Here is a 57,671-nt window from a genome sequence, read left to right as displayed (position 1 = left end):
AGGCCTGAGGCCTTGGTCATGACCTCCGAGGGGCTCACCGCGCAGGTGCCGACGGCCGTCCGGCCGGGTCGGCGCCTGGGTGTCGACGTCGGCACGGTGCGCGTCGGTGTGGCCCTGTCCGATCCGGACGGCATCCTGGCCACGCCGCTGACCACCCTGGAGCGCGACCGCCGCAAGGGCTTCGACATCAAGCTTGCGGCCAACCTGGTCCACGAGCACGAGGTCGTCGAGGTAGTCGTGGGGCTGCCGCTGGCCATGTCCGGGAAGCACACGGACTCCACCCGAGCGGCGATCGCCTGGGCCCAGGGCCTGCAGCGGCGACTGGCCGCCAAGGGGTGGTCCGTGCCCGTGCGCATGCTCGACGAGCGCTGGAGCTCGACCGAATCCCACCGCGCCCTGCTGGAAGCGGGCGTGTCGCGGCGCGAGCACCGGGACAAGGTGGACCGCCAGGCTGCGGTGACCATCCTCGAGGCCGCCCTGTCCATGATCAGACGCTCCGGCGGTCCCGCCGGAGTGGATGTTCCCCCCGCTGACGGAGCCGACACCGGTCCCCGAGCAGCCCAGACCACCGTCGCCTCCGCGCAGGCGGCCGCCCACCCGGAGGGAGACCTGTCGTGAGCGACCAGGACCCGCGCACCGACGCGCACACCGAGGACCCGTCCGGCGGGGGCTCACCGCGCGAGACGCGCGAGATCGCGGGGGCCTTCGAGGCCGAGAACCGATCGCCGGAAGAGCTGCGTCGGCTGACCCGGAAGCACAACATGTCGCTGCTGGGGGCCATCGCGCTGTTCACCGTGGCCGTGGTGCTCACCGTGACCGTGCTGGGCTCAACCTTCGGCTGGTTCGAGCGCCACGACTACCGCGGCGAGGGCCAGGACCCTGTGACCTTCACCGTCCAGGAGGGCGCGACCGTCGCTCAGATCGCTTTCGCTCTGGAGGAGGAGGACATCGTCGCCGACGGCGAGCGCTTCGTGGAGGTCTTCAACGAAAACCACGCAGGCGACTTCGTGCAGCCGGGGGAGTACGAGCTGAATCACCAGATGAGCTCGGACGCGGCCGTCGGGAGGCTGATGCAGGAGGACGAGGCGACCGACTACGCCGCCGTCCCGCGCACGATCCGCATGGACGAGACCTTCGAGATCCTCTCCGAGGCCACCGGGAACTCGGTGCAGGACTTCGAGGACGCCGCCGAGGACCCCACGCAGTACGGCATCTCGGATCAGTTCCCGACGATCGAGGGGTACCTGCATCCCGGCGAGTACCGCTTCGCTCTGGATGCCACCCCGGAGGAGATCCTCCAGGAGATGGTGGATGCCACGAACGCCGCGCTCGAGGAGGCCGGTGTGGCCGAGGAGGACGAGTTCGAGATCCTCACCGTGGCCTCGATCGTCGAGTTCGAGGGCGTGCCGGATATCTACGACGACGTCGCCGGTGCGATCTACAACCGCCTGGACAATCCCGACGCCGGAACCGGCGGGCTCATCCAGTCGGATGCCTCGGTGGCCTACGGCCTGGGCGAGACCACGGTGCACATCTCCGAGGAGGAGAAGCAGGACGAGTCGAATGAGTACAACACGTACGCCAATCCGGGCCTGCCCGTGGGACCGATCGGCTCGCCCAGCACCGAGGCCATCGATGCCGCGGCCAATCCGGCCGAGAACGACTACTACTACTGGGTCACGGTGAACCTCGACACCGGCGAGACGAAGTTCGCCTCCACGCTCGAGGAGCACGCGGAGAACGTCGACGAGTACCAGCAGTGGTGCTCCGAGAACGAGGACAAGTGCCAGTGAGTCGGGCGCACGCGGGAGTGGCCGGCCATCCGATCGGCCACTCCCTCTCACCTTGGCTGCACGAGGCCGCCTACCGGGTGCTGGGGGAGGCGATCGACTACCGGGCCTACGACCTCGAGGAGGGCGAGCTCACCGGGCAGATCGACCTGCTGCGCCAAGATCCATCCTGGCGGGGCATGTCGGTGACCATGCCGTTGAAGTCCGAGGCGGCCGAGGTCGCCGACGAGCTGACGGATCGGGCAGCGGCCGTCGGCACGGTCAACACGCTGCGCCCGCGCTCCGACGGCTCCCTGCTGGGGCACAACTCGGACGTCGCCGGGATCGCCGCCTCGCTGCGGGCGGCTGGCCCGGTGCCGGAGGCTCCACGGGCCTCGGTGCTCGGCGGGGGAGGGACGGCCACGGCCGCCCTGGCTGCGCTGCAGCAGCTGGGCGCGGAGCAGATCGATCTCTGGGTGCGCTCTCGCGAGCGCGCCCAGCGCGCGGTCGAGGCCGCCGATCGGCTCGGGCTGCCGGTGCGGATCCGGGACTGGGATGAGGCGGCCGAGCAGCTGGCCGGCTGCGATCTCGTGGTCTCGACCCTGCCGCCGCACGGTGCCGATGCCCTGGCCGCCCAGCTGGCCGCGGTGCGCGGTCGCAGCACCCGCGGCACGCTGCTGGATGCCGCCTACGACCCCTGGCCCTCGGCGCTGGCCCGAGCCTGGCAGCGCGCCGGAGGCGCGGTGGTCCCCGGGCTGGATATGCTCGTGCTGCAGGCCCTGGACCAGATCCGGCTGTTCACCGGCCGAGCGATCGACCAGACCCTGCCCCATGAGCACGAGGTGATCCGCGCCCTGTGCGCCGCCGCGGGCCGGCCCGAGCTCGCCCAGGCGGTCCTGTCCCGCCCGTAAGACCCGCCCGGCGCACGTGCCGGATCCGGGACGGAATCGGCGCGGATCACCGGACAGGCTCCCGCGAGCACGCGCGGAGCACACGACGACGAGAGGCTGAACATGCTGCGCTGGCTGAGTGCTGGTGAGTCCCACGGAGAGGCCCTCGTGGGCATCATCGAGGGCGTTCCCGCCGGGGTCAGCCTGACCTCGGCCGACATCCAGGCCGCGCTGGCCCGTCGCCGTCTTGGCTACGGTCGCGGGGCGCGCATGAAGTTCGAGCAGGACCGCGTGCGGCTGCTCGGCGGCGTGCGCCACGGCCTGACTCAGGGCGGGCCGGTCGCGATCGAGATCGCCAACACCGAGTGGCCCAAGTGGGAGACGGTCATGTCCGCCGACCCCGTGGACCCGGCGCTGCTCGAGGGCCGCGCCCGCAACGCGGCGCTGACCCGCCCGCGCCCCGGCCACGCCGACTTCACGGGCATGCAGAAGTACGGCCATGACGAGGCCCGCCCCGTGCTCGAGCGCGCCTCTGCTCGCGAGACCGCCACCCGCGTGGCCCTCGGAACGGTGGCGGCTGCGATCCTCGAGGCGCTGGGCGTGGGCCTGGTCTCGCACACGACGGCCGTCGGCGGCGTCGAGGCCCCGATCGATGCTGCGCGCCCGGTGCCCGGCGACGTCGAGGCCCTGGACGCCGATCCGCTGCGCTGCCACGACGCCGAGACCTCGGCGAAGATGGTCGAGGCCGTCGACGCCGCGCACAAGGACGGCGAGACCCTCGGCGGCGTCGTCGAGGTCCTGGCCTACGGACTGGCCCCGGGACTGGGCTCCTACGTGCACTGGGACCGCCGCCTGGACTCGCGCCTGGCCGGGGCGCTGATGGGCATCCAGGCGATCAAGGGCGTGGAGGTCGGCGACGGCTTCCTCACCGCCGCGCGTCCCGGCACGCAGGCCCACGACGAGATCAGGATCGGCGACGACGGCCGCGTGCACCGCGTCTCCAATCGCGCCGGCGGAATCGAGGGCGGCATGTCCATCGGAGACGTCCTGCGCGTGCGGGCTGCCATGAAGCCCATCGCGACCGTCCCCAAGGCGCTGCGCACCGTGGACATCGCCACGCGCGAGGCCTCCCGGGCCCACCACCAGCGCTCGGATGTCTGCGCCGTGCCGGCCGCCGGCGTGGTGGCCGAGGCCATGGTCGCGCTCGTGCTCGCGGAGGCCGCGCTCGAGAAGTTCGGCGGCGACTCGATCGCCGAGACCGTGCGCAACAAGGACGCCTACCTGGCCGCGATCCCGGAGGCGCTGCGCTCGAGCGGCGAGATCGACGCGTTCGAGGGCACGGAGGGGCCTGCGCCGGAGCGCAACGCGTGAGCCGACGTCGTCGTCCCGCGGCACCGGATCCGCAGGCGGATCTGGGGCCCTCCCAGGGCCCGATCGTGCTGATCGGGCCCATGGCCGCGGGCAAATCGCACCTGGCCAAGTACATGGCCCGGCGCTACGGCTACGGCTTCGCCGACTCCGATTCGGTGATCGTCCAGCGCCACGGGCAGATCCCGCAGCTGTTCGAGGCCCGGGGCGAGGACGAGTTCCGCAGGATCGAGGCGGAGACCATCGCCGAGCTGCTGGAGGACGAGTCGCTGGACGACTCGATCATCTCGCTGGGCGGTGGCGCTCCCATGACGCCCGCGGTCGAGGAGCTGCTGCTGCACGAGATGGTCGCCTACCTGGAGATCGACGAGCGCTCGGTGCGCCGACGCCTGCGTCGCACGGGCAACCGCCCCATGCTCAAGGGCGATCCCGTCCAGCGCTGGCGTGATCTCATGTCCCAGCGCCGGGACACCTACGAGGCCCTGGCGGACATCCGCCTCGACGCCAGCGGCAACCGCCCGATCTCCAGGATCGCCGAGGACCTGCACGAGGAGATCCAGGCGCTGCGCCGCCTGGCCGCAGGCTGAGCCCGCCGAACCAGACCACCGCAAGATCCGACCTTCGCGCTTCGTCGCGCCGGGTCGGGGCGAAGGAGAGCCATGACCACCACCCGCATCCCCGTGACCGGCACGCGGCCCGAGGACGAGTACGAGGTGCTCGTGGGCCGCGGCCTGATGGGCCACCTGGCCGAGATCCTGGGCAGCCGCGTCCAGAAGGTCCTCGTCATCCACCCGCAGGCCCTCGAGGCCAACGGCCAGGTGGTCGTCGAGCAGCTGCAGGGGGAGGGCTATCAGGCCTTCCAGGCCGTGATCCCTGATGCCGAGGAGGGCAAGCGCCTGGAAGTCGCCGGCTTCTGCTGGCAGGCCCTGGGCCAGGCCGATTTCACCCGCACCGACGCGATCGTCTCGGTCGGCGGCGGCGCCGTGAGCGATCTGGCCGGCTTCGTGGCCGCGACCTGGCTGCGCGGCATCCGCGTGGTGCACGTGCCCACGACCTTCCTGGGCATGGTCGATGCCGCAGTGGGCGGAAAGACCGGGATCAACACCTCCGAGGGCAAGAACCTCGTGGGCTCGTTCCACCCTCCGGCCGGCGTGCTGTGCGATCTCGATGTGCTCTCGACTCTGCCGCGCAATGAGCTGCTGACCGGCATGGCCGAGACGGTCAAGTGCGGGTTCATCGCCGATGAGCGGATCCTCGAGCTGATCGAGCAACATCTCGAGGAAGCGACGGATCCCGCCTCGCCGGTGCTGCGCGAGCTCGTGGAGCGCTCTGTGCGGGTCAAGGCCGGCGTCGTCTCCGGGGACCTGCGGGAGTCGGGGGAGCGCGAGATGCTCAACTACGGCCACACCCTGGGGCATGCGATCGAGCAGAACGAGCGCTATCAGTGGCGACACGGCGCGGCCGTGTCGGTCGGCATGATGTTCGCCGCGGAGCTGGCCCGGACCAACGGGACGCTGACGGACGAGGTCGTGGATCGCCACCGCAGCATCCTGGAGTCCCTGGGGCTGCCGATCACCTACCGCTACGACCAGTGGCCCAAGCTGCTCGAGGTCATGAAACGGGACAAGAAGACCCGCGGCGGGCTGCTGCGCTTCGTGGTGCTGGACGGGATCGCCCGGCCCCGCATCATGGAGGTCCCGGATCAGTCGATCCTCTACGCGGTGTACCAGGAGGTCGCGGTCTGAGCCGCCCCTGGCGGGGCCTGCGCCACCGGGGCAGGTCCCGCCCTTGCTAGGATGATCCGCGATCCGCACGCGTCCGCAGTGCCGGACGCCCAGGCGACGAGAGAGAGAGCATGGCCACCTCGAACGACATCAAGAACGGCACCGTCCTGAAGATCGACGGCAATCTTTGGAGCGTCATCGAGTTCCAGCACGTCAAGCCGGGCAAGGGCGGGGCGTTCGTGCGCACCAAGATGCGCAACATCACCTCCGGCAAGGTCGTCGACAAGACCTTCAACGCCGGCGCCAAGGTGGACACCGCCACGGTCGATCGCTCCGAGTACCAGTACCTGTACAAGGACGGCGACGACTTCGTCTTCATGGACAACGACACCTACGACCAGGTCCTGGTCCCGGCCTCGGTGGTCGGCGACGCCGAGAACTTCATGCTCGAGGCCTCGAACGCCACCATCGCCTTCCACGAGGGCACGCCCCTGTACATCGAGCTGCCGCCGTCGGTCGTGCTCGAGATCACGGAGTCGGCTCCGGGCCTGCAGGGCGACCGTTCCACCGGCGGCACCAAGCCCGCCACGGTCGAGACCGGCTACCAGATCCAGGTTCCCCTGTTCGTCGAGGCGGGCACGCGCGTCAAGGTCGACACCCGCACGGGCGACTACCTGGGCCGCGTCTCCGAATGAGCGCACGCGGAAGGGCCCGCACCCGGGCCGTCGAGGTCCTCTTCGAGGCCGAGCAGCGCGGTGAGCCCGCCCTGGAGGTCATGACGCGGCGCCGAGCCCACGACGACAAGCAGCTCGGCGCCTACACGGAGGAGATCATCCGCGGGGTGCTGCTGCGCCGCCCGGAGATCGACGAGGCCGTGCAGACCTGGTCGCGCGGCTGGACGCTGGAGCGCATGCCGGCAGTGGACCGCACGCTGCTGCGCGTGGGGGCATGGGAGCTGCTCTACAACGACGACGTCCCGGATGCCGTGGCCGTGGCCGAGGCCGTGGGGCTGGCCCGCGAGCTGTCGACCGATGACTCCCCGGGCTTCGTCAACGGCCTGCTCGGGCGCCTGCAGAAGATCAAGCCCACGCTGCTGGCGGCCCAGCAGGCGGATCCGCAGGCCGGAGACCAGCCCACGGTGGCGCAGGTCCTGGCCGAGTCCGCTGAGCAGGAGCAGGGCGTGGCCCTGCCCGATTTCGACGAGCCGGAGCTGGACGGCGCGCAGGTTCTGGCGCCCAGCTCGGATGACACTGTCTCCTCCGGCGAGTCCGCCGAGGAATCGGCCGAGCCTGCGGGAGGCCCCGGGGCGGCGTGAAGGTCATCTCGGCAGCTGCGCACAGCGCGCACCGGTGATCGCACCGGTGCGCGCTGTCGCATGCGGGCCCCAGGCTCAGGGATGCTGCTGCGCAGACGGCGCTCGTCGGGAGGACAGGGGCCCGGTGCTAGGGTTGCCCTCGGCACAGCACCCTTTAAGTCCGTCCGGAGAGGCGGGGAAGGAGGCGGCACCGTGGCAGAGGAGACTCTCCCAGAGACGGCGACGCACAGATCTGGCCGCGAGCAGGACGGCGGCGCCCCGGGCGCACGGCGGATCCTGGCTCCGGCCGACATCGACAGGGCGCTGACGCGCATCGCCCACGAGATCCTGGAGTCCAACCGGGGCGCTGAGAGCCTGGTGCTCATGGGCATCCCGCGCCGCGGCTATCCGCTGGCGCAGCGACTGGCGGCCAAGATCGCCCAGTTCGACGACTTCGATCCGCAGACCTCCCTCGGCCAGCTCGACGTCACCATGTACCGCGACGACCTGCGCACCTCCGGCTCGCGCGTCCCCTGGCCCACCCGCCTGCCCGAGGCCGGCATCGACGGCCGCACCGTGGTCCTGGTGGACGACGTCCTCTACTCCGGTCGCACCATCCGTGCGGCCCTGGACGCCCTCACGGAGCTGGGCCGACCGGAGATCGTGCGGCTGGCGGTGCTGGTCGACCGCGGCCACCGCCAGCTGCCGATCCGCGCCGACTTCGTCGGCAAGAACCTCCCCACCTCCTCCCAGGAGCGGGTCCGCGTGCGGCTGTCCGAGATCGACGGAAGCGCCGAGGCGAGCGCGCAGGAGACCGACCAGGTGGTGATCGAGGGATGAAGCACCTGCTGAGCACTCGGGAGATGACCCGCGCCGAGGCGCTGCAGATCCTCGACACCGCCGAGCGCATGGGAGAGCTGGGGCAGCAGTCCGTGCGCAAGCTGCCCGCTCTGCGCGGACGCACCGTCGTGAACCTGTTCTTCGAGGACTCCACGCGCACGCGGATCTCCTTCGAGACGGCCGCCAAGCGCCTCTCCGCGGACGTGCTGAACTTCTCGCCCAAGGGATCCTCGGTCTCCAAGGGAGAGTCCCTGAAGGACACCGCCCAGACCCTGATGGCCATGAACGCCGATGCCGTCGTGATCCGCCACGGTGCCTCGGGCGCACCGCAGCAGCTGGCGACCGCCGGGTGGATCGATGCTGCCGTGCTCAACGCCGGCGACGGCAAGCACGAGCACCCCACACAGGCCCTGCTCGATGCCATGACACTGCGCCAGCACCGCGCGCGCCTGGCTGGGGTGGACCCCACGGGCACCGACCTCGAGGGCACGCACGTGGTGATCGTGGGCGATGTCCTGCATTCGCGCGTGGTGCGCTCCAACATGTGGCTGCTGTCCACGCTGGGGGCTCGCGTGACCCTGGTGGCCCCTCCCACGCTGGTCCCGGTGGGCGTGCAGCACTGGCCGGTCGAGGTGCGCTTCGACCTGGACGAGGCCCTGGCCGAGGGCCCGGACGCCGTGATGATGCTGCGCGTGCAGCGAGAGCGCATGCACGCCGCGTTCTTCCCGTCCGAGGCCGAGTACGCCCGCACCTGGGGCCTCACGCACGAGCGCCTGCAGCTGCTGGACGACTCCGGGCTGGAGACCGCGATCATGCACCCCGGTCCCATGAACCGCGGCCTGGAGATCTCCTCCGAGGCCGCCGACTCGCCGCGCTCGACCGTGCTGCGGCAGGTCGCCAACGGCGTCTCGGTGCGGATGGCCTGCCTGTACCTGCTGCTGACCGGCGAGGACGAGACCGCCGGCAGCGATCCCTTCAGCCCCGAGGAGAACCGATGAGCCCCGCCCACGACCCGTCCGCGACCGGCGCGCAGCGCTGGCTGATCCGCGGCGCCTGCCTGCTGGGCGAGTACACGGCCGATCTGCTCGTGGCCGAGGGCCGCATCGAGCGCATCGGCGAGGGCCTCGAGGACCCCGACGCCCGGGTGATCGAGGCGGAGGGCCTGATCGCCCTGCCCGGCCTGGTGGACATCCACACCCACTTGCGCGAGCCGGGCCGCGAGGACGCCGAGACCGTGGAGACCGGCACGCGCGCGGCGGCCCTCGGCGGCTTCACCGCGGTCTTCGCCATGGCCAACTCGGATCCGGTGGCCGACACCGCCGGAGTGGTCGAGCAGGTCTGGGGCCTGGGCCGCGACGCCGGCTGGGCGCAGGTCCAGCCCATCGGCGCGGTGACCGTCGGGCTGGGCGGCGGGCAGCTCTCCGAGATCGGCGCCATGGCTGAGTCCCGTGCGGCCGTGCGCGTCTTCTCGGATGACGGCAAGTGCGTCCACGACCCGCTGCTGATGCGCCGGGCCCTGGAGTACGTCAAGACCTTCGGCGGCGTCGTCGCCCAGCACGCCCAGGACCCGCGCCTGACCGAGGACGCCCAGATGAACGAGGGCTCCGTCTCGGCGGATCTGGGCCTGGCCGGCTGGCCGGCGGTCGCCGAGGAGGCGATCATCGCCCGCGACGTCCTGCTCGCCCAGCACGTGGGCTCGCGCCTGCACATCTGCCACCTGTCCACCAAGGGCTCGGTCGAGCTCGTGCGCTGGGCCAAGGAGCGCGGGATCGAGGTCACCGCGGAAGTGACCCCGCACCACCTGCTGCTCACCGACGAGCTCGTGCGCACCTTCGATCCCGTCTACAAGGTCAACCCGCCGCTGCGCACCGAGGAGGACGTTCAGGCCGTGCGCCAGGCCGTCGCCGACGGCACGATCGATGTCATCGGCACCGACCACGCCCCGCACCCGCGCCAGGACAAGGAATGCGAGTGGTCCGGTGCCGCCCACGGCATGACCGGGCTGGAGACCGCCCTGTCGATCGCCCAGCACACTCTCGTGGACACCGGGCTGCTCACCTGGGCGGACGTGGCCCGGGTGCTCTCCGAGACGCCGGCGCGCATCGGCGGGCTGGGGGAGCAGGGTCGGCCCCTGGCCGAGGGCGAGCCCGCCAACATCGTGCTCTTCGACCCGGCCGCCGAGACCGTCGTCGACCCCGAGGCCCACGCCAGCAAGGGCCGCAACAGCCCCTACCGCGGACTGAGGCTGCCGGGCGCTGTGCGCGCGACCCTGCTGCGCGGGCACCCCGTCGTGCTCGAGGGCCGGCTCTCCAGCCCGCACCCCGATGCCGCCCGCACCGTCGGCGGCCCGTACCAGGGGCGGTGAGCGGCATGGACTACAGGCTCCAGACCGCCCTGTGGGGCCTGGCCGTGATCATCGTGGTCCTGGTGCCGGCCGCGCTGGCCTGGCGGCGTCGTCGTCGCCGCGACGAGTCCCGGGCCCCGCTGCCCGTGCTGCCCGCTGACATCGAGCAGCGGGAATCGATCGGTCACGTGGACGGCATGTACGTGGCCACCACGCGCCACGGCAACACGATGGACCGGCTGGTCGGCCACGGCCTGGGTGTGCGCACCCGAGCGCGGGTCCTGCTCTACGAGGACGGGCTGCTCATGGATCGCACGGGTGCTCAGCCCGTGTGGATCGCAGCACGGGCCGTCGCCGACTGCGGCACGGGCTCGGGCATGATCGGCAAGTTCGTCGAGCCCGGCGGACTCGTCATGGTGACCTGGGACTACGAGGGCGAGCCGGTGGACACCGGCTTCCGGCCGCAGCGCTCCGAGGACCGCCCCCGGCTGCTCGAGGCGCTGGCCGCCTACAGCACCGCACAGACTTCCGCGACGCCCCGCGAAGGCGCCGCATCCGCATCGCAGAACCAGGAGACCGCTTCGTGAGCGCACTATCACCGACCCCCGCGATCCTCGTGCTGGAGGACGGGCGCACCTTCCGCGGCAGCGCCTGGGGCGCCGAGGGGCGCACCCTCGGCGAGGCCGTGTTCTCGACCGGCATGACCGGCTACCAGGAGACCCTGACGGACCCGTCGTACGCGGGCCAGATCGTGGTCATGACCGCACCGCACGTGGGCAACACGGGCACGAACGCGCAGGACGACGAGTCCCGCCGCGTGTGGGTCGCAGGCTACGCAGCCCGCGACGCCGCCCGCGTGGCCTCGAACTGGCGCAACGAGAAGACCCTCGACGAGCTGCTCGCCGAGCAGGGCATCGTGAGCATCCGCGACATCGACACCCGCGCGGTGACGCGCCACCTGCGCAGCGCCGGGGCCATGCGCGCCGGGATCTTCTCGGGCGAGGCCCTGGGCTCGCGCCCCGTCGACGAGCTGATCGCCCAGGTCCGCGAGCAGCCGTCGATGGCCGGTCAGCGCCTGGCCGAGACCGTGACGACCGAGCAGGCCTACACGGTCGAACCGGCCGATCACGGCTGGGACGACGAGGTCATCGGCCAGGTGGCCGCGATCGATCTGGGGATCAAGTCCATGACGCCTCGGCGGATGGCCGAGCGGGGCCTGCGCGTGCACGTGCTGCCGGCGGCCACGACCGCTGAGCAGATCCGCGAGCTGGGCGCCGATGGCGTGTTCATCTCGAACGGTCCCGGCGATCCGGAGACCGCCGAGGCCCAGATCGAGGTCCTGCGCGAGGTCCTGCGCTCGGGCATCCCTTTCTTCGGGATCTGCTTCGGCAACCAGCTGCTGGGCCGGGCCCTGGGCTTCGGGACCTACAAGCTGCCCTTCGGCCACCGCGGCATCAACCAGCCCGTGCTGGACCGCCGCACCGGCAAGGTGGAGATCACCGCGCAGAACCACGGCTTCGCCGTCGACGCCCCGCTCGACGGGCCCGTCGAGGCGCCCGCCGGCGGCTTCGGGCGAGTGGAGGTCAGCCACATCGGGCTCAACGACCAGGTGGTCGAGGGCCTGAACTGCCTGGACATCCCCGCCTTCTCCGTCCAGTACCACCCCGAGGCGGCGGCCGGTCCGCATGACGCCGCCTACCTCTTCGACCGCTTCGTCAAGATGCTGCGCACCCGTGAGCCCTTCAGGGGCGGCGCGCAGGCCGAGGCCGTCGTCGCCGGCGCGGACATCGCCGAGCAGACCACCACGCACAACCCCAGCCAGGAGGCCCAGAACTGATGCCGCGCAGGAACGATCTCAACAGCGTCCTGGTCATCGGCTCCGGCCCGATCGTGATCGGGCAGGCCGCCGAGTTCGACTACTCGGGCACCCAGGCCCTGCGCGTTCTCAAGGAGGAGGGCCTGCGGGTCATCCTCGTGAACTCGAACCCGGCCACGATCATGACGGACCCGGAGTTCGCCGACGCCACCTACGTCGAGCCGATCACCCCCGAGGTGGTCGAGAAGATCATCGCCCAGGAGCGCCCCGACGCGGTCTTGCCCACCCTCGGCGGGCAGACCGCGCTGAACACCGCGATCGCCCTCGATGCCAACGGCGTGCTCGAGAAGTACGACGTCGAGCTGATCGGCGCGAACATCGCAGCGATCAACCTGGGCGAGGACCGCGAGGCCTTCAAGGGCGTCGTCGAGCGCTGCGGCGCCGAATCCGCCCGCTCGATCATCGTCCACTCCATGGACGAGGCCCTGGCCGCCGCCGAGCAGCTCGGCTACCCCATGGTCGTGCGCCCGTCGTTCACCATGGGCGGTCTCGGCTCCGGGCTGGCCTACGACGAGGCCGACCTGCGCCGCATCGCCGGTGCGGGCATCCAGTACAGCCCCACCTCCGAGGTCCTGCTCGAGGAGTCGATCCTGGGCTGGAAGGAGTACGAGCTCGAGATGATGCGCGACCGCAACGACAACGTCGTGGTGGTCTGCTCGATCGAGAACTTCGACCCCGTGGGCGTGCACACCGGCGACTCGATCACCGTGGCCCCAGCGCAGACGCTGACCGACCGCGAGTACCAGAAGCTGCGCGACATCTCCATCGCCGTGATCCGCGAGGTCGGCGTGGACACCGGCGGCTGCAACATCCAGTTCGCGGTCGAGCCCGAGACCGGGCGCGTGGTCGTCATCGAGATGAACCCGCGCGTCTCGCGCTCCTCCGCACTGGCCTCCAAGGCCACCGGATTCCCGATCGCCAAGATCGCGACCAAGCTCTCGCTGGGCTACACCCTGGATGAGATTCCCAACGACATCACCAAGAAGACCCCGGCGTCCTTCGAGCCCACGCTGGACTACGTCGTGGTCAAGTGCCCGCGCTTCGCCTTCGAGAAGTTCCCGGCGGCCGACCCCACGCTGACGACCACCATGAAGTCGGTCGGCGAGGCCATGGCCATCGGGCGCAGCTTCACCGAGGCGCTGCAGAAGGCCATGCGCTCGCTCGAGCAGAAGGGCTCGAGCTTCGACTTCACTCGGCCCGAGATCGAGATGGGCCCGCACGGGATCCAGCGACTGGTCGATGCCACCCGCGCCTCGACCACCGAGCGCATCCACGCGGTGCAGCAGGCCCTGCTCAACGGCGCCAGCATCGAGCAGGTCCACGCGGCCACCGGGATCGATCCCTGGTACCTGGACCAGATCTGCCTGCTCAACGAGGTCGCCGAGACCGTGCGCGCCGATGCTGATCTCAGTGAGAACACGCTCCGCCTGGCCAAGCGCCATGGTTTCTCCGACGCCCAGATCGGTGCGCTGGCCGCCGTCTCGGAGGACGTCGTGCGCGGGGTGCGCCACGCACTCGGCGTGCGTCCCGTCTTCAAGACCGTGGACACCTGCGCAGCCGAGTTCGAGGCCTACACGCCGTACCACTACTCCTCCTACGATGAGGAGACCGAGGTGGGCCAGCACGGGGCGAACTCGGTGCTGATCCTGGGCTCGGGGCCCAACCGCATCGGGCAGGGCATCGAGTTCGACTACTCGTGCGTGCACGCCTCGATGGCTCTGGGCGGGGCCGGCTACGAGACCGTGATGCTCAACTGCAACCCGGAGACGGTCTCGACCGACTACGACATCTCCACGCGCCTGTACTTCGAGCCGCTGACCTTCGAGGACGTCATGGAGGTCATCGCCGCCGAGCGGGCCACCGGCGGGCTGCTGGGTGTGTTCGTGCAGCTGGGCGGGCAGACCCCGCTCAAGCTGGCCGAGCAGCTCAAGGCCGCCGGTGTCCCCATCCTGGGCACCACGCCGGAGGCCATCGATCTGGCCGAGGACCGCGGCGCCTTCGCCCGCGTGCTCCACGACGCCGGACTGCTGCAGCCGCGCAACGGCACGGCCTCGACCTTCGAGGACGCACGGGTCATCGCCGCCGAGATCGGCTACCCGGTACTGGTGCGCCCCTCCTATGTGCTGGGCGGGCGCGGCATGGAGATCGTCTACACCGACGAGCAGCTGCGCACCTATCTGGACAACGCCACCGAGGTCTCCCCGAAGCGCCCGGCGCTGATCGACAAGTTCCTCGAGGACGCGATCGAGATCGACGTCGACGCCCTCTACGACGGTCAGAGCCTCTACGTCGGCGGGATCATGGAGCACCTCGAGGAGGCCGGCATCCACTCCGGCGACTCGGCATGCACCCTGCCGCCGGTGACCCTGGGCCCGGACGTGCTCGAGCGCGTGCGCCAGGCCACCGAAGCGATCGCAGCCGGGGTGGGCGTACGCGGGCTGATCAACATCCAGTTCGCCCTGGCCGCCGACATCCTCTACGTGATCGAGGCCAATCCGCGCGCCTCGCGCACCGTGCCGTTCGTCTCCAAGGCCACGGGGGTGCAGCTGGCCAAGGCCGCGGCGCTGATCGGCACCGGCGTGAGCATCCGCCAGCTGCGCGCCGACGGCGTGCTGCTGCCCGAGGGCGATGGCTCCCACCTGCCGGATGACGCCGCGGTGGCCGTGAAGGAGGCTGTGCTCCCGTTCGCGCGTTTCCGCACCGCCGAGGGCCGTGCCGTGGACTCGCTGCTGGGCCCCGAGATGCGCTCGACCGGCGAGGTCATGGGCTTCGACGAGCACTACGACACCGCCTTCGCCAAGGCCCAGGCCGGTGCCGGGGTGGCACTGCCCACGCAGGGCCGGGTCTTCGTCTCGGTCGCGAACAAGGACAAGCGCGCGGCGGTGGCCTATGTGCGCATGTTCCGGGATCTCGGCTTCGAGATCGTGACCACGGGCGGGACCGCCAAGGTGCTGCGTCGCAACGGGATCGACTCGACCGTCGTGGCCAAGATCTCGGATCGCGGCTCGCAGGAGCGCACCGTCGTGGACCTGATCGAGAACGGCGAGATCGACCTGGTGTTCAACACGCCCTCCAGCGGCGGGGACTCCCGGGGCGACGGCTACGAGATCCGTGCGGCGGCCACCTCCGTCGGCATGCCGATCGTGACCACCGTGGCCCAGCTGGGCGCAGTGGTGCAGGCGGTGACGGCGCTGCGCGAGCACACCTGGGACGTGACCCCGCTGCAGGTCCACGAGCAGCGGCTGCGCGCCTCGGTGTCCGCCGCCCGCGAGTCGGCGGAGCCGGCCCGTGGCTGAGTCGGTGCGGCCGAGCTTCGGCACCCGGGCGGCGGCGGCCATCGCCGAGCACGGTCCGCTGTGCGTCGGGATCGATGCCCATCCCGCACTGCTGGAGGCCTGGGGCCTGCCCCAGTCCCCGGCGGGACTGCTGCGCTTCTCACGGGGCGTCGTGGAGGCGCTCGAGGGGCAGGTGGCCGCGATCAAGCCGCAGGTCGCCTGGTACGAGGCCTACGGCTCCGCCGGCATGGCGGTGCTGGAGCAGACCCTCGAGGCCTGCCGCCAGGCAGGGATCCTCTCGATCGCTGATGCCAAGCGCGGAGACATCGGCTCGACCATGCAGGCCTACGCCAGAACCTGGCTGGCCGAGGAGTCCTCGCTGCGCGCCGATGCCGTGACGCTGAGCCCCTATCTGGGCGCCGGTGCGCTGGAGCCGGCCTTCGAGCTGGCCGAGGCCACGGGCCGCGGCACGTTCGTGCTGGCCCTGACCTCCAATCCGGAAGGGGCCTCGGTGCAGCACCGGGGCGGGGCGCAGTCCGTGGCCGCGGCGGTAGCCGAAGCCGTCTCCCAGCGCAATGCGGGGGTGGTCTCAGCATCGACGCAGGTCATGCCCGGGGAGGACGCGCATTATGACCGCTTCGTTACGGGACCGCACGGACTCGTCGTCGGAGCGACCACCGGAGAGGCGATCGCGCAGGTGGGAGTGGATCTGACCGGGCTCGACGGCCTGGTGCTGGCCCCTGGCTACGGAGCTCAGGGCGCGACCGCCCGTGACCTCGGCGCAATGTTCGCCCAGGTCAGGGGGCGAGTGCTGGTCAACTCCTCGCGCGGGATCCTCGCGGCCGGACCTGAGTCCCAGGCGCTGGGCGAGGCCGTGAGCGCTGCGCAGGCCGAGCTGTCCCCACAGCTCTGCGCGCTCTGAACCGACTCCCGATGCCGTCGCGGAGCAGCCTCCGCGACGGCATCGGCCCAGGTCCTATACCACCTCCGCTATGACCATTCCAACGAATGCGCATACAGTTGCGCGAACGCGTCGCCTCGATCCTGGTCGGATCATGGGCCTTCGGCGCGCGAGGACAGCTGTTCACAGGGAGGAACCGGTCATGGCTTTGCGCCAGCTGACAGATGAGGAACGGGCTGCGGCCCGAGACAAGGCGACCGCCGCTCGCGCGGTGCGCGCCGAGGTGAAGTCCAAGCTGAAGGATCGGAGCATCACGGTGGCCGAGATCCTGGAGCGCGCGGGTGAGGATGAGGCGCTGAGCCGCATGAAGGTCTCCGACCTCCTCGAATCCGCTCCGGGCATCGGCAAGGTCCGCTCCGCGGCGATCATGGAGGACATCGGCATCGCCAAGACCCGCCGCGTGCGGGGTCTGGGCGTGCATCAGCGCCGTGCGCTGATCGCCCAGCTCGATCGCTGAGCCGGCGCCCGTCTGATCCTGCGGCCGCCTCCCGAAGGCGCTTCTCCTCCTGGCCGTTGATCCGCGGCGGAGGCGGGGCGCCTTCGTCGACGGCGGTATCCTGGCTGCTCACGTCCCGCGGGACGCCGTTCGAGCAAGCTGGAGGAGCATCCTTGCCGCAGGAGCACACCGGAGTGAGCATCGCCCCCGAGCACGTCACCGTGCTGGCCGGGCCCACCGCCGTCGGCAAGGGCACGGTCTCCACCTACATCCGGGACCACTGCCCGGACGTCTGGCTCTCCGTCTCGGCCACCACCCGTGCTCCCCGTCCGGGCGAGCAGGAGGGCGTCCACTACTTCTTCGTCGATGACGACGAGTTCCAGCGCATGGTCGACGAGGGCCAGATGCTCGAATGGGCCGTGGTTCACAACCGCAGCCGCTACGGCACTCCGCGGCAGAAGGTGCTCGATGCCGTGGCCGCAGGCCGCCGCGTCCTGCTGGAGATCGATCTGGCGGGGGCGCGCCAGGTCCGGCAGTCCATGCCGGAGGCGCAGCTGGTCTTCCTGGCCCCTCCTACCTGGGACGAGCTGGTCGCTCGACTGACCGGGCGCGGCACCGAGAGCCCCGAGGAACAGCAGGTGCGGCTGGAAACCGCTAGGATGGAGCTGGCTGCGGAGCCGGAGTTCGACCACACCGTCGTCAACGACCGAGTGGAGAAAGCTGCGCAGAGGCTCGTCGAGCTCATGGGGCTCGACCCGCGCACCTGCGCCTGAGTCCGCGAACCCGCAGCCGAGACAGACTTCGTGCGGCGCGCTGGGCACACAGTGACAGCGCGCACAGGCTGTAGCCGCGCACAGACGAGAGCAGCCCCGCTGCTGCCTATCGAATGACCGTCAGGAGAGACTCCTTGTCCACTCAGCACCAGGGCATCACCGATCCGCCCGTCGACCGCCTGCTCACCAAGTCCGACTCCAAGTACGGACTCGTGATCTTCTCGGCACGCCGCGCCCGGCAGATCAACGCGTACTACTCGCAGCTGCACGAGGGCCTGTTCGAGTACGTGGGTCCGCTGGTGGAGGTCCAGCCCAACGAGAAGAGCCTCTCGGTGGCCATGCGCGAGATCGACGAGAACCTGATCGAGTCCACGGAGGTGACCGACGCCGGCTTCTCGGAGAACGGCCAGCTGGTCGCCGAGCGCGAGCTCGCCGTCGACGACTTCTACTCGGACTACTTCGGCGAGCAGCAGGGCGGGGAGGTCGACTCCTCCATGGTGTTCTCGGAGTCCGCCGAGGATCAGGGCGCCGAGGCCGCCGCCCCGGAGGCCGAGGCCGCCGAGGAGCAGGCAGAGGTCCCCTCGGACGAGCCCTCCGAGAACTGAGCCACCGGGGCCACATCCCCAGCGCAGCGCGTCTGCGCACCGCAACGGCCGGTCGGGATCCAGTCCCGACCGGCCGTCGTCGCATACTCGCCCGGTGCCTGCGGCACTGCGGCTGCACCGCACGAGCAAGGGAGAGAGCCGGATCATGCGCATCGTTCTGGGCATCGGCGGCGGGATCGCCGCGTACAAGTCAGCGCTGCTGCTGCGCCTGCTCACCGAGGCCGGGCACCACGTGGTGCCCATGCCCACGCGCGCGGCCCTCGAGTTCGTGGGCGCGCCCACCTGGGAGGCGCTGTCCGGGGAGCCCGTGAGCACAGACGTCTTCGACCGCGTGGACTCCGTCAACCATGTCCGCCAGGGCCAGGAGGCCGATCTGGTCATCGTGGCGCCGGCGACCGCCGATCTGCTGGCACGCACGGCCCACGGGCTGGCCGATGACCTCCTGAGCACCACGCTGCTGGCCACCGAGGCCCCCGTGCTGCTGGCACCGGCCATGCACACCCAGATGTGGCAGAACCCTGCGGTGCGCGAGAACGTCGCCGCACTGCGCCGCCAGGGCCGCCATGTGCTCGAGCCCGCCTCCGGACGGCTGACCGGGCAGGACTCCGGACCGGGCCGGCTGCCGGATCCGGAGGTCATCTGCGATGCCGCCCTGGCACTGGTGGCCGGTCCCGCGGGGGAGGCCCCCGGGCAGTCGCTGGCCGGGCTCCGGGCGGTCGTCTCGACGGGCGGCACGCAGGAGCCGCTGGATCCCGTGCGGTTCCTGGGCAATCGCTCCTCCGGCAAGCAGGGCCTGGCCGTGGCCCGCGCCCTGCACGCCGCCGGGGCGCAGGTGGAGCTCGTGGCCGGACATGTGGAGGTCGCTGTGCCGGAGGCCTCCGAGGGGATCAGCGTGCACCGCATCGGCACCGCCGAGCAGCTGCAGGAGGTCATGCAGCGGCTGTCCCAGGAGGCGGAGGTCGTGGTGATGACCGCTGCGGTCGCCGACTTCCGCCCGGCCGAGGTGGCCGAGTCCAAGATCAAGAAGACGGCCGATGAGGACGAGGCCCCCACGATCGTGCTCAGGCGCAACCCGGACATCCTGCGCGGACTGGTCCGGGCGAGGGAGGATTCCGGGCGGGAGCAGCTGATCGTGGGCTTCGCCGCCGAGACCGGCAACGCACACTCCGACCCGCTCGAACTCGGCCGCGCCAAGCTGGCGCGGAAGGGCTGCGACCTGCTGTGCCTCAACCAGGTGGGCACGGACATGGTCTTCGGCCAGGACACGACCCGCGTGACGATCCTCGAGGCTCCCGTGCGAGGCCGTGCCGCGAGCGAGCAGACCGTCGAGGGCACCAAGACGGAGGTCGCTGCGGCCCTGTGCCGGCGCATAGCCCAGCGCCTGGGGCGCGCCGAATGAGTCTCCGCATGCGCCGGGAGGTGCTGGGACATCGGGGGCTGGCGGTACCCTGTCAGGCGTGACTTCGACGCCTTCCACCCCCAGCAGCGCCCGCAGGGCCCAGACGCCAGGCCGCATGAGCTTGTTCACCTCGGAATCCGTGACCGAGGGCCACCCGGACAAGATCTGCGACCGCATCTCGGACTCGATCCTCGACGCCCTGATCGCCACCGACCCGAACTCCTCGGTGGCCGTGGAGACCATGGCCACCACGGGACTCGTCCATGTGGCGGGCGAGGTCAAGTCGCAGGCCTATGTGGAGATCCCCTCGATCGTGCGCCGCTCCATCCTGGACATCGGCTACAACTCCTCCGTCCAAGGCTTCGACGGCAAGTACTGCGGGGTGTCCATCTCGGTGGGGGAGCAGTCCCCGGAGATCTACGAGGGCGTGTTCAACTCCCTGGAATCCCGGGAGGGCACCGCCGTCGATCCGCGCGACGCCCAGGGAGCCGGGGACCAGGGCATCATGTTCGGCTATGCGTCGAATGAGACCGACGTCCTGATGCCTGCGCCGATCCACTACGCGCACCGGCTCTCCGAGCAGCTCACCCGGGTGCGCAAGACCGCGGTGCTGCCCCAGCTGCGTCCCGATGGCAAGACCCAGGTCACCCTGCGCTACGACGGCATCACCCCGGTGGCCGTGGATACCGTGGTGGTCTCCGCGCAGCACGCCGAGGACTACGAGCTCGAGCAGCTGCGCCACGATATCCGCGCCTCCGTGATCGATCCCGTCATGGAGGAGACCGGGCTGGATCTGTCGGGGCTCAAGGTCATCGTGAACCCCGCCGGCGACTTCATCACCGGCGGCCCCGTGGGAGACGCCGGGCTGACCGGGCGCAAGATCATCGTGGACACCTACGGCGGCATGGCACGTCATGGCGGCGGCGCCTTCTCCGGCAAGGATCCGTCCAAGGTGGACCGCTCGGCGGCCTACGCCATGCGGTGGGTGGCCAAGAACGTCGTGGCCGCGGGGCTGGCGGAGCGGGCCGAGGTCCAGGTGGCCTACGCGATCGGCAAGGCGCGTCCGGTGGGGGTCTACGTCGACACCTTCGGCACCGAGACCGTGGATCCGGCGCGCATCGAGTCGGCAGTGGAAGAGGTCTTCGACCTGCGGCCGCTGGCGATCATCGAGGACCTGCAGCTGCAGCGTCCCATCTACGCCAAAACCTCGGCCGGGGGTCATTTCGGCCGTCAGGATCCGGATTTCACCTGGGAGAAGACCGACCGGGCGGACGCGCTGCGATCGGCGGTCGAGGCCTGAGCCGTGCCGGCTGAGCCCACTCCCGAGCGAGTCTCCGAGCAGGTGCAGCCGCCGGAGCAGCTCGCGCTGATGGCCGAACTGCCTCGCCCCGGGCAGACTGCCGGGCGCGGGGCAGGGGGAAGCCGCGGCTCGCAGCGCCGCACGGGACCACTCGAACCGGCGTATCTGGCCGAGTCCGAGCCTGTGGCCCGCGTGCGGCTGGAATCCCACCTGCCGCACCTGGACCGGCTGTTCGACTACGGCGTGCCCCAGGATCTCTCCGAGGGCGCCCAGGCGGGCACCCGCATCCGCGTGCGCTTCGGCGGGCAGCAGATGCGCGGGTGGATCATCGAGCGGACGTCGTCCTCGGAGGTCGCCTTCGATCGGCTGCAGCCCATCCTGTCGCTGCAGTCCGCCCTGCCGGTGCTCGTCCCGCAGGTGCTCGCCGTCGCCGAGCTCACAGCACAGCGCTGCGCAGGGACCGTGGCAGATGTCCTGCGCTGTGCCGTGCCCCCTCGGGTGGCCTCAGTGGAGAAGACCGCTCTGGCCGCGCGCGCCCAGGCGCAGACGGGACAGGTCCAGGACGACGCCGGCGCAGCCGAGCCGGCAGCCGAGCCTCAGGCCGCGGAGTCCTCGGCGGCGTCGACTCCGTCGGGCGCCTGGTCCGAGTACGACGGCGGTGCCGAGGCGATCGAGTCCCTGCACGGCGGGCAGCAGGTGCGAGCGGTGGTGCAGGCGCTGCCCTCGCATCCGCAGCACGATGTCTACGATCTGAGCGCCCAGGCGGTCGCCGCGGCGCTGGCGGCCGGGCGCGGAAGCATCGTGGTGGTGCCGGATCACAAGACCCTGGAGCGCACCCAGCGCGCGGTGGAGGCCGTCGTGGAGGCGCAGCTCGTGGCGCGGCTGCACAGCGAGGACAAGCCGACCCCGCGCTATCGGGCCTTCGTGGAGGCGCTCGAGGGCCGGGCCCGGATCGTGATCGGCACGCGTCCTGCGGTCTGGGCTCCGGTGCAGGATCTCGGTCTGATCCTGGTCCTCGACGACGGCGATCACAGCCTCGTGGAGCCCCGAGCCCCGTACCACCACGCCCGGGAGGTGGCGCTGCTGCGCGCTCAGCACGAGGACCTCAGCCTGCTCGTCATGGGCGAGGCCGTCACGCCGGAGGCCGAGCGGCTCGTGGAGACCGGCTGGGCGAGCTCTATCGCAGCGCAGCGTCCGGTGCTGCGGGCGAACATGCCGCGCATCGAGGCGACCTCGGACTCCTGGCACGAGGCCCATGACGCCCTGGCAGGGCGCGCCCGCCTGCCGGAGACCGCCTTCCGCGTGGCCCGCCGAGCCCTGGCCGAGGGACCCGTCCTGGTCCAGGTGGCCCGCACCGGCTACGCCCCGGCCCTGACCTGCCAGCGATGCCGGGCGGCCGCGCGCTGCACCGTCTGCGACGGCCCCCTGTCCGTCTCCGCACAGGGACGGCTGCCGCAGTGCGGGTGGTGCGCCCGTCAGGCCGCCACATGGTCCTGCGCTGTCTGCGGGGGGACGCGGTGGCGCTTCGCCTCCGTGGGGTCCCAGCGCACCGCCGAGGAGCTGGGCCGCGCCTTCCCGCAGGTGCCCGTCGTCTGGTCCTCGGGCGATCAGGTCCGCCGGGAGCTCCCCGCCGCACCTGCGCTCGTGGTGGCCACACCGGGTGCGGAGCCGCAGGTCGAGGGCGGCTATGCGGCGGCCCTGCTGCTGGACGGGGATCGCATGCTCTCCCTGCCCGGGCTGCGGGTCGAGGAGGAGGTGCTGCGCAGATGGGTGCACGCCGCCTCGCTCGTGCGTCGCGGCAGCGACGGAGGGACCGTGGTCGTGACCTCGGAGCACGAGCGGGTCGTGGCCTCCCTGGTGCGCTGGGACGTGCGCGGCCATGCTGCCCGCGAGCTGGCCGAGCGCCGCAGCCTGCAGCTGCCGCCGGCCGTGCGCTGCGCGGCCCTGACCGGACCGCTGACCGCGCTCGAGGCCTTCACGCAGATGCTCGGACTGCCCCCGGAGGTGCGCACCGTGGGCCCGGCACCAGTGCATCAGCGCTGGGACGAGGAGGCAGCAGACCCCGAGGCCGGATCGGCCCCCGGTGATGCTCTGGGCGGGCTTCACGGCGCCGACGACGACGCGCACCGGCTCCTGCTGTTCTTCACCTACTCGCAGGCCGCCGAGGTCACGCGCAGGCTGCGGGCGGCCCGCGCCGAGGCCTCTGCCCAGCGCAAGCACGCCCCGGTCAACGTCCGCTGCGATGTGGCCGATCTGCTCTGAGCCGGATCGACCGTCGCAGCGGTCGCTGCTGTCTCAGCAGCCCTGCCGTCGCCGTCGTCGTGGCTGCTGCGGCCTCAGCGGCGCCGGCTGCTGTCGATCTCCCGGGCCAGCCCCACCAGTGACTGCGCCGAGTCCCGCCAGGTCCACGACGACGCGCGCTCGAGCCCGGCCAGCACGCGCGTGCGTGCGATCTGCGGGTCCTCGAGCTCGGTGACGGCGCGGGCGAAGGCTGCGTCGTCGCCGGGAGGGCAGTAGGCGGCGGCCTCGCCGCAGACCTCGTGGAAGATCGGGATGTCGGTGCACACCACGGGGGTACCGGCGCAGAAGGCCTCCATGAGCGGCAGTCCGTAGCCCTCGGCCCGCGAGGCGTGCAGGAGCACTCCCGCTCTTGCCAGCAGACGCGCGTGCTCCTGCTCGGAGACCCCGTTGTGGAAGACGAGCCGGGCCTCCGGTCCGGCGGCCCGCACCAGGCGCTCCTGCTGGGCGGGGGTGACCCGCGAGAGCAGGTGCAGCCGCCGGTGCGGAAGCCGAGCCGCCATGCGTGCAAGGGTCTCCACGTCCTTGTACGGCATGAACGAGCCGAGGTAGAGCATCGAACCGTCGCGCTCGGCGAGCCGGTCCAGCGCCGTCTGCCGGCTGACGATCGAGTCCTGAGCCGCGGCATTCGGGATCACGCGCACGGGCCGGTCGCTCAGGCGCCTGCCCTGGATCAGCCCTGCGGAGGTCTGGGAGACGGTTGCCACGGCGTCGGCGCGGTTCAGGGCCAGGCGCTGCGGCCATGAGGCGCGGTGGAAGGCGCGCCAGCCCAGACGCACGGGCAGCGGCAGCTCCGGCGGGGGCGCGGGGTGGTCGTAGTAGATCAGGTCGTGCAGCGTGAGGATCAGCCCGAAGCGCCGCCGCAGCGCCCCCATGGTCTGCATGGGGGAGAAGACCACATCCGGACCCCGGCGGTTGAGCAGCTGCCCCGTGAGGACCTCCCCGGCCGAGACCGGATCCGGCCCCATGAACCACTCGAGGCGCGGGAGGTGCTGCAGCTGAGCCGGATCCGAGATCATCAGCTCGACCCGCAGCGACGGATCTTGCGCCGCCAGCTGCGCCAGCCCGTGGGCCAGTCCTGCGCTGTAGCGCGAGATGCCGTCGTGCGGTCCCACCCGCACGTACCGGGCATCCAGCACCAGGTGCAAGGGGCCGGTCATCGCCGCCCCCTGCGCACGATCGGCAGCAGCTGCGTGAACTGCGAGGTGTTCGGCCGAGCCTGATCGATGGGCGGCAGCTCGTCGTGGACATCGATGGGCTCGGGATCCGGGCCCTGCACGAACTCGTGGATCAGCTCGGCGGTCTCGATCGGCTTCTCGTAGTGGATGAGATGGCCGACGTCGTCGAGGATCACCAGGCGGCGCCGGCGGATCCAGGTGGCCATGCGCTGCTGGGCCTCGACGGAGCCGAGCGGATCCTGTGCCCCGGCCACGAGCAGCACGGGCATGGACAGCAGCGGAGCGACCTCGGCCACCGTGCGGGAGATCGAGGCGCGATAGGCCTCGGCCACCACGCGACGATCGGCGAAGGAGCCGAAGTACGCGCGGTGCTGGTTCTCCACGTAGCTGCGCAGCTGCGGGTCCTGGGAGACCGTCATCTTCCGGCTCATGAGGTCGCTGACCGCGTGGCTGCGCAGGAGGCGCTCGCCCATGGCCTTCGGCAGGCGCATGGCCAGGGTGTAGTAGGCGTCCGCGGCCTTGGTGGCGGCTGCGTCCTGGGCGCTGAGCGCCGGCTCGCAGATGGGGTTCAGCAGCAGCAGCTGCTCGACCATGGCCGGGTGCTCGGCGGCCAGGTGCGAGGCGATCACCGAACCGAAGGAGTGGCCGAGCAGCAGCACACCGCGCCGGCCCTGCGGGTGCACCGCGCCGTCGGTGAGCTCGGTGAGGAACCGGCGCAGGAAGCCGACGTAGTGGGCGACGTCGTGCGGGTCCTGGGGGAACGGCTCCGAGCGTCCGAAGCCCGGCAGATCCGGCACGACCACGTGGTAGCGATCGCGCAGGCGGTCGGCGATCAGCTGCAGGCCGTGGTGGTCGCCGCGGAAGCCGTGGACCATCACGAGCAGCGGCTTGCGCCGGGTGTCGACGTCGTAGAACCAGTAGCGGGTCTTGTACCCGTCGAATCTCATGCTGCGCTGCTCGGCCTGCGGATTCTGCTGCACGCGTTCCTCTCCGGGCGGATCTGTCCGTGTCTGCTCGGGCCCGAGTCTACGGAGGACCCCGGACGCCGCAGGCTCGAGGCGCGGATAGGATGTGGGGGTCGCCGTCTTCACGGTCGCAGCCCTGCTGGGCTCCCGGCACGGACGGCGCACGGCAGCCGGGACCAGCGCCCCGGCAGGCCCGCACAGCAGTCGGACGCGAGACAGCCGGGACAGCCCCGGCGGATGAAGGCAGGCACGTGAGCACGCAGCAGCATGGCCAGGAAGAGACCGGGCAGGTCTGGGACGCCCACGAGCTCGAGGCCCGCTGGCAGGGCTGGTGGGAGCGCAACGACGTCTTCCGCCCCCTCGACGACGGCTCCAAGCCCCGGCGCTACGTGCTGGACATGTTCCCGTACCCCTCCGGCGACCTGCACATGGGCCACGCCGAGGCCTTCGCCATGGGGGATGTGGTCGCCCGCTACTGGCGCCAGAAGGGCTTCGACGTCCTGCACCCCATCGGCTGGGACTCCTTCGGGCTGCCCGCGGAGAACGCGGCGATCAAGAACAACGCCCATCCGGCCGAGTGGACCTACCGCAACATCGAGACCCAGAAGGCGTCGTTCCAGCGCTACGCGATCGCCGTGGACTGGTCCCGGGAGCTGCACACCTCGGATCCCGAGTACTACCGCTGGACGCAGTGGCTGTTCCTGCAGTTCTGGCAGCGCGGGCTGGCCTATCGCAAGAACTCCCCGGTGAACTGGTGCCCTAAGGACCAGACGGTGCTGGCCAACGAGCAGGTCGTCGACGGCGCCTGCGAGCGCTGCCACACGCCCGTGACCAAGAAGTCGCTGAACCAGTGGTACTTCAAGATCACCGACTACGCCGACCGCCTGCTCGATGACATGAACCAGCTCGAGGGCGCCTGGCCGGAGCGGGTGCTGTCCATGCAGCGCAACTGGATCGGGCGCTCGCAGGGCGCCCATGTCACCTTCGGCATCGTGGAGCGCGACGCCGACGACGCCCAGCCCGAGCGCGAGCTCACGGTGTTCTCCACGCGGCCGGACACGATCTTCGGCGCCACGTTCTTCGTGGTGGCAGCCGACTCGCAGCTGGCGCAGGATCTCGTGGCGCAGGAGCACGCCCAGGAGCTCGACGAGTACCGCGAGTCCCTCAAGGCCGTCTCGGACATCGAGCGCCAGGCCACGGACCGCACCAAGACCGGTGTGTTCCTGGGCCGCTGGGCCGTGAACCCCCTCAACGGCGAGCGCCTGCCGGTCTACGCCACCGACTACGTCCTGGCCGACTACGGCACCGGAGCAGTCATGGGCGTGCCCGCCCACGATCAGCGCGACCTCGACTTCGCCCGCGCCTTCGGCCTGCCCGTGCGCGCGGTGGTGGACGCCGGGGCGGAGGACCCCGCCGAGACCGGTGCGGCCACCAGCGGCGACGGCGTCCTCATGAACTCGGGAGCCCTCGACGGGCTGAGCAAGGACGCCGCGATCGACAAGGCCATCGAGCTGCTCGAGGCCGCGGATGCCGGTGCTCGGCACATCAACTACCGCCTGCGCGACTGGCTGCTGTCCCGCCAGCGCTTCTGGGGCGCCCCCATCCCGATCATCCACTGCCCGCAGTGCGGCGAGGTCCCGGTGCCCGAGGACCAGCTGCCCGTGCGGCTTCCGGAGGATCTCAAGGGCGAGCAGCTGGCGCCCAAGGGCCAGTCGCCGCTGGCCTCGGTCGAGGACTGGGTGAACGTGGTCTGCCCGTCGTGCGGCGGGCCCGCCCTGCGCGACACCGACACCATGGACACCTTCGTGGACTCGTCCTGGTACTACTACCGCTATGTGTCCCCGCAGGACGAGACGGCCCCGTTCGATTCGGAGGCCGTGCGCCGCTGGGGCCAGGTGGATCAGTACGTGGGCGGCGTGGAGCACGCGATCCTGCACCTGCTCTACGCCCGCTTCTACACCAAGGTCCTGTACGACCTTGGCATGATCGACCACGACGAGCCCTTCGCCCGCCTGCTCAACCAGGGCCAGGTGCTCAATCAGGGCAAGGCCATGTCCAAGTCCCTGGGCAACGGCGTGGACCTGGGCCAGCAGCTCGACGCCTTCGGCGTGGACGCCGTGCGCCTGACCATGGTCTTCGCCTCCCCGCCGGAGGACGACGTCGACTGGGCGGATGTCTCCCCGGGCGGCGCCCAGAAGTTCCTGGGCCGCGCCTGGCGCGTGGGTCAGGACGTCGCCGCCTCGGGCAGCGCCGTCGACGCCGATCCGGCCGCCGGCGACGTCGCCGTGCGCCAGGCGACCCACCGCGCGATCGCCGAGGCCGAGTCCGCGCTGGAGAACCGCAAGTTCAACGTGGTGATCGCCAAGGCCATGGAGCTGGTCAACGCGCTGCGCAAGGCGATCGACTCCGGGGCCGGTGCCGCCGATCCCGCCGTGCGCGAGGGCGCAGAGGCCGTGGCTGTGCTGCTGTCGCTGGTGGCTCCCTACACCGCCGAGGACATGTGGCATGCCATGGGCCACGACTCGGCGGTGATCGATGCCGGCTGGCCGGTCGTCGACGAGTCGCTGCTGGTGGACGACACGATCACCGCCGTCGTGCAGGTCAAGGGCAAGGTGAAGGACCGCCTGGAGGTGCCCGTGGATATCGCCGAGGACGACCTGCGCGAGCTCGCGCTGGGCTCCGAGGCCGTGCAGCGGGCGATCGGCGACGCCGAGATCCGCAAGGTCATCGTGCGGGCCCCCAAGCTCGTGAACATCGTGGTCTGAGATGTCCGGCCAGCGCAGGATAGCGGTCGTCACCGACGACGCCGCAGCCCTGCCGCAGGAGTGGGTCTTCCCGCCGGCGGGCGGGACTTCCGGTGCAGACGTCGCCGGCCAGGACCCCGAACGCACGGAGGGCGCGGCGGACGCGTCGTCGGTGCTGACCGACGAGGACGAGCGCGCCGTGGCACGCTCCGGCCGTCCCGGGCTGGCCGTCGCGGCCATGCCCGTGTCGGTCGATGACACCGATCTCGACCAGGACCGCGACGACTGGCTCGCGGTGGTCGAGGAGGCCCTGGCGGCCGGGCGCAGCGCGGTGACCTCTCGGCCGTCGCCGGGTCAGCTGCTGCGCCAGTACCGTCAGCTGGAGGCGCAGGGCTACGAGGGCATCGTCTCGGTGCACTGCTCGGCCCAGCTCTCCGGCTCCGCCACCTCGGCCCGGATCGCCTCGGCTGCCGTCGGGATCCCGGTGGAGATCGTCGATTCGCGCACGATCGCCATGGCCGAGGGCCGCGGCGTCATGGAGGCGTGGGAGGCTGCCGGCACAGGGGCCGAGCTGGCAGAGACGGCCGAGGCGGCCCGGGCCGGCAGCGCGGCCAGCCAGCTGCTGCTGTGGGTGCCCGGGCTCGACGCGCTGCGCCGCGGCGGGAGGATCCCGCCGTCCGTGGCTGCGCTGGGCTCCATGCTGCAGGTGCGCCCGGTGCTGCGTCTGGTCAACGGCCAGCTTACGATCGCCGAGCTGCCCATGACCGAGCAGCGCGCCCGCACGAGGCTGTTGCGCCGAGCGGGTCGTGCGCTGCGGGATTCCACCCGGGACGTCCCCGAGGTCACCGTGCACCACCTGCTCGACGACCACGGCCGGGAGCGCGCCGAGGAGTTCGCCGAGCAGCTGGTGGCCGAGCACTGTCCCGACGCCCGCGCCCGCTGCGTGCCCCTGCCCGCTGTGCTCGCCGCCCACGCCGGTGCCGGGGCGCTCGGCGTGATCATCCACGGCTGAGCCGGGCGGCTCTGCTGCCCCCGCGCATGCCTCGCGTCTCCACAGCGTCGGGCTTCTCCCAAGCGCAGGGTGAAGCCTCTGCTGCGCACCTGCGCGGCCCGCCGGGATCCTGCTGCCGCAGTGGAATGGGGGCATGACCCCTGTGACTCATCGCGGACGGCGCCGTCTGGAGCGAGAGCGGCCCGTCGAGCGCCTGCGCGGACTGCTGGATGACGACCTGCGCGCCACCGGCCACGACCTGCCCCACGACGACCGCCCCGAGGACTGGGTGGAGGACTCTGCCCCGGCACCCGAGACCGAGTCCGCGGAGTCGGCACCTGCCGAGAGCGGAGGGGCGGCCGCCAGGCGCCGACGGCTGCTCGCCGCGCCGCCCGCGTCGGGGTCGAGCTCGTCTGCGGAGCCCCTCGGCCCGAGGGCTCTGCCGCTGGATCCCGACGAGCAGCCCTGGGTCTCGCCCATCCGCGCGCGTCTGCCCTGGGCCACACTGGCGATCGCGGGTCTGGTGCTGATCCTGGTCGTGGTCTCGGTCCTGCTTCGCGGGCGCGACCAGGAGGCCGTGGTCTCGGCTCCGTCGTCCGCAGGACCCGTCGTGGACGAGCAGGCGGGTGCCTCGCAGGCGGCAGCGGAGGGCGGATCCGTGGAGGGGGCGGGAGCGCTCGGTGCGGCCGGAGACGGAGCCAGCGCAGGGACAGCCGACGCACCGGCTTCCGGCAGCCCGGTCACGGTCCATGTGGTGGGGGAGGTGGGCGAGCCCGGGGTGGTCGAGCTGCCGGCCGGGTCCCGCGTGGCCGATGCGGTGGAGGCCGCCGGCGGGCTGAGCGAGTCAGCCGTGACCGATGCGGTGAACATGGCTGCCCCCGCGGCCGACGGCGTCCAGATCGTCATCCCGGACCAAGCACTGGCGGAGCAGTGGGAGCAGGACCCGCCGACGCCGTCCTCGGGATCCGGCGGACAGACTGCCACCGGCAGCGCTCAGGCCGGATCTGCCGCCGCAGGCGGGAGCCCCGAGGAGGGGCCTGCGGCCACGGGCGCAGCGATCGATCTCAACACCGCCACGGCTGCACAGCTCGAGGAGCTGCCGAAGGTCGGACCCGTTCTGGCTCAGCGGATCGTCGAGCACCGAGAGCAGATCGGCGGATTCCGCTCGGTCGAGGAGCTCGATGACGTCTCCGGCATCGGCCCGGCCATGATGGAGGCCATCGCGCCGCTGGTCACCGTGTGAGAAGGCCCCGACGGCATCCGTCGGGGCCTTCTTCCTGCGCTGAGGGCTCAGGCTCGATCAGGGGGCGGTGTCCATCTGGGCGAACTGCACGTGGGTCTGCCAGTCCCCGGCCGTGATCGGTCCGGGGGCCGGAGCCTCGGATTCCTCCGAGACGCCGGGGGTGAGCAGCGTGAAGGACAGGCCGGCCCCCAACGCAGCGACCGTCACGAGCTGAAGCGGCCGCTGGTGCTTGGACTGGGGCAGGAATCGCAGGAGGCGAAGCTGGGCCATGATGCTCCTCGGGTGCTGATCTCGACGCCCCGGCCGGGGCCGGGCACTGCGGGGCGGCACTGCTGGTCAGGATCAGAATGCGCCCGGCAGGTGTCCGGAATGTCGACCGCCGGTCTCCCGGAGCCGACCCCCGGACGACGGTTCGGCGACGCTCAGGCGAACGGACGGTGACCTGGTCCGCAGCACCCGAGGGCCGCCGAAGCCGGAGGCCGCCTCAGGAGGTGACCGTGAACGTGATCCGCTCGGTCGTGGAGACGCCGTAGCGATCCGTCTGCGTCACGGTCGCCGTGTGCTCGCCCGGAGCGAGGTCCTCCGGCAGATCCAGACGCCACAGGTGACCGGAGGCCTCGGCGACGGAGCCGCCGCGGACCAGCTGCTCCTGGGCAGCCGCCGGATCCGAGAACTCGGCGCCCACCCGCTTGGACTCGCCCTCCAGCTGCTGGGTGTGCTGCGCCTGCTGAGCCGGGCGGCCGTCGATCGAGACCGAGACCTCGGTTCCCGTACCGCCGGCCCACACGTTCGTGGTCAGCCACGACTCGCCCAGCTCGTCCGCCGAGACCTCGAGCGGGGTCTCGAAGGCGGGAGCCTTCCCGACATTGCGACGGTTCGCGTCGTACCAGTCGCGGTAGGCAGGGGTGTTCAAGCCCAGGGACATCTGCTCCGAGGCCGCCCGCCCGGTGCCGATGAACGAGTCCTCGTACCGGTTGCCGTGGGCCCCCAGCGTGAAGACGCCGGGGACGGCGCCGTCGCGCTGCAGTGCGGTCGGGTAGCCGGCCTCCGTCACGCGCCCGGTGTACCAGTCGCCGGAGATCGCTCCTGCGGTGATGTGGTCGAACGGCAGCTCGTCCACGCCGTAGAGGCTCTTCCAGCCCTCCATGGAATCGCCCTCGCGCATGACCTCCAGCGTGTGGCTGTGCCCGCCGAAGGCGACGGCCGGACGGTCGCCGATGATGTCGTGGACCGCCTGGACCTGATCCACCTGATGGCGGTCCGAGCCCTGGTCGTGCCAGTTCAGCAGCGGGATGTGCGAGGCCAGCACGATCAGCTTGTCCTCGGGGGTGTTCGCGATGTCCTGGCGCAGCCATGCGAGCTGCTCATCGTCGATGCCGCCGTTGTACGTGCCGTTGTAGGGCGCGCCCTGCGAGTACTGCACGGTGTTCAGCGAGACCACGTGCACGTCGCCGGCGTCGTCGGAGTAGTAGTCCGGACCGAACTGGGACCGGTAGGTGTCGAAGCGGTGGTCGTAGTCCGCGTCGAGGTCCAGGTCGTGATTGCCCGGCAGGAAGCGGGCGGGTCCGTTGAGCAGTGACGTCAGTTCGCGGGTCTGGTCGTACAGGTCCAGGTCATCGCCGACGATGTCGCCGATGAACAGCGCACCGCAGCCGGTGAAGTCGGTGCGCTGAGTAAGGTCGGCGAAGGCCCCGCGCAGGGCGTAGTCGACCTCCTCCTGCGTGTAGGTCTGGATGTCGCCGCCGATCAGGCAGCGCTGATCGCGACTGAGCGTGTCCGTGGTGCGCGCCAGCGGGAAGTCGACGGCATCGGGCAGCGGGCCGGTCGGGTCGATGCCGCCGTAGTGCAGCTCGGGGGAGCCGGCGGGCATGTGGGTGTAGAAGAACTGGGCCACGTTGTCCTCGTCCACGGGGACCTGATAGCCGGCCGGCTGGGTGAGGAACACCGTCTCGCCGTCGCGCACGGAGATCTCGTAGCGGCCCTGGCGATCGGTGGTGACGATCTTGCGGCCGTTGGAGACCTCCACCCCAGCGATCCCGCGCTCACCGGGGTCTTGCTGCGAGTTGCGGTTGCGGTCGTCGAAGACGGCGCCGTCCAGGACGTCCTGGTCGGCATCGGGACCGGCGGTGACGTCCACCTGGCCGCGGAAGGCCTTGCCGTTCCAGTCGTCTGCGGAGGTGGAGGATCGCGACGGCTCCTGGGCCGGCGCCGGCGCCGGCGCGAGCAGGGTGAGGCTCAGCCCCGCGGTGAGGACGGCGGCGCTGAGCGCGCGTCGCGGGCGAGGATCACGGGAACGGGCAGTGCTGGGGTGGGAGAGGTGCTGCTGGGACATGATGCTCCTGACGGGTGGTGCAAAGGATGCAGATCCGTGCTCGACAGGGCCGGGGAGCGGACCCTGATCCGCCCTCGGCGGGGCGGACAGGTCCAGGCTGACCTGGGAAGATGTCCTCCGCTCCACCTGAGGGTCGACAGCAGTCGACCACTTCCCGTCCCGGTGCCGACGCCTCGGGAAACACTCGGTGCATTGACGTCTCGAGTTGCGCGGGGGTCTCGACGCACGAGGCTCGGTGCTGCGACCTGCGTCGCTGTCGCTGTCGCAGCGGGGAGCGGTCGGGCCCTCGCGCCTCCACAGGGGACTCGTCTGAAGGCCGGCCGGACGGGGGGCCTCTGCCCGCCTCAGCTGAGGACTGCCACGCAGGAGGCACTGGTGCAATGCGCCGGTGACCTCCTCCCGCCATCCCGCCCGCGCCCTGCCTCCGCGGGGTCGGCAGGAGCCGGGATCTGAACGGGGACGTGGACGACGGAAGCCGGGCAGACCGAGTGGCGCCTCCGGAGCGGGTCCCGAGGCTCCAGGCGTGCTCGCGCGGCTGTGGCTGCGCTCGCAGGAGATGCCCGAGCGGTGGGCGCTGGCACACAGCGCTCGCCGGGAGGAGCGCCTCGAGGCGGCCCGGAGGGCGCTGCGCCCCACCTGGGATCTGCGCCTTGTGCCCGTGGCGCTGAGCGCGTGGGGAGCCGCTCTGCTGGGGACGTCGCAGTCTGAGTCGGTGGGCGCTGCGCTGGGAGCGGTGCTCGAGGTGGATCTCCGGCTGCTCATCGCAGCGGGACTCGCCATGGTCCTCCTCGTGGCCGTGTTCGCTCGTCGGAGCGGGCGCAGACTGCCCGGGGGAGCAGCACCGGGCTCGCCTCGCGGCCGGACACTGGCTGCCCTGCTGCCGACGGCCGCATTGTGCGCGGTGGTCGTCGCGTGCGTCCTGCTGCGCGCGGGCACCCAGCAGCTGGCGGCCGCCGAGGACATGCGCGCAATGGACGCAGACGCGCAGCGCGTGGTCGTCGAGGTGACCGACCGACCCGTGACGTGGCAAAGCGCCACCGCCTCGAGCTTCGGGCCGGGACCGGAGGAGGTCGGCGAAGCCTCCAGCGGGGTCGTCGTGCCGGTGCGGCTGAGCAGCGGAGCCCGGGCCACCGTCTTCGCCCAGGACGGCCGGTGGGCGAGCCTGCGCAGCGGGGATCGCGCGGAGGCCGTGGTGAGCGCCCCCCAGATCGAGCAGACCGACCTGCAGCTGCGCAGCACCGGGCCGCCGCAGCCGATGACGGAAGCCCAGGACCGCCCGTCCCTGCTCGAGACGGCCACCGAGCGCTTCGCCCTGGCCGCACAGGCCCGCGGACCCGATGCCGCCGGGCTGCTGCCGGGGATGACCTACGGGGACCGCAGCGGACTGAACACCGGACTCGAGAAGGCCATGAAGGTCACGGGCCTGACCCATCTGACCGCCGTCTCCGGCTCCAACTGCGCCCTGGTCATGGCCATGGCCGGCCAGCTCGCCCTGGGGCTGGGGGCCCGGCGACGGGTGTGCGTCTTCCTCGGCCTCGGTGCACTCGCGCTGTTCGTCGTGCTCGTGGGCCCGGATCCCTCCGTGCTGCGGGCGGCGGCGATGGGAGCCGTCGCCGCGCTCGCGGTCCTGTCGGGGCGCGGGCCCGTCTCCCTGGCCGCTCTGTCAACGGCCGTGTGCACACTGCTGGTGATCGATCCGAGCTTGGGCACCGAATACGGCTTCGCCCTGTCGGTGTGCGCGAGCGCGGGGATCGTCGTGACGGCCCGCCCGCTGACCCGGATTCTGGAGCACGCCATGCCCACGGCGGCGGCGCTCGTGCTCGCGATCCCGATGGTGGCCCAGGTGTGGTGCGCCCCCGTGCTCGCGCTGCTCACACCGACCGTGGCCGCCTATGCGGTGCCGGCCAATGTGATCGCCGCCCCGGTCGTGCCGCTGATCACGGTGCTAGGCCTCGCCGCGCTGATCCTGCTGGGCATCGGCGGCCCGGTGGGGGAGGCGCTGGCAGGCGCACTGCTCGAACCGGGCTCGTGGGCGGTGCGGCTGATCGCGGGCTCGGCCCGGTTCTTCGCGGGGCTACCGGGCTCCACAGTCCCCTGGCCGGCGCCCCCGGTGGGTCCGGTGCTCATGCTGGTCCTCAGCGCGGGGCTCATGGTGGCCGTGCACCGGCTCGATGCCCGCTGGCTTCGGCGCTCCTGTGTGGGCGAGGTCCGATCCGGGCCGGCACCGGGGCCCGTGACCGAGGCAGCCTGGCACCGGGCCCGACGACGCGAGCGAGCCTGGCGCAGCGCAGGGCTGATCGTGATCGCCGTAGGGGTCGTGGCGCTGGTGGCCGTGCTGCGCTGGCCGGATCCCCGATCCGAGGACTGGTCGGTGCTCGCCTGCGACGTGGGTCAGGGCGATGCGGTCCTGCTGCGCGGCCGCGAGGATGGCCAGGAGTCCACGGTCCTGATCGACTCGGGTCCCGATCCAGGTGCGCTGCGCGGGTGCCTGAAGGACGCAGGGGTCGGGCACCTGGACCTGATGGTGCTCACCCATGACCACGCCGATCACGTGGCCGGCGCCGAAGGTCTGGGCGAGGTCGTGGACATCGATCGGGTGTGGTGGTCCTCGGCGACCGGACGCGCCCCCGATGAGCTCGCCGGGCTGGAGGATCGCGCCGCCCGCCCTCAGCTCGGCCAGCGCTTCGAGGGCGCGGGACTCGAGCTGGTCGTGCTGGGCCCGGATCCCGCCACGTCCCGCATCAGCCCCGAGTCCGAGGACGAGAACAACGCCTCGATCGCACTGCGCGCCGAGGTCGGCGACGGGTCGCAGCGCCTCTCGATGCTCGCCGCCGGAGATCTGGAGGAATCCGGGGTCGGGCCGCTGCTGCGCTCGGACCCGCAGCTGCTGGACGTCGATCTGCTCAAGGTCTCCCACCACGGGGCGCGCAACGGCGGGGTCGCGATCATCGACGCCGCCTCCCCGCACCTGGCCCTCGTCAGCGTGGGCGCGGACAACGACTACGGGCACCCGCATCCGGTGATCCTCGAGCACCTGGGGCAGGGATCGATCCCCGTGGCGCGCACCGATCAGATGGGGGCCGTGGCCGTCCACGTCCAGGACGGGACGCTGACGGCGCAGTCGCTCGGCTGAACGATGGCAGGGGAGGGATCCTCGCGCATCCGCGGGCCTGCGCACCGGCGGCGGTGAATCCGACGGGCGGACGCAGGCATCAGAGTTGTGAGAAGCGCTGCGCTGTCGGTCGGACATGAGATTCTGAGGCTATGACCCCGCCCCGTCGTCGCACCGCCGCAGCCGCCGCCCCCGGAGTCTCCTGGCGAGACGTCGAGCCGGCGCCGCTGATCCTGATCACCGGCAAGGAGGGCTACCTGATCGCTCGGGCCGTGGACCGGCTGCGGGCGCTGCTCAGGCAATCCCGCGGGGCCATCGAGCTCTCGCGTGTGGACGCCTCCTCCTATGGCCCGGGGCAGCTGCAGGTGCTGGCCAGCCCGTCGCTGTTCGAGGATCCCAAGCTGATCGTGGTCGAGGACCTCGCGCAGATGAGCGAGGACCTGCTCAAGGACGCCCTGGAGTACGTGGGACAGCCGGATCCGGAGGTCGTGGTCGTCTTCGTGCACTCGGGCGGCAACCGCGGCAAGAAGCTGCTCGACGCCCTGAAGGCCAAGGCCGTCGTGGTGGACGCCGCGCCGCTGAAGAACGACCGCGACAAGGTCGAGTTCGTGCGCCACGAGTTCCGCTCGCACCAGCGCACGATCGACCCGGACGCCGCCCGCGCGCTGACGCAGGCCGTCGGCAACTCCACCTCCGAGCTGGCCTCGGCGTGCTCGCAGCTGCTCTCGGACGGCCCGGAGCACATCACCTTCGACGTCGTGGAGACGTACTACGGAGGACGGGTGGAGGCCACTGCCTTCAAGGTCGCGGATGCCGCCCTGGCCGGTCAGCCGGCGGCGGCGCTGAAGCTGTGGCGCCAGGCCCTGGACACCGGCACCGATCCCGTGCCCATGGTCGCGGCCCTGGCCGCCAAGGTCCGGCTCGTGGCCGCCGTGCACGGCGTGGGCGGCAGCGCGAATCAGCTGGCCGGGCAGGTCGGGGGAGCTCCGTGGCAGGTCGAGCGCGCCCAGCAGGAGGCCCGACGCTTCACGGAGGCTGACATGGTCAAGGCTCTGCGCGCTCTGGCGGAGGCCGATGCTCAGGTCAAGGGCGAGTCCCGCAGCGCCCCGTACGCCGTGGAGAAGGCGATCACCACCATCGCGCTGTCCGGTCGCCGCTGAGGCGCGGGTGATCCGCCCGGCGGCGCGTCGGTCAGGAGGCGCTCATGCAGGTCATCAGCGCGCGAGGGTGCGCATCTGCGACTCCTCGCGGGATTCGCCGTCCGCCGTCGCGGAGGGCAGTCCGCACATGCGACAGGGCCCCGCTCCTCACCAGGAGGAGCAGGGCCCTGTCAGAAGCGCCGCGGCGCGGGATCCTGACGGATCAGGCCATCGAGGCGACACGCTTGGCGAAGCCCGACTTCTTGTTGGCCGCGTTGTTCTTGTGCAGCACGCCCTTGGAGACGGCCTTGTCGTACTTGCGGGAGACATCGCGCAGGGCGGTCTCGGCAGCGGACTTGTCGCCGGAGGCGACGGCCGAGTCGAGGCGGCGCACGTAGGTCTTCAGCTCCGACTTGTACGCGTTGTTGCGCAGGCGCGACTTCTCGTTCGTCAGGATGCGCTTCTTCTGGGACTTGATGTTAGCCACAGGGACTCCTCTTCACAGGTTCACGTTGATCGGATCGGTGAGGGCTCACGGCCGACCATGACTGAGACATGAGAGTGGGGACGCTCGCAACAGTCGACCGCAGTGCCCGGCGATCAGCGCGGACACACAGCGGACAAGCCTACCAGAGCGGGGCCTCCGAGGGCGGGAGGCCTCAGCCGCGCCCCTCGAGGCGCTGCGCCACGGTCTCGAAGCGATCCCGCGGCAGCACCGCGCCCTCGCGGCGCACGTCCTCGGGGCGCACGCGGATGACGCGATCCAGCTTGACCTCGGACGGGCGGCCCTCGCGGTCCCAGGCCCCGGTGCCGATGTCGAGGTAGTCGCGATCCGAAGAGGTCGCGTTGTTGCGGTCCTTGGAGGTCAGCATCAGCACGAGCAGGTACGGCTCCTGGCGCCCGACGATCAGCACCGGTCGGTCCTTGCCGCGGGAGTGGTCCTCCTCATAGGGCACCCAGGTCCACACGATCTCCCCGGGGTCCGGCTCGCCGTCGGGATCCGGGGCGTAGGCCACCGGCACCCTGCCTCGGAAGTCGCCGGGATACTCGCCGGACAGCCCGCCCTCGGAGCGTACCGACGACGACGGCCGCGACGGGCTGTGCCGCGAATCGGGTCGGTCTCGGGCTGTCGTCGAGGTCGAGGGGCCCTTGCGCGCCCGGTCGCTCTCGCGCTGGAGGCGCTGCACGACCCGATAGCCGCGCAGCAGGCCTCGGGCGACCTGCCGGAAGTTGATGTTCATGTCCGCTATTGAACCAGGCCCGATGCTGGGCGGCGGCTGCGTCATCGCACGACTCCCGGCATGGCGCCGACCCGCACCGGTCCCGACGACGGGTTCGAGGCGGAGCTCATGAGACACTGGGCCTTTGATCCGCCCTGCCCGTCGGGCGTCGAGCACCGAAGCCGCGCCCCGTCTCCGATCCAGAGAGGCCCCGCCTTGTCCCCACTGGCCGCCCATCCGCCGGTGCCTGCGCGCACCGACCAGTCGGTGCTGCGCAACTTCTGCATCATCGCGCACATCGACCACGGCAAGTCGACCCTGGCAGACCGCATGCTGCAGTCGACCGGCGTGGTCACGCCGCGGGAGATGAAGGCGCAGTACCTGGATCGCATGGACATCGAGCGGGAGCGCGGCATCACGATCAAGTCGCAGGCCGTGCGCATGCCCTGGGCCCTGGACGGCACCGACTACGCGCTGAACATGATCGACACCCCGGGCCACGTGGACTTCACCTATGAGGTCTCCCGTTCGCTGGCCGCCTGCGAGGGCGCGCTGCTGCTCGTGGACGCCGCTCAGGGCATCGAGGCGCAGACCCTGGCCAACCTGTACCTGGCCATGGAGAACGACCTCACGATCATCCCGGTGCTCAACAAGATCGACCTGCCGGCCGCCCAGCCGGAGAAGTACGCGGAGGAGATCGGCAATCTGATCGGCGAGGATCCGGAGCGCGTGCTACGGGTCTCGGGCAAGACCGGCGAGGGCGTCGAGGCCCTGCTGGATCGCATCGTGGAGGAGATCCCGGCGCCGTCGGGCGATCCCCAGGCACCGGCTCGGGCCATGATCTTCGACTCCGTGTTCGACACCTACCGCGGGGTGGTCACCTATGTCCGGCTGTTCGACGGCAGCCTCAAGCCTCGCGAGCGCATCGAGATGATGTCCACCGGTGCCCAGCACGAGCTGCTCGAGATCGGCGTGATCTCCCCGGAGCCCAAGCCCACCGACGGCCTGGCCGCGGGGGAGACCGGCTACCTCATCACCGGCGTGAAGGACGTCCGCCAGTCCCGCGTGGGCGACACCGTCACTACCGCTGTGAAGGGTGCGGACCAGGAGCTCGGCGGCTACGAGGACCCCAAGCCCATGGTCTTCTCCGGGCTGTTCCCGATCGACGGCTCGGACTACCCGGTGCTGCGCGATGCCCTGGAGAAGCTGCAGCTCAACGACGCCGCCCTGGTCTGGGAGCCCGAGACCTCCACGGCGCTGGGCTTCGGCTTCCGCTGCGGCTTCCTGGGACTGCTGCACCTGGAGATCACGCGAGAGCGACTCGAGCGCGAGTACAACCTGGACCTGATCGCCACGGCGCCGTCGGTGTCCTATGACGTCACGACCGAGGACGGCACCGAGCTGCGGGTCACCAACCCGTCCGAGTTCCCCGAGGGCAAGATCAAGGAGATCCGCGAGCCGATGGTCTCGGCCACCATCCTGGCGCCGTCGGAGTTCGTGGGCACCATCATGGAGCTAGCCCAGTCCAAGCGCGGCCAGATGGGCGGCATGGACTACCTCTCCGAGGATCGCGTGGAGCTGCGCTACCGCCTGCCGCTGGCCGAGATCGTGGTGGGCTTCTTCGACCAGCTGAAGTCCAAGACCCGCGGCTACGCCTCCCTGGACTGGAAGGCCGACGGCGACGAGGTCTCCGAGCTCGTGAAGGTCGATCTCCTGCTGCAGGGCGAGCGCGTGGACGCCTTCTCCGCGATCACGCACAAGGACAAGGCCTACTCCTACGGCACCACCATGGCGAATAAGCTGCGCGAGCTCATCCCGCGCCAGCAGTTCGAGGTCCCCGTCCAGGCGGCGATCGGCTCGCGGATCATCGCACGAGAGAACATCCGGGCCATCCGCAAGGACGTGCTCTCCAAGTGCTACGGCGGCGACATCACCCGCAAGCGCAAGCTGCTCGAGAAGCAGAAGGAGGGCAAGAAGCGCATGAAGATGGTGGGTCGCGTGGAGGTCCCCCAGGAGGCCTTCGTGGCTGCGCTGTCGGCGGACGAGCCGGAGAAGAAGAAGTAGTCGTGGGTCCCGGCCCGGCGGTGGTGGCCGTCTCGGCCAAGCGTCGCACGCAGGACGCCTGGGGCGTGGCCCGTGAGGCCCACGGCACGCTGCGGGCTGCATGGGTGCTCGATGGCGCCACCCCGCTGGGCGCCGAGAACCCCCGGGTGGCCGCAGAGCAGGTCTCCTGTTTCGCCTGGCGGTTCTCTGCGGCCCTGCGCACGGGCCTCGGTCGCACCGGCTCGCAGCAGCAGTCGCTGCCGCAGATCGTCGAGACGGCGCGGGCACAGGCCCAGCGCAGCATCGAGATCGGGTGGCCGGGGGCCGAGATCCCTACGACCACGCTCTCGCTCATCCGTCGCACCGGTGAGGGGCTCGAGTGCTTCGTGCTGGGGGACTCGTCGCTGTGGATCGAGGAGGGACCCGACATCCGAGAGGTCGTGGATCCGCAGTTCGCCGACGGCGACGCCCGCGTGCTGCGTCGGTGGCACGAGCTGCGAGCGCAAGGGCGCTCGGCCGAAGCCGCCTACGCCGAGCTGCTTGAGGCTCAGGCGCAGGAGCGACTCACGCGCAGCACGGACGACGGGCTCTGGATCCTGGGAGGCTCACCGGAGGCCGCGCAGCATGCCTGCGGGCACCTGGTGCCCGGCGGACAGCGTCGGCGCGTGTGCCTGCTCAGCGATGGCCTGGAACGTGTCGTCAGCACCTTCGGGGTCATGGATCAGCGCGGCCTGTTCGAGGCCCTGCAGACGGCTTCGGCAGGCGGGGCGGTCCAGCGCCTCCGTCGGCTGGAGCGCGCCGACCCCCGGTGCGTGCTCGCACCCCGGCTGACCGTGCACGATGACGTCACAGGTCTCGCCTTCACGCTCTGACCTGCACTGACGCCCAGAGTCTGAGGCTCGATGGGAGCTTGAAGACTCCCTGTAATCATAGAACCTGAAGTTGAACTCGAAGGAATGACATGCCCTCTCTGCCCGATGGTGAGACCCCTCCCGAGGACGGGCTGCTCCCGGACTCGGCCGCCCGTGGCAGCGCCGAGCGGACGCTGAGCCTGTACGTGCATGTGCCGTTCTGCTCGGTGCGCTGCGGCTACTGCGACTTCAACACCTACACCGCGCTGGAGCTCGGCCCGGACGTCTCGCAGGCGGCCTATCACCTGGAGGCGGTGCGCGAGATCGAGTTCGCCCGCCACGCGCTCGAGACCTCAGGGGTGGCGCCCCGGCAGCTGCACACCGTGTTCTTCGGCGGGGGCACGCCCACCCGGCTGGCCTCGACGGCGCTCGTGGAGATCCTGCGCAGCGCCCGCGAGAGCTTCGGGCTGGTCGAGGACGCCGAGGTCACCACCGAGGCCAATCCCGACTCCGTGACCCGCGAGGACCTGCAGACCCTTGCTGACGGAGGCTTCACGCGGGTGTCCTTCGGCGTGCAGTCGGCGGTGCCGCATGTGCTGCGCACCCTGGAGCGCACCCACGACCCGGCGAACGTGCCGCGGGTCGTGCAGTGGGCACAGGAGGCCGGGCTGTCGGTGAGCACGGACCTGATCTACGGGACTCCGGGGGAGTCGCTCGAGGACTGGCGCGAGTCGCTGCGCCAGGCCATCTCGCTGAAGCCCGATCACCTCTCCGCCTACTCCCTGATCGTGGAGGACGGCACGCGGATGGCCGCGCAGATGCGTCGCGGGGAAGTGGCTGCGGTGGACCCGGACGACCAGGCCGAGAAGTACGCCATCGCCGAGCAGATGCTCGCCGAGGCCGGCTTCGAGTGGTATGAGATCTCCAACTGGTCACGGGCCGCCGGCGGGCGCAGCGCCGTGGAGAACCGCTCGGCGCACAATCTCGCCTACTGGCACAACCAAGACTGGTGGGGCGTGGGCCCCGGCGCCCACAGCCACGTGGGCGGCGTGCGCTGGTGGAATCGCAAGCACCCCATGCCGTACGCGCAGACCGTGCGCCGAGGCCTCTCGCCGGCGGTGGGCCGCGAGCTGCTCGACGACGAGACCCGCTACGTGGAGCGCGTGATGCTCGAGTCCAGGATCGCCGACGGCATGCCGATCGACGCGCTGCGTCCGCAGGGGCGGGCGCAGATCGCGGGGCTGGTGGCCGAGGAGCTGATCGACGGACGCAGTGCCGTGCAGGGCAGGCTCGTGCTCACGCTGCGGGGCCGGCTGCTCGGCGATGCCGTGGTGCGCAGGCTGCTCGTCGACTGAGCGGGGCTGAGAGTACAGACGCAGAAGGCCCCGCCGCGGCGGGGCCTTCTGCAGCTGGGGCAGGACGCCGGACGGGTCAGTCGGCGGTGCCGGTCTGCGGCTCGGGGGCATCGGCGGTGCGGCCGCTGGGGGTGACGACCTGACCCTGGGCGGTGACCGGGCCGGAGGTCCGGCGCTGCCGGCGGCGCTCGGCACGACGGCTGGCCAGGGCGTCGTAGAGGTACCAGTTGTACCGGTAGCGATAGGGGCGCCCGGAGTTCGCCGAGACGGCGGCTGCGACGGCGGAGATCGCCAGGCACAGCCAGGCGGCGGCGGCCAGGATGGCGAAGATCCAGCCGATCCAGGGGATGAAGGCGAGCACCGTACCGGCGAGGACCACGAGAGTGGGCAGCAGGGTGAAGTTCGCGGCCTCCAGGGACTCCTGCTCGGTGAAGCGGGCCCGGCCTCGGGCCCAGCGGTGGATGATCATGCTGGGCAGGCAGCCGATGACGCCGAGCATGTGCGTCAGCGTGGCCAGCTGCTGGTCATCCGTGACGGACAGCGGGCCGGGCCGGGCGCTGAGCCCCTCGTACTCGTTCGAGGCGAGCGGGGCCTGATCGTGGGAGTCGGGCTCGGCGCCGGAGTCGCTGAGTCGCTGGGGGCTGCTGCTGGAGACGGCCACGGTCCACCTTCGAGTTCGTGTGACCGGCGGGACCGGTCGTGCGGGCACCGTGATCCCTTGGGGGCGGGGCGGCGCTCGGGTCGCCCACAGTCTAGCCGCTGACTGCGCACGACGCGCTTCGGGCCGGGCTCGTGTGACGAGCCGATCAGGTGCCGGCGGGGACCGTGACGAAGTCGATGAGCTCCTCCACTCGACCCAGCAGCGCCGGCTCCAGATCGGCGTAGGTATCCACGCGGGCCAGGATCGAGCTCCAGGCCCGCCCGATGTCCTCCGGGGTCTCGTGCGGCCAGCCCAGCCCGCGGCAGATCCCGGTCTTCCAATCGGTGCCGCGGGGCACCTCGGGCCAGGCGCGGATGCCCATGGCGCTGGGCTTCACGGCCTGCCAGATGTCGATGTACGGGTGGCCCAGGATCGCGACATTGCCGCGGGCGGCGGGCACCTGCATGGCCTCCTCGGCGATCCGCGACTCCTTGGAGCCGGCCACCAGGTGATCCACCAGGATGCCCAGGCGCCTGGCGGGGGCGGGGGAGAACTCGGCGACGGCCGCGGCCAGGTCGTCCACGCCGTGCAGCGGCTCGACCACGATGCCCTCCACCGCCAGGTCGTGTCCCCAGACCTTGGCGACCAGCTCGGCGTCGTGCTTGCCCTCGACCCAGATGCGGGAGGCCTGGGCCGTGCGGGCGCGGAAGCCCTCGACCTCGACCGAGCCGGAGCGCGTGCGCGCGGGGGCCTTCGGCGCGCTGCGGCGCTGCGGCTCGGCGGCGATCACGGGCTCGCCCTCGAAGAGGAAGCCCGGACCGAGGGGGAAGCCGCGGACCCTGCCGCGCCGGTCCTCCAGGCTCAGCACGCGCATCCCGCCGATGGTCTCCAGGCGCACGACGGCGCCCACCCAGCCGGTCTCGAACTCCTCGAGGACCATGCCGCGGGCCACGGGCAGCTCGCGCGGCTGGGGAGGCCGGCTCGCGGCGGACAGGTCGCTGAGGGAGCGGGGTCCCCAGGATGCGGCGGGCATGGCGGCCTCTTCGGATCGACGGCGAGGAACGGCGATCCGCTGCGGAGGCTCCCGGCGGATCAGCGGCGAGCGTATCAAGGCCCGCGGTGCGAGCGCCGAGGCGTGAGCCCGCCTACACTGGCTTAGCAGTGTGCGGCCTCGAGTGCCAGAATGGGCCTTCGAGAGGACCAGCGGCGCACGGTCGGCGCAGGAAGGAGCGGAGCATGGACCACCCCCGGAGACTGCAGATCCTGCAGGCCATCGTGGAGGACTATGTCCACTCCCGGGAGCCGGTCGGCTCCCAGGCCCTCGTCGAGCGCCACGCACTGGGCGTGTCCTCGGCGACCGTGCGCAACGACATGGGAGTGCTGGAGGAGGAGGGGCTGATCATGGCCCCGCATACCTCCTCCGGACGGATCCCCACGGCCAAGGGATACCGCGAGTTCGTGGACCGGATCTCGGCGGTCCAGCCGCTGACCCCGGCCCGGCGCCGCGCGATCCAGACCCTCCTCGAGGGCGCCGACGGCATGGACGACGTCATGGAGCGCACCGTGCGGCTGCTCTCGCAGCTCACGCATCAGGTGGCGGTCGTGCAGTACCCCTCGGTGAGCTCGGCGGCGCTTCGGCATCTGGAGCTGGTGCGGATGGATGAGCACCAGGTCCTGCTGGTCGTGATCCCCACCGACGGACGGGTCTGCCAGCGGATGCTGCGCACGCCCGAGCCCGTCGCCGAATCCGTCGTGCTGGATGCTCGAGCCCGTCTGCTGGGCGCGGCCGTCGGGCATCCCCTGACGGGTGCCGGGGCCGCCGTCGCCGCCGCGGCCCAGCAGGCGCCGCCTGCCGAGCGGCCCCTGCTGGAGGCCGCGGGCGCAGCCGTGACCGCCCTGCTGGACAGCGAGCCCGGCCAGCGCATGCTCCTGGCCGGCACAGCGCACCTGGCGCAGTCGACCGACGACTTCCGCCGCAGCATCGGTCCCGTCCTGGAGGCGCTGGAGGAGCAGGTCACCCTGCTGCAGCTGCTCTCCGAGATGGAGCAGGACGAGCGCGGGGTGGCCGTGCGCATCGGGGCCGAGGACTCCTCGGACCCGCTGGTCGAGACCGCTGTCGTGGCCACCGGATATGGTCCGCAGCGCCGCGCCAAGCTCGGCGTGCTGGGACCCACCCGCATGGACTACCCGCAGACCATGGCGGCGGTGCGCGCCGTGGCCCGCTACCTGTCGCGCTCGCTGCCCGGCTGAGCCGCACCCGCAACAGACTCGCGCGCCGGCGAGTCCGGCCCTGCGGCCGGTGCGCGGCGCGCAGACCACGAACCGCTGAGATGACTGAGGACGGTAACGACCTGTGAGCGATCACTACGAGACCCTGGGCGTGTCCCGGGACGCCTCCGCCGAGGAGATCAAGCGCGCCTACCGCAAGAAGGCCCGCGAGCTGCACCCGGACGTCAACCCGTCGCCGGATGCCGCCGATGAGTTCAAGCGCGTCTCCCACGCCAACGACGTCCTCTCCGACCCGGAGAAGCGGCGCATCTACGACGCCACCGGCAATGAGAACGGCGAGTCCGGCTTCGGCGGAGGCGCCGGCTTCGGAGGCGGGGGCTTCGGCGGATTCGGCGACATCTTCGACGCCTTCTTCCAGGGCGGCGGCGCCCAGGGCCCCAAGTCGCGCACCCGCCAGGGCCAGGACGCCCTGATCACGGTGGAGGTCTCCCTCCAGGAGGCCGTCTTCGGGACGCAGAAGCGGATCACCGTGGACACCGCCGTCGTGTGCCCCGAGTGCCAGGGCACCTGCTGCCAGCCGGGCACCCACCCGGAGCAGTGCACGGACTGCGGCGGTCAGGGGCAGGTTCGCCAGCCCATCCGCTCGCCCCTGGGCACCGTGATGACCGTGGCCGAGTGCCCCACCTGCCGCGGCTACGGCGACGTCATCAAGACCCCCTGCCAGGAGTGCTACGGCCACGGGCGCGTGCGCGACAAGCGGCCGCTGAACGTCAAGATTCCGGCAGGCGTGCGCAGCGGCGTGCGCATCCGCCTGTCCGGGCAGGGCGAGGCTGGTGTGGCCGGCGGTCCCAGCGGAGACCTCTACGTGGAGACCAAGGTCGCCGAGGACCCCACCTTCACCCGCGAGGGCGATGACCTGCACGTCACCGTGCGCATCCCCATGACCTCGGCCGCCCTGGGAACCACCCTGAAGCTCGACACGTTCGACGGCTCCCAAGAGATCTCCGTCCCTGCCGGGACGCAGTCGGGGCAGACCCGCACCGTCGAGGGCCTGGGCTCCACCCGCCTGCGCAGCCAGTCCGGCCAGCGCGGCGATCTGGTGGTGCACCTGGAGGTCGAGACCCCGGAGGAGCTCACCGGCGAGCAGCGCAAGCTGCTCGAGCAGCTGGCCTCCCTGCGCGGGGAGCAGCAGCACACCGGCACGGCCGTGAGCCGCACGCAGGAGCGCAGCGGCGGCGGAGGCTTCTTCTCTCGCCTGCGCGACCGCTTCGCGGATCAGTGAGGCGCAGGCCATGACCACGCTGCCCGTCTTCCGCGCCGAGTCCGAGCTGCTCAGCGCCGGCATGGGGGAGCAGATCGTGCTGAGCGGACCGGAGGCCCGCCACGCCGCCACCGTGCGGCGCCTGAGCCCCGGCGAGCAGCTCGAGCTCGTCGACGGCCAGGGGCTGCGCGTCACCGGCAGCGTGGTGAGCGCTACCGGTGATCGCATCGAGCTGCGCGTCGAGCACAGCCTGCAGGAGCCCGCGCGGACCCCCGAGCTGCTGCTGGTGCAGGCGCTGGCCAAGGGCGACCGGGATCTGCAGGCCGTCGAGACCTGCACCGAGCTCGGCATCGACGCCGTCATCCCGTGGCAGGCGGAGCGCTCGATCGCCCGACTGCGTCCCGAGCGCCAGGCCAAGCAGCTGGCCAAGTGGGACTCCACCCTGACCTCGGCGGCCAAGCAGTCCCGACGGGCCCGCTGGCCGCAGCTGCGCGGGCCGGTCACCAGCGCCGCGCTGACCCGGCTCATCGAGCAGAGTCCGGGCACCCGCTGGCTGGTGCTGCACGAGAGCGCCTCGCAGCCCCTGAGCCAGCTGCTGCCCGAGATCGCGGCCGACGGCTCCTGCGAGGGCATCGGCCTGATCGTGGGTCCGGAGGGCGGTGTCTCGGATGCCGAGCTCGAGCGCTTCGCGGCGGCAGGTGCGCAGCCCATGCTTCTGGGCCCCGAGGTCCTGCGCTCCTCGAGCGCCGGCGCGGCCGCCGTGGCGGTGCTTTCCTCGGCGCTCGGTCGCTGGTGAGCAGCCGTGGGCGCTGAGAGCTGCCCCTGGGGCGTCGCACCGGCGCGATAGCATGAGTCCTCGACCCGCACCGCGGCGCGCACCAGCGTGCTGCCCTCGTGCGGCGAAGACCACGGCGCAACGGAAGGCGGCAGAGGCCCACAGGGCCCTCACCATGGATCACAGCACCCTCTCGGACACCGGAGCGGACCCGCAGCGGCCCGCCGGAGATTCCGCGCAGGTCACCGCGCCTGGGCACGAGCGCGTGCGGCGCACCGTCGTGTTCCACGACCGCGAGACCATGGTGCGCAGCATCGGCCAGGCGGACTCCGCGCTCACCCAGATCGAGCTGGCACGGCCCGGCACCCATCTGCGCGCCCACGATCTCACCGTCTCGGTGGAGGGCCGCTCGGAGGACGCCGACGTCGTCGTCGCGCTCCTGGAGGAGATCCGCGCCCTGGCCGCCCAGGGGACCCTCGTGACCCCGCAGGTGATCGCCCAGCTGCTGGGCATCCTCGGTCGGGACGCGGCTGCGCGGCCGTCGAGCGCGCTGAACCAGGACATCCTCAGCTCGCGCGGGCGCACCATCCGCCCCAAGACGGTCAACCAGAAGCTGTACGTGGACGCGATCGACGACCACACCGTGACCTTCGGCATCGGCCCGGCAGGCACGGGCAAGACCTACCTGGCCATGGCCAAGGCGGTGCAGGCGCTGCAGCGCAAGGAGGTCTCGCGGCTGATCCTCACGCGTCCCGCGGTGGAGGCCGGCGAGCGACTGGGCTTCCTGCCCGGGTCCCTCAACGAGAAGATCGACCCCTACCTGCGTCCGCTCTTCGACGCCCTCCACGAGATGCTGGACCCGGACTCGATCCCCAAGTTCATGGAGGCCGGGACCATCGAGGTCGCCCCGCTGGCCTACATGCGCGGGCGCACGCTCAACGATTCCTTCATCATCCTGGACGAGGCGCAGAACACCACGCCCGAGCAGATGAAGATGTTCCTCACGCGGCTGGGCTTCGGCTCCAAGGTCGTGGTCACCGGCGACATCACGCAGGTGGATCTGCCGGGAGGCACGTCCTCGGGGCTTCGCCAGGTGGAGCACATCCTCCACGGAGTGGAGGACATCGCCTTCCCGGAGCTGACCAGCGACGACGTCGTGCGCCACGAGCTGGTGGGCCGGATCGTCGATGCCTACGAGGTCTTCGGCGCCACCAATCGCAGGCGCCAGGAGCGCCGTGAGCGCAAGGACGCGCGTCGGGAGGCCGCGGCCCAGCGGGAGTCGGCGGACGGCGCTGAGCCTCAGGGGGAGGACGCATGAGCGTCGAGTTCGACATCCGCCCGGTGCCCCAGGACGCCTCGGCCGCCGATCGTGCCAGCTGGGAGGCCTACGTCCCGGCGCGGCAGCAGGAGCTGGTCGAGCACTGCTTCCGCGAGCTGCACCTGGCCGAGACGGTCGAGCTGTCGATCGCCGTGGTCGACGAGGACGAGATGGCCGATCTGCACGTGCAGTGGATGGATCTGCCCGGACCCACCGACGTCCTGTCCTTCCCCATGGACGAGCTGCGCGCCGGCACGGCCCAGGAGCCCGCCGAGGGCGTGCTCGGGGACATCGTCCTGTGCCCGCCGGTGGCCGCGCGGCAGGCCGCTGAGGCCGGGCACAGCACGCAGGACGAGTTCGCCCTGCTGACGGTCCACGGCATCCTGCACCTGCTCGGCCACGATCACGCCGAGGACGACGAGCGCCGGAGGATGTTCGCCCTGCAGCGCGAGCTGCTCAGCGGCTTCCTGGGGCGCCAGGCCCCCGCCGAGACCGTCCGCTGAACCACCAGTCGGCGCGCACTACCGCCGCATGCCCGGCCGCGGGATCCCGCTGGCCCACGACCCACGAGAGCAGCACCTTGATGAGCGAGAGCAACCAGACCGGCGGACCCGCGCAGTGGGACGACCCCGCACAGACCCGTGCGGGCTTCGCCGTGTTCGTGGGCAGGCCCAACGCGGGCAAGTCCACGCTGACCAATGCTCTGGTCGGCGAGAAGATCGCGATCACCTCCAACCGCCCGCAGACCACGCGTCACACCATCCGCGGGATCGTGCACCGGGACAGCGGCCAGCTCGTGCTCGTGGACACTCCCGGGGTGCACCGCCCGCGCACGCTGCTGGGGGAACGGCTCAACGAGCTCGTGAGCGAGACCCTCAGCGAGGTCGACGTCCTGGGCCTGTGCATCCCCGCGGACGAGAAGATCGGCCCCGGCGATCGCTTCATCGCCGAGCAGCTGGCCGCCGCCGGACGCAAGCCGATCGTCGCGGTGATCACCAAGGCGGACAAGGTCGATCGAGGTGAGCTGGCCGAGCAGCTCATGGCGGTCGAGGCCATGGGCCGAGAGGTGCTCACCGCGGAGCACGTCGAGTTCCAGCGCAGGCAGGGCATCCGCGCCCGCAAGCGCGGCCGCGACTACACGCCGGCCCCGGTGCCCCAGGACATCGGATTCGCCGAGGTCATCCCGGTCTCCGCGGTGGACAGCTTCCAGCTCGAGGAGCTGGCCGAGCTGCTGATCTCGCGCATGCCGATCTCCCCGCCCCTCTACCCGGACGGCGATCTCACCGACGAGCCCGAGATGACGCTGGTCGCCGAGCTCGTGCGCGAGGCCGCCCTGGAGGGCGTGCGCGATGAGCTGCCCCACTCCCTGGCCGCGGTGTGCGAGGACATGATCCCGCGCGAGGACCGGCCCGCAGATGATCCCATGCTGGATGTGCACGTCTCGCTGTACGTGGAGCGCCCGTCGCAGAAGGCCATCGTGATCGGCAAGGGCGGGGCACGGCTGCGGGAGATCGGCGCGGCATCCCGCGCCTCGATCGAGCGGCTTCTGGGCACCCGGGTCTACCTGAATCTGCATGTGAAGGTGGCCAAGGAGTGGCAGCGCGACCCCAAGCAGATGTCGCGGCTCGGCTTCTGAGCCTCGAGCAGATCCCAGATCGACCGGAGCACCCGTACGTGAGCACACACCCCCGCGACCCAGCCCAGGGCAGCCGGCCCAGCGCCGGGTCCGAGCAGCTCGGCCGGCACTGGCGCGCCTCGTCCGCGCCTCCGCAGGGGCCTCGCTGGGGACTGATCATCGCGGTCATGGTGATGGCTGTCGCGGTGGGCATCGGCGGGCTGAGCATCTTCCGTCTACAGCAGAACCTCGTGACCAGTCCGCTGAACCTGGGCTCGGAGGGGTCGGAGACCGTCGCGCAGACCGGGGCCACCGACATCCTCATCATGGGCTCGGACACCCGCGAGGGCGAGGGCAATTCCCGCTACGGCGAGGTCGAGGAGGGCAACGGCGGCGGCAAGACCGACGTCATGATGCTGGCCCACATCTCCGAGGACCGCGAGGACGTCACGGTCGTGTCCTTCCCCCGCGACCTGATCGTGGAGCTGCCCGAGTGCACGGACCCGCAGACGGGCGAGGTCTTCCTCGAACAGGAGGCCGCCATGCTCAACTCGGCCGGTGAGAACGGCGGGCCCGGCTGCACCGTGGCCGCGATCAACCAGCTCACGGGGCTGAGCATCGATCACTTCATGCTCGCCGACTTCGATGCCGTGACCGAGCTCTCGCGCAGCGTGGGCGGCGTGGAGGTCTGCGTCACCCACGAGGTCGATGATCCCAAGTCCGGGCTCGAGCTGCCGGCGGGCACCTCCACGGTCGAGGGCGAGCAGGCCCTGGCCTTCCTGCGCTCCCGAGCGGCGTTCGGCGACGGCGGCGACGAGTCCCGCATCCGCTCCCAGCAGCAGTTCCTGTCCTCGCTGGCGCGCAAGCTGAAGGCCGAGGGCACGCTGCGCAACCTCCCTGCGCTCTACGACATCGCCGATGTCATGACCCAGAACCTGCACGTGGACGACGAGCTCGGCAACGTGACCCGGATCGTGGGGCTGGCCCGGGAGCTGGCGGATGTGGATCTCTCGCGCGTGGTCTTCGTGTCGGTCCCGGCCGAGGTCTATCCCGCCGATCCCAACCGCCTGCAGCTCGATGAGCAGCCGGCCGAGCAGCTCTTCCAGACCCTGCGTCAGGACGGGTCGCTGACCGAGGACGGGGAGTCGGGTGCCTCCGCCTCGACCTCGGCGAGCTCGAGCCCCTCCGCCGGGGCCTCCTCCTCCGCAGGCACGGCTGCGGCCCAGGCGTTCAGCCCGGACTCCGTGCCCGTCACGGTGATCGATGCCTCGGGCGCGGAGGATCGCGATCAGCAGCTCGTCGACCAGCTGGTCCAGGCCGGCTACGAGCTCAGCGAGCCCGGCGAGCCGTCGGAGGAGGTCCTGCCGGGCACCCAGCTGCACTACGCCATGGGCTGGCAGGGCGCGGCTGAGCAGCTCGCCGACGAGCTCGGCATCCCGGAGTCGCAGATCGCCTACGGCGAGGACCTGCTCAGCGGGGTCTCGCTGACGGTCGGCGAGGACTTCGCCGAGGGCAAGGCCATGCAGCTGGACTCCGAGGTCCCGGAGCAGTACAGCGGCCAGACCGCGGAGCAGTTCACCTGCCAGCAGTGAGGCCCAGGAGGTGCGCGGGCGGCGCTCACGTGGTGATACGGTCGGGAGCATGTGCACGGCCGCGAAGCTACTGCTGATCTGCCGCAGCGGGTCTTGATCCTGGCCTGATCCCGTCCCCGACCACCGGTCGCAGGGACGCCGAGATCGCCAGGAATGGGCCGGATCCCGCTGCGGCGTCAGCCATGCCCGGCCCGGCCCGCATTCTCACCCCTGCCGCCCGGTGCTCCCGCGCGGCATCAGAGACAGGTACACCCATGCAGAATCGCCAGAAGCCCTCGGGCATGCCCACGCACAAGTACCGGCCGTTCCACGAGCAGATCCCGTTCTGCCTGCCCGATCGCACCTGGCCGGACCGCACGATCACCCAGGCCCCGCGCTGGTGCGCCGTGGACCTGCGCGACGGCAACCAGGCCCTGATCGATCCCATGGACTCGCAGCGCAAGCTCATGATGTTCGAGCTGCTCGTGAAGATGGGCTACAAGGAGATCGAGGTCGGCTTCCCCTCCGCCTCGCAGGTCGACTTCGACTTCGTGCGCCGTCTCATCGACGAGGACCGCATCCCGGAGGACGTCTCGATCCAGGTGCTGACCCAGTCGCGAGAGCACCTGATCCAGCGCACCTTCGAGGCGATCGCCGGTGCCCCGCAGGCGATCGTGCACCTCTACAACTCCACCTCGAACCTCCAGCGCCGCGTGGTGTTCCGCTCGGACGAGGACGGGATCGTCGACATCGCCCTGACGGGCGCGCGCCTGTGCATGAAGTACGAGGAGCAGCTCGCGGCCACCACCGACACCAAGATCGTCTACGAGTACTCGCCGGAGTCCTTCACCGGCACCGAGCTCGAGTTCGCCGCCCGGATCTCCAACGAGGTCGCCGAGACCTTCGAGATCGGCGGCGATCGCGAGATGATCCTGAACCTGCCGGCCACCGTCGAGATGGCCACCCCCAACGTGTACGCCGATTCGATCGAGTGGATGACGCGCAACCTGTACCACCGCGACGCCACGATCCTGTCCCTTCACCCGCACAACGACCGCGGCACCGGCGTGGCCGCCGCCGAGCTGGGCTACCTGGCCGGGGCGGATCGCATCGAGGGATGCCTGTTCGGCAACGGCGAGCGCACGGGCAATGTGGATCTGGTGACCCTGGGGCTGAACATGCTCACCCAGGGCGTGGATCCCATGATCGACTTCTCGGACATCGCCCATATCCGCTCCACCGTGGAGACCGCGAACCAGCTTCCGGTCCCGGAGCGCTCCCCGTACGGCGGCGACCTGGTCTTCACCGCGTTCTCGGGCTCGCACCAGGACGCGATCAACAAGGGCTTCGACGCCATGCAGGCCGATGCCCAACGCCAGGGCGTCTCGGTGGAGGACCTCGAGTGGGCCGTGCCGTACCTGCCGATCGATCCCAAGGACCTGGGCCGGTCCTACGAGGCCGTGATCCGTGTGAACTCGCAGTCCGGCAAGGGCGGGGTGGCCTACCTCCTGAAGACCGAGCGCGGGCTCAGCCTCCCGCGCCGGGCCCAGATCGAGTTCTCCGGCGTGGTCCAGCGCCACACGGAGGACAGCGGCAGCGAGGTCAGCGGCGAGCAGATCTGGGAGATCTTCCAGGACGAGTACCTTCCGGCCGATCACGAGGGCAACCGCTGGGGAAGCTACCGCCTCACCTCGATCAGCACGCACTCCGAAGGCGACGGAGACACCCGCCTGGACCTCGGGCTGGAGGTCGACGGCACCGCGCGCCAGCGCTCTACCAGCGGCAACGGACCCATCGACGCCCTCATCCAGATCCTGCGCGCAGAGGGCGTCGACCTGCGGCTGCTCGACTACTCGGAGCACACCCTCTCTGCCGCCTCGGACGCCCAGGCCGCCTCGTTCGTGGAGCTCGCGGTGGGCGAGCACGTCCTGTGGGGGGCCGGGATCGACTCCTCGACCACGCGCTCGTCGCTGAAGGCCGTCGTCTCGGCGGTCAACCGCGCGGCGCGCGCGGCGTCCCAGGAGGCCTGAGGCCGAGATGGCCCGGGGCTCGTCGTTCGCCTCTGCGTCCTACCGGGACACCGGAGTCGTGCTGCGGACCTACCCGCTGGGGGAGGCCGACCGGATCGTGGTCCTGCTCACCCGGGACCACGGTCAGGTCAGGGCCGTGGCCAAGGGCGTGCGGCGCACGAGCTCCAAGTTCGGCTCCCGGCTCGAGCCCTTCGCGCTGTCGGACCTGCAGCTCGTGCACGGGCGCAGCCTGGACATCGTCTCCCAGGCGGTGGCCCGCAAGACGTGGTCCACGGCCATCGCCTCGGACTACTCCCGGTTCACCGCGGCGGCGGCCATGGTGGAGGCGGCCGAGCAGCTCTCGACCGACGACGGGCAGGAGACCCGACCGCAGTACGACCTGCTGATCGGGGCGCTGTCCGCGCTGGCCCGGGGGCTGCACGCCCCGGATCAGCTGCTCGACTCCTACCTGCTGCGGGCCATGTCCGCCGCCGGCTGGGCGCCGTCGTTCACGGTGTGCGCCCAGTGCGGCGATCCGGGTCCGCACCGATCGTTCAGTGCGCAGCTGGGCGGGATGGTCTGCGATCGCTGCCGACCGCCCGGTTCCCTGTCGCCGGACGTGCGCGTCGTCGCCCATCTGCAGGCGCTGCTGGACGGCGACTGGGCCCGGGTGGATGCGGTCGAGGCCCGCACCGCCCGGGGAGCCGCCGGTATCATCGGCGCCTACGTCCAGTTCCATCTGGAGCACGCCGTGAAGTCGCTCTCGCTCGTCGAGCGCGACTGATCCCCGTCGAGAGGACCTCAGTGAGCCGTTTCGCCCCGCCCCCGGCCCACCCTTCCGGTGCCGTGGCTCCGCCGATCCCCGCCCAGTTCGTGCCGCAGCACGTGGCCGTGGTGATGGACGGCAACGGGCGCTGGGCCAACGAGCGGGGCCTGCCGCGCAACGAGGGCCACCGCGCCGGTGAGCGCGCCCTGGTGGACGTGGTGGCCGGTGCCATCGAGATGGGCATCCCGTACGTGTCGGCCTACGCGTTCTCCACGGAGAACTGGAAGCGCTCGCCCGGCGAGGTCGCCTTCATCATGAACTTCACGGCCGAGGTCATGCAGCGCCAGCTCGAGACCTTCCACGAGTGGGGCGTGCGCATCCGCTGGGCGGGGCGACGTCCGCGTCTGTGGCGCTCGGTGATCGACCGGCTGGAGACCGCCGAGCGGGAGACCCGCGATCACGACGTCGCCACGCTGACCATGTGCGTGAACTACGGCGGCCGCGCCGAGATCGCCGATGCCGCCGCGGCCATGGCCCGAGATGCCGCCGACGGGCGCCTCAACCCCCGCAGGATCGACGAGAAGACGCTGCAGTCCTACCTCGATGAGCCGGACCTGCCGGACGTCGATCTCTTCCTGCGCTCGTCGGGGGAGCAGCGGATCTCCAACTTCATGCTGTGGCAGTCCGCCTACGCCGAGCTCGTCTTCCAGGACGTCCTGTGGCCGGACGTGGACCGTCGGACGCTGTGGGCCGCGGTCGAGGAGTTCGCTCGCCGCGACCGCCGCTACGGAGGTGCCGTGGACAGGGTGACCGGGGCAGGCGGGGCCTGAGGCAGGCTCTCAGCCGCGAGGCAGCTGCTGGGCGATCTCTTGCAGCCATGCCGTCAGATCCGCGAAGGCCCGCTCGCGCACCGGCAGCGTGGAGCGGTGGATGTCATGCAGGCCGCCGTCGTAGCTGTGCACGCGCGGCGTGCGGCTCACCACGCCGATGCTGCGCCTGACCCGTCGCACGTCCAGCACGGTGTCGCGGCGGGCGGCCAGCGGCGTCCACCACGGCAGGAACAGGCTGGCCCGGGCGGTCTGCAGCAGCACAGGGGCCTGGACCCGGAGGCCGCGGCGGTGCAGCTCGCGCAGCCGCAGATGGCCGCGGTGGGCTGCCAGCAGGAAGCCGACCGTGAGCGGGAACGAGGTCTGCGGCCGCCAGCGGGGATCCAGCTCCCATTCGCCTTCGTGCTCGGCAGCGAGGCTGCGGTAGTAGCTGCTCGTCAGCCGCAGCGGCAGCGGGCGGTCGTGCCAGCGCCGCGGCACTCGGCGCAGCGCTGCGACCAGGGCCCGGCCCGTGAGGTCGTGGACGTGCGAGGCGATCCAGGGCGTGGCCAGTGCCAGGCCCGCCGGCGGGTCCTCGGCGGTCAGGGCAGCCAGGGACAGCAGCAGCCCGCCGGTGGAGTGCCCGATCCACACGATGCGCCCCGGCTCGGCCGGTGCCCCGTCCTCGGCGATAGCGCGCACGGCCTGCTGGAGGTCCTCGCGGTACTCGCGCATGGACTCGGCGTAGCCGGGGATGTCGGGACGGGCCAGGACGTCGTCGTCCAGGGCGCGGCCGTAGCCGTGCAGGTCCACGGCGTAGAAGCGGAACCCGGCCGAGGCGACCGTGCGGGCCAGCTCGGGATTGGCGAAGTAGTCCGACCAGCCGTGGACGTAGATCACCGTGCCAGGAGCCCGCAGCCACGCCTCGGAACCCACGCGACGGCGCTCGAGATCCGGCTCATAGGCGGGGTCCTGCCAGGGGATGTGGCGCACCAGCGTGGCGCGGTCGTGCGCCCCGCGCCCCGACACGGGCAGCGCTCGTGCCTGGAAGCCCGGGCCCAGGACGTCCTCGCTCCACGGCCCCTCGGGACGCCCGTCGGCCGGGGCGGGAGTCTGCTCCTGGGCGCTGTGCACGATGGCAGGGCCTCCTGGGGCGCGGGTGCGATGCGGGGGAAGGGCACCGGCATTCTGCGAGAATGTCGGCCATGCGCTTCTACCCTATGTTCTTCCGCCTCGCGTTCTCCGGCATGGACCCCGAGCGGGCCCATCACCTCGGCTTCCTGGGCATCCGCCTGTGCCGGCGTCTCGGCGTCTCGGCGGTGCTGCGCCGGCTGTGCGCGCCCGGTCGCGACCAGGCCGTGGAGGTCATGGGTCTGCGCTTCCCGTCGCGCTTCGGGCTGGCGGCAGGCTTCGACAAGGGCGCCCTGGGCATTCCCGCCCTGGCGGATCTGGGCTTCGGGCACGTGGAGATCGGCACGGTGACGGCCCAGGCGCAGCCCGGCAACCCGCAGCCGAGGCTGTTCCGCCTTCTCGAGGACCGAGCCGTCATCAACCGCATGGGCTTCAACAACGACGGTGCCGCGGCCGTCGCCCCGCGCCTGGCTCAGGCCCGCCGCGAGCTAGACGCCGACTGGTCAGGACGGGCGCGTCCGATCATCGGGGTCAACATCGGCAAGACCAAGGCCGTCGCGCTCGAGGACGCTGTGGCCGACTACCGCGCTTCGACCCGTCAGCTCGCCCCGCTGGCCGACTACATGATGGTCAACGTCTCCTCCCCGAACACCCCGGGGCTGCGCGAGCTGCAGGCCGTCGAGTCGCTGCGGCCCATCCTCACCGCCGTGCAGGAGGAGTCGGCGGCCGCTGCGGGGCGTCGCATCCCGCTGCTGGTGAAGATCGCCCCGGACCTAGCCGATGAGGACGTCCGGGCCGTGGCGGATCTGGCCATGGAGCTGGGCCTGGACGGAATCGCGACCACGAACACGACGATCGCCCGTGAGGGCCTGGGGCTGCGCACCGATCCGGGTGCGGTCGCCGAGATCGGCGCTGGCGGGCTCTCTGGCGCGCCGCTGGCCCCGCGGGCCGAGGAGGTCCTGCGCATCGTGCGCGCGCACGTGGGAGACCGGCTCACGATCATCGCCGCAGGGGGAGTCGCCTCCGCCGAGGACGCTCGGCGCCGATTGGACGCCGGTGCCGATCTGGTCCAGGGCTACACGGCCTTCCTGTACGAGGGGCCGTTCTACGCAGCCCGGATCGTGCGCGGTCTGCGCCGGGCGAGCCGCCGCACCGGTCGCCGCGCGCACCGCGGCTGAGCACCGCCTGCCCGGAAGGCGCCGAAGGCCCCCCCCCCCCCCCGCCG

At 71.3% G+C, this 57,671-nt stretch carries 49 protein-coding genes and 1 pseudogene (1 of these 50 running past the window's edge); 41 read left to right on the top strand and 9 right to left on the bottom strand.

Annotated elements, in window-relative coordinates:
- From alaS to M3E84_RS00145, 22 genes and pseudogenes are all read left to right on the top strand, one after another.
- Positions 1–8 carry the 3' portion of an alanine--tRNA ligase gene (gene alaS, locus M3E84_RS00250; RefSeq protein ID WP_259893844.1) on the top strand. Its footprint begins 2,680 nt before the window's first position, so only the last 8 of its 2,688 coding nucleotides appear in the window; its start codon lies off the left edge, out of view; its stop codon occupies positions 6–8.
- 10 nt (positions 9–18) lie between these two features.
- Positions 19–618, top strand: a complete 600-nt coding sequence (ruvX, locus tag M3E84_RS00245) for a Holliday junction resolvase RuvX (RefSeq protein WP_259893842.1) — start codon at positions 19–21, stop codon at positions 616–618.
- Positions 615–1,793, top strand: a complete 1,179-nt coding sequence (gene mltG / locus M3E84_RS00240; RefSeq protein WP_259893840.1) for an endolytic transglycosylase MltG — start codon at positions 615–617, stop codon at positions 1,791–1,793. The genes ruvX and mltG overlap by 4 nt, the downstream gene beginning before the upstream one ends.
- Complete coding sequence (locus M3E84_RS00235) at positions 1,790–2,680, top strand: shikimate dehydrogenase (protein WP_259893837.1); 891 nt, start codon at positions 1,790–1,792, stop codon at positions 2,678–2,680. Before mltG ends, M3E84_RS00235 begins: the two co-directional genes overlap by 4 nt.
- 102 nt (positions 2,681–2,782) lie before the next feature.
- Positions 2,783–4,030 carry a chorismate synthase gene (gene aroC, locus M3E84_RS00230; protein WP_259893835.1) on the top strand — a complete coding sequence of 416 codons (1,248 nt, stop codon included), beginning with the start codon at positions 2,783–2,785 and terminating at the stop codon, positions 4,028–4,030.
- Positions 4,027–4,614 carry a shikimate kinase gene (locus M3E84_RS00225; protein ID WP_259893833.1) on the top strand — a complete coding sequence of 196 codons (588 nt, stop codon included), beginning with the start codon at positions 4,027–4,029 and terminating at the stop codon, positions 4,612–4,614. Before aroC ends, M3E84_RS00225 begins: the two co-directional genes overlap by 4 nt.
- A gap of 72 nt (positions 4,615–4,686) precedes the next feature.
- Positions 4,687–5,772, top strand: coding sequence for a 3-dehydroquinate synthase (gene aroB, locus M3E84_RS00220; RefSeq protein ID WP_259893831.1), 1,086 nt, complete (start codon positions 4,687–4,689; stop codon positions 5,770–5,772).
- 110 nt (positions 5,773–5,882) lie between these two features.
- Positions 5,883–6,446 (top strand): elongation factor P, encoded by a 564-nt coding sequence (efp, locus tag M3E84_RS00215; RefSeq protein ID WP_259893830.1) that lies wholly within the window; start codon positions 5,883–5,885, stop codon positions 6,444–6,446.
- Positions 6,443–6,850: pseudogene (nusB, locus tag M3E84_RS00210) on the top strand (transcription antitermination factor NusB); the annotation flags it as partial. The gene efp and the pseudogene nusB, both read left to right, overlap by 4 nt.
- Before the next feature lie 408 nt (positions 6,851–7,258).
- Positions 7,259–7,885 carry a bifunctional pyr operon transcriptional regulator/uracil phosphoribosyltransferase PyrR gene (gene pyrR / locus M3E84_RS00205; RefSeq protein WP_396415520.1) on the top strand — a complete coding sequence of 209 codons (627 nt, stop codon included), beginning with the start codon at positions 7,259–7,261 and terminating at the stop codon, positions 7,883–7,885.
- Positions 7,882–8,883, top strand: a complete 1,002-nt coding sequence (locus M3E84_RS00200; RefSeq protein WP_259893828.1) for an aspartate carbamoyltransferase catalytic subunit — start codon at positions 7,882–7,884, stop codon at positions 8,881–8,883. The genes pyrR and M3E84_RS00200 overlap by 4 nt, the downstream gene beginning before the upstream one ends.
- A complete protein-coding gene (locus tag M3E84_RS00195) occupies positions 8,880–10,250 on the top strand; it encodes a dihydroorotase (protein ID WP_259893826.1) in 1,371 nt (456 codons plus the stop codon). The genes M3E84_RS00200 and M3E84_RS00195 overlap by 4 nt, the downstream gene beginning before the upstream one ends.
- Positions 10,251–10,255: 5 nt before the next feature.
- Positions 10,256–10,816, top strand: coding sequence for an ABC transporter permease (locus tag M3E84_RS00190; RefSeq protein ID WP_259893825.1), 561 nt, complete (start codon positions 10,256–10,258; stop codon positions 10,814–10,816).
- Positions 10,813–12,066, top strand: a complete 1,254-nt coding sequence (gene carA / locus M3E84_RS00185) for a glutamine-hydrolyzing carbamoyl-phosphate synthase small subunit (protein ID WP_259893823.1) — start codon at positions 10,813–10,815, stop codon at positions 12,064–12,066. Before M3E84_RS00190 ends, carA begins: the two co-directional genes overlap by 4 nt.
- The gene (carB, locus tag M3E84_RS00180) at positions 12,066–15,401 is read left to right on the top strand and encodes a carbamoyl-phosphate synthase large subunit (protein ID WP_259893821.1); all 3,336 of its coding nucleotides are present in this window, start codon (positions 12,066–12,068) and stop codon (positions 15,399–15,401) included. Before carA ends, carB begins: the two co-directional genes overlap by 1 nt.
- Positions 15,394–16,302: an orotidine-5'-phosphate decarboxylase gene (gene pyrF, locus M3E84_RS00175; protein WP_259893819.1), complete on the top strand. Its 909-nt coding sequence runs from the start codon at positions 15,394–15,396 to the stop codon at positions 16,300–16,302. The genes carB and pyrF overlap by 8 nt, the downstream gene beginning before the upstream one ends.
- Before the next feature lie 181 nt (positions 16,303–16,483).
- Positions 16,484–16,798 carry an integration host factor, actinobacterial type gene (gene mihF, locus M3E84_RS00170; protein WP_259893818.1) on the top strand — a complete coding sequence of 105 codons (315 nt, stop codon included), beginning with the start codon at positions 16,484–16,486 and terminating at the stop codon, positions 16,796–16,798.
- 173 nt (positions 16,799–16,971) lie between these two features.
- Entirely contained in the window at positions 16,972–17,550 is a 579-nt protein-coding gene (gene gmk, locus M3E84_RS00165; RefSeq protein ID WP_259893816.1) for a guanylate kinase, read from the top strand.
- Positions 17,551–17,684: 134 nt separating this feature from the next.
- Positions 17,685–18,155, top strand: a complete 471-nt coding sequence (rpoZ, locus tag M3E84_RS00160) for a DNA-directed RNA polymerase subunit omega (RefSeq protein WP_259893814.1) — start codon at positions 17,685–17,687, stop codon at positions 18,153–18,155.
- A gap of 145 nt (positions 18,156–18,300) precedes the next feature.
- A complete protein-coding gene (gene coaBC / locus M3E84_RS00155; protein WP_259893813.1) occupies positions 18,301–19,554 on the top strand; it encodes a bifunctional phosphopantothenoylcysteine decarboxylase/phosphopantothenate--cysteine ligase CoaBC in 1,254 nt (417 codons plus the stop codon).
- A 115-nt stretch (positions 19,555–19,669) separates the two neighbouring features.
- Complete coding sequence (metK, locus tag M3E84_RS00150) at positions 19,670–20,854, top strand: methionine adenosyltransferase (RefSeq protein ID WP_259893810.1); 1,185 nt, start codon at positions 19,670–19,672, stop codon at positions 20,852–20,854.
- Positions 20,855–20,857: 3 nt separating this feature from the next.
- On the top strand, positions 20,858–23,116 hold the full coding sequence (locus M3E84_RS00145) for a primosomal protein N' (RefSeq protein WP_259893808.1): 2,259 nt from the start codon (positions 20,858–20,860) through the stop codon (positions 23,114–23,116).
- A gap of 74 nt (positions 23,117–23,190) precedes the next feature.
- Here the strand turns inward: M3E84_RS00145 and M3E84_RS00140 are convergent, their stop codons facing one another.
- Positions 23,191–24,312: a glycosyltransferase family 1 protein gene (locus tag M3E84_RS00140; RefSeq protein WP_259893807.1), complete on the bottom strand. Its 1,122-nt coding sequence runs from the start codon at positions 24,310–24,312 to the stop codon at positions 23,191–23,193.
- Positions 24,309–25,310, bottom strand: a complete 1,002-nt coding sequence (locus tag M3E84_RS00135) for an alpha/beta fold hydrolase (protein ID WP_259893806.1) — start codon at positions 25,308–25,310, stop codon at positions 24,309–24,311. Before M3E84_RS00135 ends, M3E84_RS00140 begins: the two co-directional genes overlap by 4 nt.
- A 236-nt stretch (positions 25,311–25,546) precedes the next feature.
- Between M3E84_RS00135 and leuS the strand changes: the two genes are divergently transcribed.
- The 3 genes from leuS to M3E84_RS00120 all read left to right on the top strand — a co-directional run bounded on the left by leuS (position 25,547) and on the right by M3E84_RS00120 (position 30,273).
- Positions 25,547–28,060 (top strand): leucine--tRNA ligase, encoded by a 2,514-nt coding sequence (leuS, locus tag M3E84_RS00130; protein ID WP_259893804.1) that lies wholly within the window; start codon positions 25,547–25,549, stop codon positions 28,058–28,060.
- Position 28,061: 1 nt separating this feature from the next.
- On the top strand, positions 28,062–29,051 hold the full coding sequence (locus M3E84_RS00125) for a DegV family protein (protein WP_259893803.1): 990 nt from the start codon (positions 28,062–28,064) through the stop codon (positions 29,049–29,051).
- A gap of 133 nt (positions 29,052–29,184) precedes the next feature.
- Positions 29,185–30,273 (top strand): ComEA family DNA-binding protein, encoded by a 1,089-nt coding sequence (locus M3E84_RS00120; RefSeq protein WP_259893802.1) that lies wholly within the window; start codon positions 29,185–29,187, stop codon positions 30,271–30,273.
- Positions 30,274–30,330: 57 nt separating this feature from the next.
- Here M3E84_RS00120 and M3E84_RS00115 read toward each other — a convergent pair whose 3' ends face one another.
- A complete protein-coding gene (locus M3E84_RS00115; protein ID WP_259893801.1) occupies positions 30,331–30,543 on the bottom strand; it encodes a hypothetical protein in 213 nt (70 codons plus the stop codon).
- A 214-nt stretch (positions 30,544–30,757) separates the two neighbouring features.
- Positions 30,758–32,605, bottom strand: a complete 1,848-nt coding sequence (locus M3E84_RS00110) for a calcineurin-like phosphoesterase family protein (protein WP_259893800.1) — start codon at positions 32,603–32,605, stop codon at positions 30,758–30,760.
- A gap of 523 nt (positions 32,606–33,128) precedes the next feature.
- On the opposite strand from M3E84_RS00110, the gene M3E84_RS00105 reads away from it, so the two are divergent.
- Together M3E84_RS00105 and holA are read left to right on the top strand one after the other, a co-directional pair.
- Complete coding sequence (locus M3E84_RS00105) at positions 33,129–35,738, top strand: ComEC/Rec2 family competence protein (RefSeq protein WP_259893798.1); 2,610 nt, start codon at positions 33,129–33,131, stop codon at positions 35,736–35,738.
- 131 nt (positions 35,739–35,869) lie between these two features.
- Complete coding sequence (holA, locus tag M3E84_RS00100; RefSeq protein WP_259893796.1) at positions 35,870–36,877, top strand: DNA polymerase III subunit delta; 1,008 nt, start codon at positions 35,870–35,872, stop codon at positions 36,875–36,877.
- A 202-nt stretch (positions 36,878–37,079) separates the two neighbouring features.
- Here holA and rpsT read toward each other — a convergent pair whose 3' ends face one another.
- Positions 37,080–37,343 (bottom strand): 30S ribosomal protein S20, encoded by a 264-nt coding sequence (gene rpsT, locus M3E84_RS00095; protein ID WP_058870931.1) that lies wholly within the window; start codon positions 37,341–37,343, stop codon positions 37,080–37,082.
- A 172-nt stretch (positions 37,344–37,515) separates the two neighbouring features.
- On the bottom strand, positions 37,516–38,097 hold the full coding sequence (locus M3E84_RS00090; protein ID WP_259893795.1) for a type II toxin-antitoxin system PemK/MazF family toxin: 582 nt from the start codon (positions 38,095–38,097) through the stop codon (positions 37,516–37,518).
- Between the two features lie 195 nt (positions 38,098–38,292).
- Here M3E84_RS00090 and lepA point away from each other — a divergent pair, with 195 nt between their 5' ends.
- The 3 genes from lepA to hemW all read left to right on the top strand — a co-directional run bounded on the left by lepA (position 38,293) and on the right by hemW (position 42,325).
- On the top strand, positions 38,293–40,140 hold the full coding sequence (gene lepA / locus M3E84_RS00085) for a translation elongation factor 4 (protein ID WP_259893794.1): 1,848 nt from the start codon (positions 38,293–38,295) through the stop codon (positions 40,138–40,140).
- A gap of 2 nt (positions 40,141–40,142) precedes the next feature.
- On the top strand, positions 40,143–40,991 hold the full coding sequence (locus tag M3E84_RS00080; RefSeq protein WP_259893792.1) for a protein phosphatase 2C domain-containing protein: 849 nt from the start codon (positions 40,143–40,145) through the stop codon (positions 40,989–40,991).
- A gap of 89 nt (positions 40,992–41,080) precedes the next feature.
- Positions 41,081–42,325, top strand: coding sequence for a radical SAM family heme chaperone HemW (gene hemW, locus M3E84_RS00075; RefSeq protein ID WP_259893791.1), 1,245 nt, complete (start codon positions 41,081–41,083; stop codon positions 42,323–42,325).
- 76 nt (positions 42,326–42,401) lie between these two features.
- Here hemW and M3E84_RS00070 read toward each other — a convergent pair whose 3' ends face one another.
- Together M3E84_RS00070 and M3E84_RS00065 are read right to left on the bottom strand one after the other, a co-directional pair.
- The gene (locus M3E84_RS00070) at positions 42,402–42,986 is read right to left on the bottom strand and encodes a DUF4870 domain-containing protein (protein ID WP_259893789.1); all 585 of its coding nucleotides are present in this window, start codon (positions 42,984–42,986) and stop codon (positions 42,402–42,404) included.
- A 145-nt stretch (positions 42,987–43,131) separates the two neighbouring features.
- Entirely contained in the window at positions 43,132–43,998 is an 867-nt protein-coding gene (locus tag M3E84_RS00065; RefSeq protein ID WP_259893787.1) for a DUF3097 domain-containing protein, read from the bottom strand.
- Positions 43,999–44,201: 203 nt separating this feature from the next.
- On the opposite strand from M3E84_RS00065, the gene hrcA reads away from it, so the two are divergent.
- The 10 genes from hrcA to M3E84_RS00015 all read left to right on the top strand — a co-directional run bounded on the left by hrcA (position 44,202) and on the right by M3E84_RS00015 (position 55,339).
- Entirely contained in the window at positions 44,202–45,215 is a 1,014-nt protein-coding gene (gene hrcA / locus M3E84_RS00060) for a heat-inducible transcriptional repressor HrcA (protein ID WP_259893786.1), read from the top strand.
- Positions 45,216–45,318: 103 nt separating this feature from the next.
- Entirely contained in the window at positions 45,319–46,476 is a 1,158-nt protein-coding gene (gene dnaJ / locus M3E84_RS00055; protein ID WP_259893785.1) for a molecular chaperone DnaJ, read from the top strand.
- A 10-nt stretch (positions 46,477–46,486) separates the two neighbouring features.
- A complete protein-coding gene (locus M3E84_RS00050; RefSeq protein ID WP_259893784.1) occupies positions 46,487–47,251 on the top strand; it encodes a 16S rRNA (uracil(1498)-N(3))-methyltransferase in 765 nt (254 codons plus the stop codon).
- Between the two features lie 154 nt (positions 47,252–47,405).
- Positions 47,406–48,548, top strand: coding sequence for a PhoH family protein (locus tag M3E84_RS00045; protein WP_396415518.1), 1,143 nt, complete (start codon positions 47,406–47,408; stop codon positions 48,546–48,548).
- Entirely contained in the window at positions 48,545–49,051 is a 507-nt protein-coding gene (gene ybeY, locus M3E84_RS00040; protein ID WP_259893783.1) for an rRNA maturation RNase YbeY, read from the top strand. Before M3E84_RS00045 ends, ybeY begins: the two co-directional genes overlap by 4 nt.
- Positions 49,052–49,131: 80 nt before the next feature.
- A complete protein-coding gene (locus M3E84_RS00035) occupies positions 49,132–50,184 on the top strand; it encodes a GTPase Era (protein ID WP_259893781.1) in 1,053 nt (350 codons plus the stop codon).
- Positions 50,185–50,222: 38 nt separating this feature from the next.
- Entirely contained in the window at positions 50,223–51,755 is a 1,533-nt protein-coding gene (locus M3E84_RS00030; RefSeq protein ID WP_259893780.1) for an LCP family protein, read from the top strand.
- A 254-nt stretch (positions 51,756–52,009) separates the two neighbouring features.
- Positions 52,010–53,764: a 2-isopropylmalate synthase gene (leuA, locus tag M3E84_RS00025; protein ID WP_259893779.1), complete on the top strand. Its 1,755-nt coding sequence runs from the start codon at positions 52,010–52,012 to the stop codon at positions 53,762–53,764.
- Positions 53,765–53,771: 7 nt separating this feature from the next.
- Positions 53,772–54,527: a DNA repair protein RecO gene (recO, locus tag M3E84_RS00020; RefSeq protein WP_259893777.1), complete on the top strand. Its 756-nt coding sequence runs from the start codon at positions 53,772–53,774 to the stop codon at positions 54,525–54,527.
- 20 nt (positions 54,528–54,547) lie between these two features.
- A complete protein-coding gene (locus M3E84_RS00015) occupies positions 54,548–55,339 on the top strand; it encodes an isoprenyl transferase (RefSeq protein ID WP_259893775.1) in 792 nt (263 codons plus the stop codon).
- Positions 55,340–55,348: 9 nt separating this feature from the next.
- Here M3E84_RS00015 and M3E84_RS00010 read toward each other — a convergent pair whose 3' ends face one another.
- Positions 55,349–56,449: an alpha/beta hydrolase gene (locus M3E84_RS00010; protein WP_259893774.1), complete on the bottom strand. Its 1,101-nt coding sequence runs from the start codon at positions 56,447–56,449 to the stop codon at positions 55,349–55,351.
- Between the two features lie 71 nt (positions 56,450–56,520).
- Between M3E84_RS00010 and M3E84_RS00005 the strand changes: the two genes are divergently transcribed.
- Positions 56,521–57,624: a quinone-dependent dihydroorotate dehydrogenase gene (locus M3E84_RS00005; protein ID WP_259893773.1), complete on the top strand. Its 1,104-nt coding sequence runs from the start codon at positions 56,521–56,523 to the stop codon at positions 57,622–57,624.
- The last annotated feature ends 47 nt before the right edge of the window (positions 57,625–57,671 follow it).

This window comes from Kocuria sp. p3-SID1428 (assembly GCF_025149945.1).
Classification (GTDB): Bacteria; Actinomycetota; Actinomycetes; order Actinomycetales; family Micrococcaceae; genus Kocuria.
The sequence above is the reverse complement of the archived record's forward strand: the minus strand, read 5'-3'. Positions and strand labels throughout refer to the sequence as shown.

Bases quoted from the DNA above. Each gene is read 5' to 3' on its own strand.
- M3E84_RS00005 (WP_259893773.1), top strand. From the start codon at position 56,521: ATGCGCTTCTACCCTATGTTCTTCCGCCTCGCGTTCTCCGGCATGGAC.
- M3E84_RS00035 (WP_259893781.1), top strand. From the start codon at position 49,132: ATGAGCGAGAGCAACCAGACCGGCGGACCCGCGCAGTGGGACGACCCC.
- coaBC (WP_259893813.1), top strand. From the start codon at position 18,301: ATGCGCATCGTTCTGGGCATCGGCGGCGGGATCGCCGCGTACAAGTCA.
- M3E84_RS00195 (WP_259893826.1), top strand. From the start codon at position 8,880: ATGAGCCCCGCCCACGACCCGTCCGCGACCGGCGCGCAGCGCTGGCTG.
- hrcA (WP_259893786.1), top strand. From the start codon at position 44,202: ATGGACCACCCCCGGAGACTGCAGATCCTGCAGGCCATCGTGGAGGAC.
- hemW (WP_259893791.1), top strand. From the start codon at position 41,081: ATGCCCTCTCTGCCCGATGGTGAGACCCCTCCCGAGGACGGGCTGCTC.
- M3E84_RS00200 (WP_259893828.1), top strand. From the start codon at position 7,882: ATGAAGCACCTGCTGAGCACTCGGGAGATGACCCGCGCCGAGGCGCTG.
- aroC (WP_259893835.1), top strand. From the start codon at position 2,783: ATGCTGCGCTGGCTGAGTGCTGGTGAGTCCCACGGAGAGGCCCTCGTG.
- M3E84_RS00065 (WP_259893787.1), bottom strand. From the start codon at position 43,998: ATGCCCGCCGCATCCTGGGGACCCCGCTCCCTCAGCGACCTGTCCGCC.
- M3E84_RS00050 (WP_259893784.1), top strand. From the start codon at position 46,487: ATGACCACGCTGCCCGTCTTCCGCGCCGAGTCCGAGCTGCTCAGCGCC.
- efp (WP_259893830.1), top strand. From the start codon at position 5,883: ATGGCCACCTCGAACGACATCAAGAACGGCACCGTCCTGAAGATCGAC.
- carB (WP_259893821.1), top strand. From the start codon at position 12,066: ATGCCGCGCAGGAACGATCTCAACAGCGTCCTGGTCATCGGCTCCGGC.
- M3E84_RS00120 (WP_259893802.1), top strand. From the start codon at position 29,185: ATGACCCCTGTGACTCATCGCGGACGGCGCCGTCTGGAGCGAGAGCGG.
- aroB (WP_259893831.1), top strand. From the start codon at position 4,687: ATGACCACCACCCGCATCCCCGTGACCGGCACGCGGCCCGAGGACGAG.
- recO (WP_259893777.1), top strand. From the start codon at position 53,772: ATGGCCCGGGGCTCGTCGTTCGCCTCTGCGTCCTACCGGGACACCGGA.
- mihF (WP_259893818.1), top strand. From the start codon at position 16,484: ATGGCTTTGCGCCAGCTGACAGATGAGGAACGGGCTGCGGCCCGAGAC.
- M3E84_RS00115 (WP_259893801.1), bottom strand. From the start codon at position 30,543: ATGGCCCAGCTTCGCCTCCTGCGATTCCTGCCCCAGTCCAAGCACCAG.
- holA (WP_259893796.1), top strand. From the start codon at position 35,870: ATGACCCCGCCCCGTCGTCGCACCGCCGCAGCCGCCGCCCCCGGAGTC.
- ybeY (WP_259893783.1), top strand. From the start codon at position 48,545: ATGAGCGTCGAGTTCGACATCCGCCCGGTGCCCCAGGACGCCTCGGCC.
- metK (WP_259893810.1), top strand. From the start codon at position 19,670: ATGAGCTTGTTCACCTCGGAATCCGTGACCGAGGGCCACCCGGACAAG.
- M3E84_RS00125 (WP_259893803.1), top strand. From the start codon at position 28,062: ATGTCCGGCCAGCGCAGGATAGCGGTCGTCACCGACGACGCCGCAGCC.
- leuA (WP_259893779.1), top strand. From the start codon at position 52,010: ATGCAGAATCGCCAGAAGCCCTCGGGCATGCCCACGCACAAGTACCGG.
- M3E84_RS00190 (WP_259893825.1), top strand. From the start codon at position 10,256: ATGGACTACAGGCTCCAGACCGCCCTGTGGGGCCTGGCCGTGATCATC.
- ruvX (WP_259893842.1), top strand. From the start codon at position 19: ATGACCTCCGAGGGGCTCACCGCGCAGGTGCCGACGGCCGTCCGGCCG.
- M3E84_RS00110 (WP_259893800.1), bottom strand. From the start codon at position 32,605: ATGTCCCAGCAGCACCTCTCCCACCCCAGCACTGCCCGTTCCCGTGAT.
- M3E84_RS00090 (WP_259893795.1), bottom strand. From the start codon at position 38,097: ATGAACATCAACTTCCGGCAGGTCGCCCGAGGCCTGCTGCGCGGCTAT.
- M3E84_RS00140 (WP_259893807.1), bottom strand. From the start codon at position 24,312: ATGACCGGCCCCTTGCACCTGGTGCTGGATGCCCGGTACGTGCGGGTG.
- M3E84_RS00045 (WP_396415518.1), top strand. From the start codon at position 47,406: ATGGATCACAGCACCCTCTCGGACACCGGAGCGGACCCGCAGCGGCCC.